Origin of the sequence: Trabulsiella odontotermitis, assembly GCF_001297775.1 — a bacterium.
In the GTDB taxonomy this organism is placed as follows: Bacteria; Pseudomonadota; Gammaproteobacteria; order Enterobacterales; family Enterobacteriaceae; genus Trabulsiella; species Trabulsiella odontotermitis.
Window position 1 is genome coordinate 1 of record NZ_LIFX01000012.1, and the last position, 57,671, is coordinate 57,671.

Annotated in this window: 49 protein-coding genes, 3 tRNA genes, 1 rRNA gene and 4 pseudogenes; 32 read left to right on the forward strand and 25 right to left on the reverse strand. The window is 54.8% G+C overall.

What is annotated here, in order from left to right; genetic code table 11:
• Nucleotides 1-184: 184 nt before the first annotated feature.
• The 3 genes from rrf to dkgB all read left to right on the forward strand — a co-directional run bounded on the left by rrf (nucleotide 185) and on the right by dkgB (nucleotide 1,395).
• Nucleotides 185-300, forward strand: a 5S ribosomal RNA gene (gene rrf / locus AOY23_RS16125).
• A 51-nt stretch (nucleotides 301-351) separates the two neighbouring features.
• A tRNA-Asp gene (locus tag AOY23_RS16130) sits at nucleotides 352-428 on the forward strand.
• A 163-nt stretch (nucleotides 429-591) separates the two neighbouring features.
• Complete coding sequence (dkgB, locus tag AOY23_RS16135; RefSeq protein ID WP_054180563.1) at nucleotides 592-1,395, forward strand: 2,5-didehydrogluconate reductase DkgB; 804 nt, start codon at nucleotides 592-594, stop codon at nucleotides 1,393-1,395.
• A 39-nt stretch (nucleotides 1,396-1,434) separates the two neighbouring features.
• On the opposite strand, the gene yafC is transcribed toward dkgB, so the two are convergent.
• Nucleotides 1,435-2,331: a DNA-binding transcriptional regulator YafC gene (gene yafC / locus AOY23_RS16140; RefSeq protein ID WP_054180562.1), complete on the reverse strand. Its 897-nt coding sequence runs from the start codon at nucleotides 2,329-2,331 to the stop codon at nucleotides 1,435-1,437.
• 136 nt (nucleotides 2,332-2,467) lie between these two features.
• Between yafC and AOY23_RS16145 the strand changes: the two genes are divergently transcribed.
• Nucleotides 2,468-3,268 carry an endonuclease/exonuclease/phosphatase family protein gene (locus tag AOY23_RS16145; protein ID WP_072171033.1) on the forward strand — a complete coding sequence of 267 codons (801 nt, stop codon included), beginning with the start codon at nucleotides 2,468-2,470 and terminating at the stop codon, nucleotides 3,266-3,268.
• 75 nt (nucleotides 3,269-3,343) lie between these two features.
• The gene (locus AOY23_RS16150) at nucleotides 3,344-4,114 is read left to right on the forward strand and encodes a class I SAM-dependent methyltransferase (protein WP_054180560.1); all 771 of its coding nucleotides are present in this window, start codon (nucleotides 3,344-3,346) and stop codon (nucleotides 4,112-4,114) included.
• Nucleotides 4,115-4,161: 47 nt separating this feature from the next.
• Here AOY23_RS16150 and mltD read toward each other — a convergent pair whose 3' ends face one another.
• Entirely contained in the window at nucleotides 4,162-5,529 is a 1,368-nt protein-coding gene (gene mltD, locus AOY23_RS16155) for a murein transglycosylase D (RefSeq protein ID WP_054180559.1), read from the reverse strand.
• A 71-nt stretch (nucleotides 5,530-5,600) separates the two neighbouring features.
• Entirely contained in the window at nucleotides 5,601-6,356 is a 756-nt protein-coding gene (gene gloB / locus AOY23_RS16160; RefSeq protein ID WP_054180558.1) for a hydroxyacylglutathione hydrolase, read from the reverse strand.
• 33 nt (nucleotides 6,357-6,389) lie between these two features.
• Here gloB and AOY23_RS16165 point away from each other — a divergent pair, with 33 nt between their 5' ends.
• A complete protein-coding gene (locus tag AOY23_RS16165) occupies nucleotides 6,390-7,112 on the forward strand; it encodes a class I SAM-dependent methyltransferase (protein ID WP_054180557.1) in 723 nt (240 codons plus the stop codon).
• Here AOY23_RS16165 and rnhA read toward each other — a convergent pair whose 3' ends face one another.
• Nucleotides 7,113-7,577: a ribonuclease HI gene (gene rnhA / locus AOY23_RS16170; RefSeq protein WP_054180556.1), complete on the reverse strand. Its 465-nt coding sequence runs from the start codon at nucleotides 7,575-7,577 to the stop codon at nucleotides 7,113-7,115.
• Nucleotides 7,578-7,629: 52 nt separating this feature from the next.
• On the opposite strand from rnhA, the gene dnaQ reads away from it, so the two are divergent.
• The gene (dnaQ, locus tag AOY23_RS16175; protein ID WP_054180555.1) at nucleotides 7,630-8,361 is read left to right on the forward strand and encodes a DNA polymerase III subunit epsilon; all 732 of its coding nucleotides are present in this window, start codon (nucleotides 7,630-7,632) and stop codon (nucleotides 8,359-8,361) included.
• Between the two features lie 133 nt (nucleotides 8,362-8,494).
• Nucleotides 8,495-8,571 (forward strand) — tRNA-Asp (locus AOY23_RS16180).
• A gap of 45 nt (nucleotides 8,572-8,616) precedes the next feature.
• Here AOY23_RS16180 and AOY23_RS16185 read toward each other — a convergent pair.
• Entirely contained in the window at nucleotides 8,617-9,390 is a 774-nt protein-coding gene (locus AOY23_RS16185; protein ID WP_054180554.1) for an amidohydrolase, read from the reverse strand.
• A 127-nt stretch (nucleotides 9,391-9,517) separates the two neighbouring features.
• Entirely contained in the window at nucleotides 9,518-11,962 is a 2,445-nt protein-coding gene (gene fadE / locus AOY23_RS16190) for an acyl-CoA dehydrogenase FadE (protein WP_054180553.1), read from the reverse strand.
• Nucleotides 11,963-12,202: 240 nt separating this feature from the next.
• On the opposite strand from fadE, the gene lpcA reads away from it, so the two are divergent.
• Together lpcA and AOY23_RS16200 are read left to right on the forward strand one after the other, a co-directional pair.
• Nucleotides 12,203-12,784: a D-sedoheptulose 7-phosphate isomerase gene (gene lpcA, locus AOY23_RS16195; RefSeq protein WP_038155472.1), complete on the forward strand. Its 582-nt coding sequence runs from the start codon at nucleotides 12,203-12,205 to the stop codon at nucleotides 12,782-12,784.
• 43 nt (nucleotides 12,785-12,827) lie between these two features.
• Complete coding sequence (locus AOY23_RS16200; protein WP_054180552.1) at nucleotides 12,828-13,595, forward strand: class II glutamine amidotransferase; 768 nt, start codon at nucleotides 12,828-12,830, stop codon at nucleotides 13,593-13,595.
• Here the strand turns inward: AOY23_RS16200 and dpaA are convergent.
• Nucleotides 13,566-14,306 carry a peptidoglycan meso-diaminopimelic acid protein amidase gene (gene dpaA, locus AOY23_RS16205; protein ID WP_054180551.1) on the reverse strand — a complete coding sequence of 247 codons (741 nt, stop codon included), beginning with the start codon at nucleotides 14,304-14,306 and terminating at the stop codon, nucleotides 13,566-13,568. The genes AOY23_RS16200 and dpaA overlap by 30 nt on opposite strands.
• Before the next feature lie 413 nt (nucleotides 14,307-14,719).
• Between dpaA and AOY23_RS16210 the strand changes: the two genes are divergently transcribed.
• From AOY23_RS16210 to dinB, 8 genes are all read left to right on the forward strand, one after another.
• Nucleotides 14,720-16,063: a Na(+)-translocating NADH-quinone reductase subunit A gene (locus tag AOY23_RS16210; protein ID WP_054180550.1), complete on the forward strand. Its 1,344-nt coding sequence runs from the start codon at nucleotides 14,720-14,722 to the stop codon at nucleotides 16,061-16,063.
• 3 nt (nucleotides 16,064-16,066) lie between these two features.
• Nucleotides 16,067-17,305: an NADH:ubiquinone reductase (Na(+)-transporting) subunit B gene (locus tag AOY23_RS16215; protein ID WP_054180549.1), complete on the forward strand. Its 1,239-nt coding sequence runs from the start codon at nucleotides 16,067-16,069 to the stop codon at nucleotides 17,303-17,305.
• Nucleotides 17,298-18,092 carry a Na(+)-translocating NADH-quinone reductase subunit C gene (locus AOY23_RS16220; RefSeq protein WP_054180548.1) on the forward strand — a complete coding sequence of 265 codons (795 nt, stop codon included), beginning with the start codon at nucleotides 17,298-17,300 and terminating at the stop codon, nucleotides 18,090-18,092. The genes AOY23_RS16215 and AOY23_RS16220 overlap by 8 nt, the downstream gene beginning before the upstream one ends.
• A complete protein-coding gene (locus tag AOY23_RS16225) occupies nucleotides 18,085-18,723 on the forward strand; it encodes an NADH:ubiquinone reductase (Na(+)-transporting) subunit D (protein ID WP_054180547.1) in 639 nt (212 codons plus the stop codon). The genes AOY23_RS16220 and AOY23_RS16225 overlap by 8 nt, the downstream gene beginning before the upstream one ends.
• Before the next feature lie 6 nt (nucleotides 18,724-18,729).
• Complete coding sequence (gene nqrE, locus AOY23_RS16230; protein WP_054180546.1) at nucleotides 18,730-19,326, forward strand: NADH:ubiquinone reductase (Na(+)-transporting) subunit E; 597 nt, start codon at nucleotides 18,730-18,732, stop codon at nucleotides 19,324-19,326.
• Nucleotides 19,327-19,338: 12 nt separating this feature from the next.
• Nucleotides 19,339-20,562, forward strand: a complete 1,224-nt coding sequence (gene nqrF / locus AOY23_RS16235) for an NADH:ubiquinone reductase (Na(+)-transporting) subunit F (protein ID WP_054180545.1) — start codon at nucleotides 19,339-19,341, stop codon at nucleotides 20,560-20,562.
• Between the two features lie 2 nt (nucleotides 20,563-20,564).
• On the forward strand, nucleotides 20,565-20,780 hold the full coding sequence (gene nqrM, locus AOY23_RS16240) for a (Na+)-NQR maturation NqrM (RefSeq protein WP_054180574.1): 216 nt from the start codon (nucleotides 20,565-20,567) through the stop codon (nucleotides 20,778-20,780).
• 92 nt (nucleotides 20,781-20,872) lie between these two features.
• Nucleotides 20,873-21,928 (forward strand): DNA polymerase IV, encoded by a 1,056-nt coding sequence (gene dinB, locus AOY23_RS16245; protein ID WP_054180544.1) that lies wholly within the window; start codon nucleotides 20,873-20,875, stop codon nucleotides 21,926-21,928.
• 42 nt (nucleotides 21,929-21,970) lie between these two features.
• Here dinB and pepD read toward each other — a convergent pair whose 3' ends face one another.
• A complete protein-coding gene (gene pepD / locus AOY23_RS16250; protein WP_054180543.1) occupies nucleotides 21,971-23,428 on the reverse strand; it encodes a cytosol nonspecific dipeptidase in 1,458 nt (485 codons plus the stop codon).
• Nucleotides 23,429-23,666: 238 nt separating this feature from the next.
• Between pepD and gpt the strand changes: the two genes are divergently transcribed.
• The 3 genes from gpt to crl all read left to right on the forward strand — a co-directional run bounded on the left by gpt (nucleotide 23,667) and on the right by crl (nucleotide 25,924).
• Nucleotides 23,667-24,125 (forward strand): xanthine phosphoribosyltransferase, encoded by a 459-nt coding sequence (gene gpt, locus AOY23_RS16255; protein WP_054180542.1) that lies wholly within the window; start codon nucleotides 23,667-23,669, stop codon nucleotides 24,123-24,125.
• A gap of 95 nt (nucleotides 24,126-24,220) precedes the next feature.
• The gene (gene frsA, locus AOY23_RS16260) at nucleotides 24,221-25,465 is read left to right on the forward strand and encodes an esterase FrsA (protein WP_054180541.1); all 1,245 of its coding nucleotides are present in this window, start codon (nucleotides 24,221-24,223) and stop codon (nucleotides 25,463-25,465) included.
• 57 nt (nucleotides 25,466-25,522) lie between these two features.
• Entirely contained in the window at nucleotides 25,523-25,924 is a 402-nt protein-coding gene (crl, locus tag AOY23_RS16265; RefSeq protein WP_054180540.1) for a sigma factor-binding protein Crl, read from the forward strand.
• Nucleotides 25,925-25,979: 55 nt separating this feature from the next.
• Here the strand turns inward: crl and AOY23_RS16270 are convergent, their stop codons facing one another.
• Nucleotides 25,980-27,077, reverse strand: coding sequence for a porin (locus tag AOY23_RS16270; protein WP_054180539.1), 1,098 nt, complete (start codon nucleotides 27,075-27,077; stop codon nucleotides 25,980-25,982).
• Nucleotides 27,078-27,372: 295 nt separating this feature from the next.
• On the opposite strand from AOY23_RS16270, the gene proB reads away from it, so the two are divergent.
• The 5 genes from proB (at nucleotide 27,373) to AOY23_RS16295 (ending at nucleotide 31,130) form a co-directional block, all read left to right on the forward strand.
• Nucleotides 27,373-28,476 carry a glutamate 5-kinase gene (gene proB / locus AOY23_RS16275; protein ID WP_038155441.1) on the forward strand — a complete coding sequence of 368 codons (1,104 nt, stop codon included), beginning with the start codon at nucleotides 27,373-27,375 and terminating at the stop codon, nucleotides 28,474-28,476.
• Nucleotides 28,477-28,486: 10 nt separating this feature from the next.
• Nucleotides 28,487-29,740 (forward strand): glutamate-5-semialdehyde dehydrogenase, encoded by a 1,254-nt coding sequence (gene proA / locus AOY23_RS16280; RefSeq protein WP_054180538.1) that lies wholly within the window; start codon nucleotides 28,487-28,489, stop codon nucleotides 29,738-29,740.
• A 111-nt stretch (nucleotides 29,741-29,851) separates the two neighbouring features.
• A tRNA-Thr gene (locus AOY23_RS16285) sits at nucleotides 29,852-29,927 on the forward strand.
• Between the two features lie 72 nt (nucleotides 29,928-29,999).
• The gene (locus AOY23_RS16290) at nucleotides 30,000-30,416 is read left to right on the forward strand and encodes a putative T6SS immunity periplasmic lipoprotein (protein WP_054181320.1); all 417 of its coding nucleotides are present in this window, start codon (nucleotides 30,000-30,002) and stop codon (nucleotides 30,414-30,416) included.
• A gap of 135 nt (nucleotides 30,417-30,551) precedes the next feature.
• A complete protein-coding gene (locus tag AOY23_RS16295) occupies nucleotides 30,552-31,130 on the forward strand; it encodes a YceI family protein (protein ID WP_054180537.1) in 579 nt (192 codons plus the stop codon).
• 30 nt (nucleotides 31,131-31,160) lie between these two features.
• Here the strand turns inward: AOY23_RS16295 and AOY23_RS16300 are convergent, their stop codons facing one another.
• From AOY23_RS16300 to AOY23_RS16340, 9 genes are all read right to left on the reverse strand, one after another.
• A complete protein-coding gene (locus AOY23_RS16300; protein ID WP_054180536.1) occupies nucleotides 31,161-31,958 on the reverse strand; it encodes an anti-sigma factor family protein in 798 nt (265 codons plus the stop codon).
• Nucleotides 31,955-32,470, reverse strand: coding sequence for a sigma-70 family RNA polymerase sigma factor (locus AOY23_RS16305; RefSeq protein ID WP_072171035.1), 516 nt, complete (start codon nucleotides 32,468-32,470; stop codon nucleotides 31,955-31,957). Before AOY23_RS16305 ends, AOY23_RS16300 begins: the two co-directional genes overlap by 4 nt.
• Nucleotides 32,471-32,492: 22 nt before the next feature.
• On the reverse strand, nucleotides 32,493-33,044 hold the full coding sequence (locus AOY23_RS16310) for a tetratricopeptide repeat protein (protein ID WP_054180534.1): 552 nt from the start codon (nucleotides 33,042-33,044) through the stop codon (nucleotides 32,493-32,495).
• Nucleotides 33,045-33,265: 221 nt separating this feature from the next.
• Nucleotides 33,266-34,315: an ABC transporter substrate-binding protein gene (locus AOY23_RS16315; RefSeq protein WP_054180533.1), complete on the reverse strand. Its 1,050-nt coding sequence runs from the start codon at nucleotides 34,313-34,315 to the stop codon at nucleotides 33,266-33,268.
• A 23-nt stretch (nucleotides 34,316-34,338) separates the two neighbouring features.
• Complete coding sequence (locus AOY23_RS16320) at nucleotides 34,339-35,334, reverse strand: TauD/TfdA dioxygenase family protein (RefSeq protein ID WP_054180532.1); 996 nt, start codon at nucleotides 35,332-35,334, stop codon at nucleotides 34,339-34,341.
• A complete protein-coding gene (locus AOY23_RS16325; protein ID WP_054180531.1) occupies nucleotides 35,334-36,890 on the reverse strand; it encodes an FAD-dependent oxidoreductase in 1,557 nt (518 codons plus the stop codon). The genes AOY23_RS16320 and AOY23_RS16325 overlap by 1 nt, the downstream gene beginning before the upstream one ends.
• A gap of 4 nt (nucleotides 36,891-36,894) precedes the next feature.
• Nucleotides 36,895-38,610, reverse strand: coding sequence for an ABC transporter permease (locus AOY23_RS16330; protein ID WP_054180573.1), 1,716 nt, complete (start codon nucleotides 38,608-38,610; stop codon nucleotides 36,895-36,897).
• Nucleotides 38,607-39,635 carry an ABC transporter ATP-binding protein gene (locus tag AOY23_RS16335; protein WP_072171036.1) on the reverse strand — a complete coding sequence of 343 codons (1,029 nt, stop codon included), beginning with the start codon at nucleotides 39,633-39,635 and terminating at the stop codon, nucleotides 38,607-38,609. The genes AOY23_RS16330 and AOY23_RS16335 overlap by 4 nt, the downstream gene beginning before the upstream one ends.
• 190 nt (nucleotides 39,636-39,825) lie before the next feature.
• Complete coding sequence (locus tag AOY23_RS16340; RefSeq protein WP_054180529.1) at nucleotides 39,826-40,881, reverse strand: ornithine cyclodeaminase family protein; 1,056 nt, start codon at nucleotides 40,879-40,881, stop codon at nucleotides 39,826-39,828.
• A 180-nt stretch (nucleotides 40,882-41,061) separates the two neighbouring features.
• On the opposite strand from AOY23_RS16340, the gene AOY23_RS16345 reads away from it, so the two are divergent.
• Nucleotides 41,062-42,465 (forward strand): MmgE/PrpD family protein, encoded by a 1,404-nt coding sequence (locus AOY23_RS16345; RefSeq protein ID WP_054180528.1) that lies wholly within the window; start codon nucleotides 41,062-41,064, stop codon nucleotides 42,463-42,465.
• Nucleotides 42,466-42,560: 95 nt separating this feature from the next.
• Here the strand turns inward: AOY23_RS16345 and AOY23_RS16350 are convergent.
• The 5 genes and pseudogenes from AOY23_RS16350 to AOY23_RS16360 all read right to left on the reverse strand — a co-directional run.
• A pseudogene (locus AOY23_RS16350) lies at nucleotides 42,561-43,142 on the reverse strand (dehydroquinate synthase/iron-containing alcohol dehydrogenase family protein); the annotation flags it as partial.
• 49 nt (nucleotides 43,143-43,191) lie between these two features.
• The coding region (locus tag AOY23_RS23050; protein WP_235503410.1) for an autotransporter outer membrane beta-barrel domain-containing protein at nucleotides 43,192-43,704 on the reverse strand (513 nt) is incomplete at its 5' end.
• 1 nt (nucleotide 43,705) lies between these two features.
• A pseudogene (locus tag AOY23_RS23255) lies at nucleotides 43,706-47,331 on the reverse strand (autotransporter outer membrane beta-barrel domain-containing protein); the annotation flags it as partial.
• A gap of 15 nt (nucleotides 47,332-47,346) precedes the next feature.
• Nucleotides 47,347-47,475, reverse strand: a pseudogene (locus AOY23_RS23260) (ESPR domain-containing protein); the annotation flags it as partial.
• A 628-nt stretch (nucleotides 47,476-48,103) separates the two neighbouring features.
• Nucleotides 48,104-49,099: pseudogene (locus tag AOY23_RS16360) on the reverse strand (autotransporter outer membrane beta-barrel domain-containing protein); the annotation flags it as partial.
• Nucleotides 49,100-49,777: 678 nt separating this feature from the next.
• Between AOY23_RS16360 and AOY23_RS16365 the strand changes: the two are divergent.
• The 5 genes from AOY23_RS16365 (at nucleotide 49,778) to tauD (ending at nucleotide 54,597) form a co-directional block, all read left to right on the forward strand.
• Nucleotides 49,778-50,734: an arsenic resistance protein gene (locus tag AOY23_RS16365; protein ID WP_054180527.1), complete on the forward strand. Its 957-nt coding sequence runs from the start codon at nucleotides 49,778-49,780 to the stop codon at nucleotides 50,732-50,734.
• A 450-nt stretch (nucleotides 50,735-51,184) separates the two neighbouring features.
• The gene (tauA, locus tag AOY23_RS16370) at nucleotides 51,185-52,147 is read left to right on the forward strand and encodes a taurine ABC transporter substrate-binding protein (RefSeq protein WP_054180526.1); all 963 of its coding nucleotides are present in this window, start codon (nucleotides 51,185-51,187) and stop codon (nucleotides 52,145-52,147) included.
• Nucleotides 52,148-52,157: 10 nt separating this feature from the next.
• On the forward strand, nucleotides 52,158-52,925 hold the full coding sequence (gene tauB, locus AOY23_RS16375) for a taurine ABC transporter ATP-binding subunit (protein WP_054180525.1): 768 nt from the start codon (nucleotides 52,158-52,160) through the stop codon (nucleotides 52,923-52,925).
• Entirely contained in the window at nucleotides 52,922-53,749 is an 828-nt protein-coding gene (gene tauC / locus AOY23_RS16380) for a taurine ABC transporter permease TauC (RefSeq protein WP_054180524.1), read from the forward strand. The genes tauB and tauC overlap by 4 nt, the downstream gene beginning before the upstream one ends.
• Nucleotides 53,746-54,597 (forward strand): taurine dioxygenase, encoded by an 852-nt coding sequence (tauD, locus tag AOY23_RS16385; protein ID WP_054180523.1) that lies wholly within the window; start codon nucleotides 53,746-53,748, stop codon nucleotides 54,595-54,597. The genes tauC and tauD overlap by 4 nt, the downstream gene beginning before the upstream one ends.
• Before the next feature lie 38 nt (nucleotides 54,598-54,635).
• On the opposite strand, the gene olsF is transcribed toward tauD, so the two are convergent.
• Nucleotides 54,636-56,336, reverse strand: a complete 1,701-nt coding sequence (gene olsF / locus AOY23_RS16390) for a bifunctional ornithine lipid synthase OlsF (protein WP_054180522.1) — start codon at nucleotides 56,334-56,336, stop codon at nucleotides 54,636-54,638.
• 122 nt (nucleotides 56,337-56,458) lie between these two features.
• Nucleotides 56,459-57,433, reverse strand: a complete 975-nt coding sequence (gene hemB, locus AOY23_RS16395; RefSeq protein ID WP_054180521.1) for a porphobilinogen synthase — start codon at nucleotides 57,431-57,433, stop codon at nucleotides 56,459-56,461.
• Nucleotides 57,434-57,671 lie beyond the last annotated feature (238 nt).

Sequence of the window (57,671 nt, forward strand, 5' to 3'; positions counted from 1 at the left end):
CGCCGAAGATGTTTTGGCGTGAGAGACAGATTTTCAGCTTTGATTCAGAGTCCGAAGGATTTTGCGCTGAGACAAGGCGGCAAACGAAGGAAAGGAAGGAGCATACAGAGGTATGTGACTGACTTTACGAGTGCAGCTAACGCGGTATCAGTGTAAAAGACACAGGACGAGCACAAAGAATTTGCCTGGCGGCTCTAGCGCGGTGGTCCCACCTGACCCCATGCCGAACTCAGAAGTGAAACGCCGTAGCGCCGATGGTAGTGTGGGGCTTCCCCATGTGAGAGTAGGACACTGCCAGGCATCAATTTAGCAGTAACCCGGATAAAACCGGGGGTTGTAGACAGTTTCGGTGGAGCGGTAGTTCAGTCGGTTAGAATACCTGCCTGTCACGCAGGGGGTCGCGGGTTCGAGTCCCGTCCGTTCCGCCACTTATTGAGAGCCCTGAGTGAAAACTCAGGGCTTTTTCATATCCTAATATATTGATTATTGCTGTTTTAGCAAAAATCCTCTGCGTTTTACGATCTGTTTTCCTGTCAGTGCTTCGTCCATAATCCTCGCATTAAACACAAACTGTGAAAAAGAGGAATTCTTATGTCTATCCCTGCATTTGGTCTTGGTACTTTCCGTCTGAACGACGATGTGGTTATCGCTTCTGTAAAAAACGCGCTGGAACTCGGCTACCGTGCCGTTGATACTGCGCAGATCTATGGCAACGAAGCGGCTGTTGGTCAGGCGATTGCAGAAAGCGGTGTTAAGCGTAGCGATCTGTTTATCACCACTAAGATCTGGATCGAGAATCTGAGCAAAGACAAACTGATCCCAAGTCTGAAAGAGAGCCTGCAGAAACTGCGTACCGATTATGTCGATCTGACGCTGATTCACTGGCCGTCCCCGAACGATGAAGTTTCTGTCGAAGAATTCATGCAGGCACTGCTGGAAGCGAAAAAACAGGGCCTGACTCGCGAAATCGGTATCTCTAACTTCACCATCCCGCTGATGGAAAAAGCCATCGCGGCGGTAGGTGCAGAGAACATCGCGACGAACCAGATTGAGCTGTCTCCGTACCTGCAGAACGGTAAAGTGGTTGACTGGGCGAAGGCTCACGGCATCCACATCACCTCTTACATGACGCTGGCTTACGGTAAGGCGCTGAAAGATGAAGTGATTGCACGTGTTGCTGCAAAACACAACGCCACCCCTGCTCAGGTCATCCTGGCATGGGCAATGGGCGAAGGTTATGCCGTCATCCCGTCTTCCACTAAACGTGAAAACCTGGCGAGCAACCTGCTGGCACGCGATCTGAAGCTGGATGCGGAAGATAAGAAAGCGATCGCTGCGCTTGATTGCAACGATCGTCTGGTTAGCCCGGAAGGCCTGGCGCCGAACTGGGATTAATCTCCAGAGTCGCGAGTGGCATTGCGCCACTCGCTTTTTTTATTTCATGTTCTGTTTAATGTATTCACTCAAGAAATCAATAAACGCCCGAATGCGAGTACTTACCGCTCTGTCGCTGTAATAGACCGCGCTGAATGGCATCTCGACCGGCAAACGTTTATCCGCCAGCAACTCGACAAAATCTCCCTTCGCAATCTCTTTATCCACCATATAGTCGGACAGACAGGCAATGCCATTGCCGCTCAGACAGAGATATTTTAGCGTTTCGCCGCTATTTGACGAGAGCCCGCACTGAATTTCAAAGAGTTGCCCGTCATTACAGGATACGGGCCATGTATTCAGGGAAACTGGCTCGGTGAAACCGAGGCACAAATGTTGTTTCAGTTCTTCCACGGTGTGCGGTGTGCCATGTTTCTCAAGATAATCCGGTGAAGCGATGATCTTCCGGTAGCTGTTGAACAGCGGACGCGCGCGCAGGCTGGAATCAGTGAGCGTCCCGGCCCGAATGGCAACATCCACTTTGCGCTCAATCAGGTTGATAAACGTTTCTGAGGAGACCAGCGAGAGCGTCATTTCAGGGTAGCGTTCCCGAAACGGCTTTATCAGCGGCATCAGAAAATGAAGCACCACCGGCGTGGCGGCATCGACGCGCAGCAAACCTCGCGGTGTATTTCGCGTCTCCATCAGCTCGTTTTCCGCAGCCGCCATTTCCTGCAACACCACCTGCATCCGGCGAAAATAACGCTCGCCTTCTTCGGTCAGGCTCAGCTGACGGGTGGTTCGGTTGAGCAGACTGACGCCCAGTTTTGATTCGAGTTTTTTGACGGCCCGGCTGACGGCGGAGTTGGCTTGATCGAGCTGTTCTGCCGCCCGGCTAAAGCTTCCACTTTCGACAACCGCGACAAAGATAGCAATTTCTTCAGAGGTTGCTTTCATTGTTGCTCCATGCGCAAAAATTCAATAATACAATGTTTCTGGTAAATAGCGTTGAAAGTATGAGCGGAAATCCCTATAACAGAAGAACCCGCGCGATTCTGGGCGGGTTTTTTGTCATTGAGGTTCGAAGCTAAAAGTGCGAAAGAATACCTATGCCATGCGTTATGTCGCCGGACAACCGGCGGAGCGGATCCTGCCACCGGGATCGTTTGCGAGCATTGGTACAGCGTTACCCGCAGGTGCGCCCATCAGCAGTGAAGAAAAAATACGGATCCTCGTCTGGAATATCTTCAAACAGCAGCGTGCTGAATGGATGTCGGTGCTGAAAAATTTCGGCAAAGATGCGCATCTGGTGTTATTGCAGGAGGCGCAAACCACGCCTGAACTGGTGTCGTTTGCGACAACGAATTATCTGGCGGCGGATCAGGTTCCCGCATTTGTGTTACCGCAGCATCCATCCGGAGTGATGACGCTGTCAGCGGCGCATCCCGTTTATTGTTGTCCTCTGCGCGAACGTGAGCCTATCCTGCGCCTGGCGAAGTCCGCGCTGGTGACGGTCTATCCGTTGCCGGACACTCGCCTGTTAATGGTCGTGAATATTCACGCGGTAAATTTTAGCCTGGGGGTGGATGTGTACAGTAAGCAGTTACTGCCTATTGGCGACCAGATTGCCCACCACAGCGGCCCGGTGATTATGGCCGGTGACTTTAATGCCTGGAGCCGCCCGCGCATGAACGCTCTGTACCGCTTTGCGCGCGAGATGTCCTTACGCGAAGTTCGCTTTACTGACGACAACCGCCGCCGCGCGTTTGGCCGTCCGCTCGATTTTGTTTTCTATCGCGGCCTCGCGGTGGATGAAGCCTCTGTGCTGGTCACCCGCGCGTCCGATCACAACCCGCTACTCGTCGAATTCAGTCCCGGCAAGCCTGATAAATAAAGGTATGTCAGGTCTGCCGTGGGGCAGACCTGATCTCAGTGCTGCCCTTCATTATCACTCATCAAAGGACAGCATATGACCACAGGTTCTCATCACGATAACGTCGAAAAACAGTTTGGCTCACAGGCGCAGGCCTATTTAACCAGCACGGTGCATGCCTCCGGGCGCGATCTCCAGCGTCTGGCTGAGCGGCTTTCCGCGTTCCCTCAGGCACAACTGCTGGATATGGGATGCGGAGCAGGGCATGCCAGCTTTGTGGCGGCAGGTAACGTGGCGAATGTCACAGCTTATGACTTATCCCGTCAGATGCTGGATGTTGTTGAGCAGGCCGCGCGGGAAAAAGGACTGAATAACATCCGCACACAACAGGGATACGCAGAAGCGCTGCCGTTTGCTGATGCCGCCTTTGATGTGGTGATTAGCCGTTACTCGGCCCACCACTGGCACGATGTAGGGCAGGCGTTGCGTGAGGTGAAACGGGTGCTCAAGCCTGGCGGGGTGTTCATCATGATGGATGTCATGTCGCCCGGGCATCCCGTTCGCGATATCTGGCTGCAAACGGTCGAAGCGCTGCGTGATACCTCACATGTGCGAAATTATTCAAGCGGCGAATGGTTAGCGCTGGTCAACGAGGCCGGGCTGATTACGCGAACGTTAACCACCGACAAATTACCGCTCGAGTTTTCTTCCTGGGTGGCGAGAATGCGCACGCCCCAGGCGCTGTGTGAGGCCATTCGGCTGTATCAGGACAGCGCGTCGGCTGAGGTGAAAACGTACTTTGCCCTGCAGGCGGAGGGATCGTTTACCAGCGACATCGTGATGCTGGAAGCATATAAATCCGAATAAAAACAAAAGGCACCGGTAAACGGTGCCTTTTTTAATTGATGCTGTTATCAGGATTCTGGTCTGCTGCTGTTTTTCACATACAGCGTTAGCTGATCGCCGGGTTGCAGGCTATCGGTACCGCCATTCCAGCGGACCACGTCACGAATGTTGACGCCATGACGTTTCGCGATGCTCGACAGTGAATCACCCTTACGTACGCGATAAGTGATGCTATCGCTGTTGCGGGCGAGACGCTGTGCGCTGCTACCTGCACCTACTGTCAGGTTCTGTCCCACTTTCAGGTTTGATCCACGCAGATTATTCCACTGCTGAAGATCTTTCGCCGATACGCCGAGGCGTGCGGCAATGCCCGAAAGTGTATCACCTGAGCGAACCTTATAGCTGCGACTGGCCAGTGGGGTGTTGTCGGCAACCAGCGTTGGCTGGACGGCGGCAATCTCACCTGAAGCCAGAGATTCACGCAGTTGATCCGCGTGCTTCTTTGGCACCATCACATACTTAGGTCCTGCTGCACCGAGGGTAGAACCCTTAATGCCAGCATTAAATGCTTTCAGCTTCGTCACAGAGATACCGGCCATATCCGCTACTTGTTTCAGATCCACCGGGTTATCCAGATGAACGCGCGCAAGTGCACGGCTTTCATCTGCGGTAGGTAACTGAACGCCATAACGTTTGCTGTTCTTGAGGATGTCGCTCAATGCCAGCATTTTAGGCACGTATACCCGGGTCTCCTGAGGTAATGAGAGTGACCAGAAGTCGGTGGGCTTGCCACGCGCTTTGTTCGCTTTCATCGCCTTCATTACACGACCCTCACCGCTGTTGTAAGCGGCAACCGTTAACAACCAGTCACCGTCAAACATCTTGTTAAGACGTTGCATCATGTCGAGAGCTGCCGTGGTAGAGGCAATCACATCACGACGCGCGTCATAACTGCGGGTCTGTTTCAAACCATAATTCCGCCCGGTGCTCGGTATGATCTGCCAGATGCCTGCGGCATTGGCGCCAGACGTTGCATGCGGGTCAAAAGCGCTCTCCACTATGGGTAGTAGTACCAGCTCCATGGGCATGTTACGTTTCTTAACTTGCCCTGCTATCCAGTACATATACGGCTCTGCCCGTAAAGTTACATCGTGGAGATAGCTCTTGTTACGCAAATACTTTTGTTTTTGTTCGCGAATCCGGTTGTTTTCCGGAATTCCCATCTTTAGCTCGTCGCCTATGAAAGCCCACAAGTCCTGATTCTGTGCGTAGAATGTTCCATCGTCCATCCATCGCGCCTGACTTATGAACTTTCCTGCTTCCCCTTGACCAGCTGCAGAAAGGCTCTGTGCATGTTGTTGGACGTTACCATCGTGCTTAGACGCCTGGCACCCCACCAGCAGGACAGAGGCGAGTAATATCGCTTTTGCCTTCATGTGTGTGTCAATAGTTGCTTAAAAGACGAGCAATCATAACGGCGAAGTTTTTAAAAGGCAACCCGGAATTTTCAGAAGTTGTCTTTCTTTACCCGTAACCAGGCGAATCGCTCTTCAGGTTGTTGCAATTTTGTTTCTTTCGATATTTCATTAATTAAATCAATGTCATCCGTACGTAAAAAAATATTTATTTGACGTTCATTTTTCAGAATTACGGGCAGTGTTTTTTGATTTTTTGCACGTAACTCCTTAACTTTAAGGTAATAATCATTTATCGCCGGATCATGGGGAAGAATGCTTAAGGCAAACTTTATATTTGTTAAAGTATACTCATGTGCGCAACAAATGAGCGTATCCGCCGGAAGTGCATTTATCTTCTGGAATGATTGATACATCTGCGTTGGCGTGCCTTCAAACAAACGACCGCAACCGCCTGAGAACATCGTGTCACCGCAGAAAAGATAAGGATCGCTGAAGAAACAGATATGTCCTAAAGTGTGACCTGGCGTAGAAATTACCCTAAATTTGCACCCCAAAATAGCCACCTCGTCGCCTTCATCTACGACTTTAGTTGTACCCTTATCTTGTGTTTCCGCAGGGCCATATACCACTACATCAGGAAAATGCTGGCGAAGTTCTTTCACGCCGCCAACATGATCATGGTGGTGGTGGGTGAGTAAAATCGCTTCGGGCTGCCACTGGTTTTCTTTTATTGCAGCAAGCACCGGCGCCGCCTCGCCAGGATCCACGATCAGGCAACGGCCATTATCGTCACTCAGAACCCAGATGTAGTTGTCCTGAAAGGCAGGAATACTGATAAGATTCATAAATTACCTCACAAAGCGTAGCGGAAGGTTGTAATGAAACCGGCAAGGATACCTCAAACAGTAGAAGCGCCCATCCACTGGTCAGAAATGCCGTGGGGGGAATACTATCGCGAGGCGCTGGAATATCAGCTTAAACCCTGGCTGGCCAAATTGTACGGTTTTCACCTGCTAAAGATTGGCAATCTCAGCGCGGAAATCAACACGGAAGCCTGCGCGATTTCGCATCAGGTTAATGTGTCGCTGCGGGGCGAACCGATGCAGGTCAAAGCCGATCCGCTGTGGTTGCCGTTTGCCGAAAAATCAGTGGATGCCTGCATGCTGGCACATACGCTGCCCTGGTGTCAGGATCCTCATCGTCTGCTGCGCGAAGTGGATCGCGTGTTGATCGACGATGGCTGGCTCATTCTGAGCGGTTTTAACCCGGTGAGCCTGATGGGCATGCGCAAGCTGGTGCCGGTGTTAAGAAAAAGCACGCCCTACAATAGCCGAATGTTTACCATGATGCGCCAGATGGACTGGCTGGCGCTGCTGAATTTTGAGGTGCTGCACTACGGCCGTTTTCAGGTTTTACCCTGGACCCGGCAGGGCGGGCGGCTCCTCAGCACGCATATTCCCGCGCTGGGGTGCCTGCAACTGATTGTCGCCCGTAAGCGCACCATTCCGTTGACGTTAAACCCGATGCGGCAGAGCAAAGCAAAAACACAGCTGAGACCTGCGGTAGGGGCGACCCGGCAATACCGCAAGCCCTACGACTAATTATTCGGGCTGATAACCCGTATCGTCGAACGCGGGGTTGCAGGCAGCGGCCCGCGCCAGCTCATCGCAGCGTTCGTTTTCCGGGTGCCCGGCGTGGCCTTTAACCCACTCCCAGCGGATCTGATGCTGGCTGAGCGCGGTATCCAGGCGCTGCCAGAGATCGACATTCTTGACCGGTTTTTTATCGGCTGTTTTCCAGCCACGCTTTTTCCAGTTGTGGATCCACTGGGTGATCCCCTGACGAACGTACTGGCTGTCTGTGCTCAGCACGATTTCGCAATGCTCTTTCAGGGCTTCGAGCGCGACAATCGCCGCCATCAACTCCATGCGATTGTTAGTGGTAAGATGATAACCTGCGCTAAAGGTTTTTTCGTGCTGGCGATAGCGTAAAATAGCACCGTAGCCACCCGGCCCTGGATTGCCGAGGCAAGAACCATCGGTGAAAATTTCTACCTGTTTAAGCATCTCTGGTAGACTTCCTGTGATTAAAACGACAAGTCTGACATAAATGACCGTGATGAGCACTGCAATTACACGACAGATCGTCCTCGATACTGAAACCACCGGTATGAATCAGATCGGTGCCCACTACGAAGGGCATAAGATCATCGAAATCGGTGCCGTCGAGGTGATTAACCGTCGCCTGACGGGCAACAACTTCCACGTCTACCTGAAGCCGGACCGGCTGGTGGATCCGGAAGCGTTTATGGTTCACGGCATCGCCGACGAATTCCTGCTGGACAAGCCCACGTTCGGGGACGTCGCTGATGAGTTTCTGGAGTATATCCGCGGCGCGGAACTCGTCATTCATAACGCCTCGTTTGATATTGGCTTTATGGATTATGAGTTCGCGAAACTCAATCGCGGTATTCCGAAAACGGACACCTTCTGTAAAGTCACCGACAGCCTGGCGCTGGCGAGACGCATGTTCCCAGGCAAAAGGAACAGCCTTGATGCGCTTTGTTCCCGCTACGAAATAGACAACACCAAGCGTACGCTGCACGGGGCATTGCTCGATGCCGAGATCCTCGCAGATGTTTACCTGACGATGACCGGCGGGCAAACCTCCATGGCCTTTGCGGTGGACGGCGAGTCGCAACAGCAGGCGGGTGATGTAGGGATTCAGCGCGTTGTTCGGGCAGCCAGCAAATTACGCGTTGTTTTAGCCAGCGATGACGAGCTGGTGGCGCATGAATCGCGGCTTGATCTGGTGGAGAAAAAAGGGGGAAGCTGCCTCTGGCGCGCCTGAATTTGCAGTGAGTAATGCGAAAATCGCCGTGTGGGTGAAATTTGCAGCAAACGATTCAAAATGCCGGAAAAAGCGTTGACGGGGGAGTGGGTAATCCGTAATATGCGCCTCGTTCCCAACGGAACAACAACGCGGAGCGGTAGTTCAGTCGGTTAGAATACCTGCCTGTCACGCAGGGGGGCGCGGGTTCGAGTCCCGTCCGTTCCGCCACTATTCAGAAGGCCTGAATCAGCAATGATTCAGGCCTTCGTCGTTTTAGCGGCCCAGTGTAAACGGGTCCGCATCCTGCCAGGCGGGAAACTTCTCCCGATATTCCTGCAAAAGCTCCAGCGATAACTCAGCATCAAGTCGTGTCGCCTGATGCGCCTCGGCAGAGGCGAGAATTTCACCCTGCGGACTGATGATACGGCTGTCGCCGCGGTAATGATGCCCGTTACCGTCGGTACCGACGCGGTTACAGCCTGCCACATACGCCAGGTTTTCTATCGCTCTGGCGATAAGCAACGACTGCCAGTGCAGCGAGCGCGGCGCTGGCCAGTTCGCCACATACAGCGCCAGATCGTAATCATCACGGTTACGCGACCACACCGGGAAGCGCAGGTCGTAGCACACCAGCGGAAGAATGCGCCAGCCACGCCATTCGAAGACGACGCGTTCATTCCCTGCCTGGTAATAATGGTGTTCATCCGCCATACGAAACAGATGACGTTTATCGTAAAAATGCACGTGGCCGCCAGGCTCGACCAGCAAAAAACGGTTTACCGCACCGCGTTCCGTCTGCAGCGCGGCACTCCCGGCAACCAGCGCCTGCGTCTGCTGTGCTTTGGCGCGCATCCACGCGACGACCTCGTCCTGAGGCAGCGACTGCTGCGCTGCTTCCATGGCAAAACCTGTAGTAAACATTTCCGGCAGGACGATCAGATCCCGCCCGGTAAGGTCTTCCAGCTGGAGATCAAAATGGCGCAGGTTTGCCGGGCCATCCATCCAGACCAGCGGCTGCTGCAATAACGTAATTTTCAAGCCAGACACTATTGTGACCTCCTGAATTGAAGATGCGTGCTAATCACTGTATCACCATATTTGCCCTCTGTGTGTAGCCGAAAATTACCATAAAAAAAACGGAACCCGCAGGCTCCGTTTTGGTTTTGTACGGTGATCAGGCCGCTTCAGTTTTGCGTAACGGCGCTACCGGCTTTACCGGCTGTGCCGCCAGCGCGTCGGCCTCGAAGTCGTCGACATTAATACTGCGCAGACGGCTGACTTCCGCCCGGGTGAGGATCTCCGCTTCATCCTGATTGATTAACCCCTTCGCCAGCGCATTTCTTGCCAGTTCATCCAGACGGGTAAACGGCAGGTTTTTGCCAATCTCTTTGCAGATGCGCTGATGAATCGGATCGGCGGCGATCACATCCAGCAATGCCTGCTCCAGCAGACCCACCGGGTTATGCTCGCTCGGCGTCAGATACTGACCACGGCCAATGCGGGAGCGGGTCGCGCCCGGCAGTTGCAGGATCTTCGCCACTTTATGATCCAGCTTATCGGACGGCGCCGTGTAGTGACGACCGGTCGGGAAGATGACAAATCGCATAGCGCCTGCAATAAAGCGGTTCGGGAAGTTGCGCAGCAGATCGTCAATCGCCTGTTCCGCCTGATGCAGCGCATCCTGAACGCCCCAGTGAACCAGCGGCAAATCGGCTTCGTGACGGCCTTCATCGTCATAGCGTTTCAGCACGGCGGAGGCCAGGAAGAGCTGGCTCAGCACATCGCCAAGACGCGCGGAGATCCGCTCGCGGCGCTTCAGGCTGCCGCCCAGCACGGCCATAGAAACATCGGACAACAGCGCCAGGTTAGCACTCAGACGATTCAGGTGCTGGTAGTAACGTTTGGTCGCATCATTCGTCGGTGTGCTGCTGGTGAGGCCACGTGTCAGGCCCAGCCAGAAGCTGCGCACTTTATTGCTGCCGACATGACCGATATGTTTAAACAGCAGTTTATCGAAAGCATTCACGTCGTTAGTCTGTGCGGCGGCCATTTCATCCAGCACGTACGGATGGCAACGGATCGCCCCCTGGCCAAAGATCATCATGCTACGGGTGAGAATGTTCGCCCCTTCAACAGTGATGGCGATCGGTGCGCCCTGATAATGGCGGGCAAGGAAGTTGCCTTCGCCCAGCATGATGCCTTTACCACCGGTAATATCCATCGCATCGATGATGGATTGCTGACCACGGTGGGTACAATGATATTTCACGATAGCCGACAGCACGGCCGGTTTTTCACCGAGCATAATGCCGTAGGTGATAAGCGATGCCGCGGCGTCCATCACATAGGCGTTACCAGCAATACGCGCCAGCGGCTCTTCAATCCCTTCCATTTTACCGATAGAGATTTTGAACTGGCGACGAATATGCGCGTAGGCGCCGGTCGCCATAGCGACAGATTTCAGACCGCCAGTGGCGTTCGATGGCAGCGTAATGCCACGGCCAACGGACAAGCATTCAACCAGCATTCTCCAGCCCTGACCCGCCATTTTCGGGCCGCCGATGATGTAATCGATCGGCACGAAGATATCTTTCCCGTGGGTCGGACCGTTCTGGAACGGTACGTTAAGCGGGAAGTGGCGACGGCCAATTTCAACACCCGGCGTGCTGGTGGGGATCAGCGCACAGGTAATCCCTGGCTCTGCTTCGCCGCCCAGCAGTTTATCCGGATCGGAGAGTTTGAAGGCCAGACCGAGCACGGTGGCGATAGGTGCCAGCGTGATGTAGCGTTTGTTCCAGGTGAGGCGCATACCGAGCACCTGCTCGCCCTGCCATTCACCCATGCAGACCACGCCAGTATCCGGGATTGCACCCGCATCGGAGCCCGCTTCCGGGCTGGTCAGCGCAAAGCAGGGGATCTCCTGTCCACGCGCCAGACGCGGCAGATAATGATTTTTTTGTTCGTCGGTACCGTAATGCTGCAGCAGTTCGCCCGGGCCTAAGGAGTTAGGCACACCCACGGTGATCGCCAGGATCCCGGAAACCCCGGACAGTTTCTGCAACACGCGGGACTGCGCATAAGCGGAAAATTCCAGACCGCCGTACTCTTTTTTGATGATCATCGCGAAGAAGCGGTGCTCTTTCAGGAACGCCCACAATTCCGGCGGCAAATCGGCCATTTCATGGGTGATCTGGAAATCGTTCGCCATGCGGCAGGCTTCTTCCACCGGGCCGTCCAGGAACGCCTGTTCTTCTTCCGTCAGGCGCGGCTGCGGATAGTTATGCAGTTTTTTCCAGTCCGGATGACCCTGGAACAGATCGCCTTCCCACCAGGTAGTACCGGCATCAATCGCCTCTTTTTCCGTCCGTGACATTGGCGGCATCACTTTACGGAAGGTGCGGAACACCGGCGCGGAAATCATCGATTTACGCATCGGGGCAACGTTGAACGGCAACAGAATGATCGCCAGCGGCACCAGCAGCCAGATGTTCCACAGCCCGGCAAGGCCCAGCGCCGCAGTCCAGGCCAGCAAAACCACGCTGCTGAGCAGCAGGTTTACCCGGTGATAGAAGAGCGCGCCGAGTAAAACGAGGGTTGCAACAATACTCAAAATCATCATAAAGAAAAGCTCCCTTGCTTGTAGGAGGTCTGACCACTTGTGATGATATGGTTGTAGTGGATGCGATTTGTTTTAGCAATGTGTTTACAAAATAATTACAACCTGGCTCACATTGTCATTGCAGAATGAGGCACGGAAAATCAAAGGCCCGGTTTTTTACCATGGCTTTAGCTTCTCGCTACTGGCGCTATCCGGTACACTGCAACGTGTCTTATCAATCAATGCTGAAGGATTATCCTCATGTACCAGGATCTTATTCGTAACGAACTGAACGAAGCAGCAGACACTCTGGCTAACTTCCTGAAAGATGAAGCAAATATTCACGCTATCCAGCGTGCGGCCGTTCTGCTGGCAGACAGCTTCAAAGCCGGTGGTAAAGTGCTCTCCTGTGGTAACGGCGGTTCGCATTGTGATGCTATGCATTTTGCGGAAGAACTGACCGGTCGGTATCGTGAAAACCGTCCAGGCTATCCAGGGATCGCGATTTCTGACGTCAGCCATCTGTCCTGCGTCAGCAATGATTTCGGCTATGACTATGTCTTTTCGCGTTATGTTGAAGCGGTAGGCCGGGAAGGCGACGTGCTGCTGGGGATCTCCACCTCCGGCAATTCCGGCAACGTGATCAAAGCCATCGACGCGGCGCGTGCGAAGGGCATGAAAGTGATTACCCTCACGGGCAAAGACGGCGGCAAAATGGCCGGAAATGCGGATGTTGAAATTCGTGTGCCACATTTTGGCTATGCAGATCGCATTCAGGAGATCCATATTAAGGTGATCCACATCCTGATTATGCTGATCGAAAAAGAGATGGTGAAAGCGTAATGATGTCGGGGGGCGACCCCCGTTAACGCGTATGAGGTGATGTATGTGCGAACTGCTCGGGATGAGCGCTAATGTGCCAACCGATATTTGCTTCAGTTTTACCGGGCTTGTCCAGCGTGGGGGCGGAACCGGGCCGCATAAAGACGGCTGGGGAATTACGTTCTACGAAGGCAAAGGCTGTCGCACATTTAAAGATCCCGAACCCAGCTTTCAGTCACCGATTGCCAGGCTGGTGCAGGAATATCCCATCAAATCCCGCTCTGTTATCGCCCATATTCGCCAGGCGAATCGCGGTATTGTCTCGCTGGAAAACACCCATCCTTTTACCCGTGAGTTGTGGGGCCGCAACTGGACCTACGCCCATAACGGGCAACTAACGGGATATAAATCGCTGGAAACCGGCAACTTCCGCCCGGTGGGAGACACTGACAGCGAAAAAGCGTTTTGCTGGATGTTGCATAAGCTGACCCAGCGCTACCCGCGCACTCCAGGCAACATGACCGCAGTGTTCCGCTATATCGCGGTGCTGGCTGAAGAGATGCGTAAAAAAGGCGTCTTTAATATGTTGCTGTCGGACGGGCGTTATGTGATGGCGTTTTGTTCCACCAACCTGTTCTGGATCACCCGTCGCGCGCCGTTTGGCGTCGCGAAGCTGCTCGATCAGGACGTGGAAATTGATTTTCAGACCGAAACCACACCGAATGATGTGGTGACGGTCATTGCGACGCAACCGCTGACCACCAATGAAACCTGGCACAAAGTTATGCCAGGCGAGTGGGCGTTATTTTGCCTTGGGGAGCGTGTAGTTTGATGCCAGCTGCGGCTGGACGACATCGCTGGTCAGCGGCTTGCTGACCACATAACGGCCATCAACCACTGAGACCATCGGCGGTTTGTGGGTTTGCTCGAAGTAGTCATACCCCGGCTTCAGTTGCGCCCAGAAATCTTTGTAGTAGGAGTATTTGTGGCGCTGCATATTGGCGTCGGTCATACGGAACGGGTAGATGCTGACCTGAACGCTTGACTGGCCAAACACCAGCGCGCCGGTGACAAACTGGAAAATCTCATCAATGCCAGAGTCGGTCATGGCGTAGCAGCCAATGGACACGCAGGCGCCGTGGATCATCAGGTACTTACCTTCATAGCCGTGCGCACGGTCAAACGCGTTCGGGAAGCCGATATTAATGGCTTTATAAAAGCGGCTGTCGGGTTTGAGTTGATTACGGCTGACGTTGTAAAACCCTTCCGGACTTTTGAAATCGCCCTGACGTTGTTTCGGGCCCAGGCCGCCGGAATAGTTACAAATTTTGTAGCTATCGAGGAGTTGATACGTCTCGCCCATCTTCACGAACAGATCGAGCGTGCGCTCTTCTTTGAAGATCTGGATATAAACCGGCGACCCCATCAACTGCTGCTTATATTCTTTACTGACCGGCGTAGTGCCATGGTTGCTGCTCAGCAGCCCCGCGAACGAGACGCACGGAATCAGGAGCATCGCAATAAAGAATGCGATTTTGCGCATACAACTTGTTCCTTGATAAAACTTAACCCACATGCCAGGACGGCAAAAGAAACCCGAAATCAGACTAATCTGGAAGTTAGTGCGCTCACATTAGCACCACCGCAGTTTTTCGCAAGCCCGGATTACGCTGTTTACACTTTCGCCTTTCTTTATACCGTAAATGGCGATGCGCGACAGCCAGAAGTTTGAGCAATAGTTCTCAAAAAATTGCCCTCCCGGGCCGAATTACTGAGCGTTTGCGGCAGAAAATGATAAACTCCCGGCGTCATTTGACGGTACAGGAAAGGACGCGTTTCCCATCTCCTGCTGGCAAGGATACATGCCAGTGCCACTCGGCCTTTCTTAAGTTTCATTTATCAATACGCTGGCTTCAGCGCAAGCTGATGTTTCGTTAACGGATACCTGCTAACCATATGATTAAAATCACAAAAGGGCTAGATTTGCCCATAGCTGGCATGCCACAACAGCAGATTTCCGAGGGAGCGACGGTAAAACAGATAGCGCTACTCGGTGAAGAGTACGTCGGTATGCGACCGTCGATGGCCGTTCAGGAAGGTGAACGAGTCAAAAAAGGGCAACTGCTTTTTGAAGACAAAAAAAATCCGGGCGTCCGGTTTACCGCGCCGGTGAGCGGTGTGGTCAGCGCCATTCACCGTGGCGAGCGCCGTGTGCTGCAGGCGGTGGTGATTGACATCGACGGCGATGGAGCGATCGAGTTCCCCCGTTTCCCGGTAAGTGAACTGGCGACGCTGCCCGCGGAGCAGGTGCAGGAGCAACTGCTGGCCTCCGGGCTGTGGACGGCGCTACGCACGCGCCCTTTCAGCAAAACCCCCGTGCCGGGCACGGAACCGGCGGCGATTTTCGTCAACGCCATGGACACCAACCCGCTGGCGGCCGATCCGCAACCGATCATTTTCATGTATCGCGAGGCGTTCAATGCGGGCCTGACGGTACTGACGCGTCTGACGAAAGGGATGGTCCATGTCTGCCAGGCGAGCGGCGGCAAACTTGGCGGTCACCCTGCCGGGCAGGTGAAGTTTAACGAATTTACTGGTCCGCATCCGGCGGGTCTGGTGGGCACACACATTCATTTCCTCGCGCCGGTCAGCCTGAAAAAGCAGGTCTGGCATCTCAATTACCAGGATGTCATCGCCATCGGTAAGTTGTTTACCGATGGGGAGCTCTGGAGCGAGCGCATCATCGCGCTTGGCGGCCCGCAGGTGAAAAATCCGCGGCTGGTACGCACCGTTCCCGGCGCAAGCCTTGATGCCCTGCTGACAGGTGAACTTCAGGACGGTGAAAACCGGGTGATTTCCGGTTCGGTCCTGAGCGGAACCCACGCTGTCGGGCCGCGCGCTTTCCTTGGGCGTTTTCACCTGCAGGTGAGCGTGGTCAGAGAAGGGCGCGACAAAGAGTTGTTTGGTTGGGTGATGCCGGGGAAAGAGAAACACTCGGTAACCCGCACCACGCTGGGTCACTTCCTGAAACACAAGCTGTTTAACTTTTCCACTGATACGCACGGCGGCGAACGCGCCATGGTGCCGATTGGCAACTACGAGCGGGTCATGCCGCTGGATATTTTGCCGACCATGCTGCTGCGTGATCTGTTGTCCGGCGATACCGACAGCGCCCAGGCGCTGGGCTGTCTGGAGCTGGATGAAGAAGATCTGGCGCTGTGTACCTATGTCTGCCCGGCAAAATATGAGTACGGACCGGTGCTGCGCGAGGTGTTAACCCGCATTGAGCAGGAAGGATAAGTGATGGGCTTAAAACATCTTCTGGAAAAAATCGAGCCGCACTTTACCCACGGCGGCAAACTGCAAAAGTATTATCCGTTGTATGAAGCGGCGGCGACGATCTTCTACACGCCAGGGCAGGTGACGAAAGGGGCATCGCATGTTCGCGACGCCATCGATCTGAAGCGAATGATGATTCTGGTCTGGTTCGCGGTATTCCCGGCCATGTTCTGGGGCATGTACAACGTCGGGCTGCAAACCATTCCGGCGCTTAATAAAATGTACGGCGCGGAGCAGTTACCACAGATTATCGCCAGCAACTGGCATTACAGCGTGGCGCAATGGCTGGGCGTCAGTTTCAGCCCGGACGCGGGCTGGATAAGCATGATGGGGCTTGGCGCGGTCTACTTCCTGCCGATTTATCTCACCGTCTTTATCGTCGGTGGCTTCTGGGAAGTGGTGTTCGCGATTATTCGTAAGCATGAGATCAACGAAGGCTTCTTCGTGACCTCGATCCTGTTTGCGCTGATCGTTCCGCCCACATTACCGCTCCGGCAGGCCGCACTCGGCATTTCGTTCGGCGTGGTGATTGCCAAAGAGATTTTCGGCGGCACAGGGCGTAACTTCCTCAACCCGGCGCTGGCCGGACGCGCATTCCTCTTCTTTGCCTATCCGGCACAAATCTCCGGCGATCTGGTCTGGACGGCGGCAGACGGTTTTTCCGGCGCCACGCCGCTTTCCCAGTGGGCGAGTCACGGGGGCGAAGCGCTGGTTAACGTCGTGACCGGTCAGCCGGTCAGCTGGATGGATGCCTTCCTCGGCAATATTCCCGGCTCGATTGGTGAAGTCTCCACGCTGATGATCCTCATCGGCGGCGCTATCATCATTTTTGGCCGCGTGGCGTCATGGCGCATCGTGGCAGGCGTAATGCTCGGCATGATCGTCACCGCCACGCTGTTTAACCTGACAGGCTCCGACAGCAATCCGCTGTTCGCCATGCCGTGGTACTGGCATCTGGTGCTGGGCGGCTTCGCCTTCGGCATGATGTTTATGGCCACCGACCCGGTATCAGCCTCATTTACTGACAAAGGGAAATGGTGCTACGGAGCGCTGATCGGCGTGATGTGCGTGCTGATCCGGGTGGTTAACCCGGCGTATCCGGAAGGCATGATGCTGGCTATCTTGTTCGCCAATCTTTTTGCGCCGCTGTTCGATTATCTGGTGGTGCAGGCCAACATTAAGCGGAGGAAGTCGCGTGGCTGAGAATAAAAGTAACGATAGCATCGGTAAAACGTTGCTGGTGGTACTGGTGCTTTGCCTGGTGTGCTCCATTGTGGTGGCGGGATCTGCCGTTGGCCTGAAAGCGCGCCAGCAGACGCAGCGCGCGCTGGATAAGCAGCGCAATATCCTGTCGGTAGCCGGGCTGATGCAGCAGGGCATGAGCGCTGACGATGTAGCCAACGTCTTCGCGACCCGCATTACCCCGCGTCTGGTGGATCTCAACACCGGCGCGCTGCTGGACAAAGACCCCGCGTCGTTTAACCAGGCGCAGGCGCTGAAGGATGCGGAGCAAAGCATCACGCTGGAGGCGAGTCAGGATCCGGCAGGCATCAAGCGTCGCAGTAATATCGTTGAAATTTACCTGGTGCGCGATGCGCAGCAACGAGTGCAGGAAATTGTTCTGCCGGTTTACGGCAACGGTCTGTGGTCAATGATGTACGCCTTTGTCGCGCTGGATACTGACGGACGCACGGTGAAAGGCATCACTTATTACGATCAAGGCGAAACGCCGGGGCTGGGGGGCGAAATCGAAAACCCGAACTGGCGCGCGCAGTTTATCGGCAAAAAAGTGGTGGATGATAACGGCATGCCCGCGCTGAAAGTGGTGAAAGGCAGTGCGCGTCAGGGGGATGAATACGCGGTGGATGGCCTGTCCGGCGCCACGCTGACGTCAAACGGCGTGCAGCACAGTTTTGATTTCTGGATGGGCTCGCTCGGTTTTGGCCCCTTCCTGAAGCAGGTTCGTGACGGAGGGCTGAATAATGGCTGAACTCGGTGATATGAAAGAAGTGAAACGGGTGCTGGTGGGGCCGTTTATTGCCAACAACCCGATCGCATTGCAGGTGCTGGGTGTCTGTTCGGCGCTGGCGGTGACCACCAAACTGGAAACCGCCTTCGTCATGACCATCGCGGTGACGCTGGTGACAGCGTTCTCCAGCATGTTTATCTCGATGATCCGCCACCATATTCCCAACAGCGTGCGCATTATCGTGCAGATGGCGATCATCGCGTCGCTGGTGATTGTCGTGGATCAACTGCTGCGCGCCTTCGCGTATGAAGTGTCAAAACAGCTCTCGGTTTTTGTCGGGCTGATCATCACTAACTGTATCGTAATGGGCCGCGCAGAAGCCTACGCCATGAAATCGCCACCACTGGCGAGCTTTATGGACGGCATCGGCAACGGCCTGGGTTACGGCGCGATCCTGCTGATTGTCGGTTTCCTGCGTGAGCTGATTGGCAGCGGCAAACTGTTTGGCATCACGGTGCTGGAAACGGTGCAGAACGGCGGCTGGTATCTGCCGAACGGTCTGTTTCTGCTGGCGCCGAGCGCGTTTTTCATTATCGGTCTGCTGATCTGGGCGCTGCGCACGTGGAAGCCAGAACAGCAGGAAAAGGAGTAACCGATCATGGCCCATTACCTGAGTTTGTTTGTGCGCGCGGTGTTTGTTGAAAACATGGCGCTGGCCTTCTTCCTCGGCATGTGTACGTTCCTTGCGGTGTCGAAAAAGGTCTCAACCGCCTTTGGTCTTGGCATCGCGGTGACCGTGGTGCTGGGGATTTCCGTGCCGGTGAATAACCTGGTCTACAACCTGGTGCTGCGCGATGGCGCGCTGGTCGATGGCGTGGATCTGAGTTTCCTCAACTTCATCACCTTTATTGGCGTGATCGCCGCTCTGGTGCAGATCCTCGAGATGATCCTCGATAAGTACTTCCCGGCGCTGTATAACGCGCTGGGGATCTTCCTGCCGCTTATCACCGTCAACTGCGCAATTTTTGGCGGCGTCTCGTTTATGGTGCAGCGCGATTATAACTTCACTGAATCTGTTGTTTACGGCTTCGGTTCCGGAATTGGCTGGCTGCTGGCGATCGTCGCCATGGCCGGTATCCGCGAAAAAATGAAATACGCCAACGTGCCGGCCGGTCTGCGCGGCCTTGGGATCACTTTCATTACCACCGGTTTGATGGCGCTGGGCTTTATGTCCTTCTCCGGTGTGCAGCTGTAAGGGCGGACGTTTATGGAAATCTTACTTGGCGTAGGCATGTTTACCGCGATTGTACTGGCGCTGTCGGTACTGATCCTGTTTGCCAAATCGAAGCTGGTGAATTCCGGCGATGTGCTTATTGAAATCAACAACGACGCGGATAAGCAGATCCGCACCGCGGCAGGCGACAAGCTGCTGAATACCCTGTCAGGCAATGGCATTTTCGTCTCCTCAGCCTGTGGTGGTGGTGGCTCCTGCGGCCAGTGCCGGGTGACGGTAAAGGCGGGCGGCGGCGACATTCTGCCGACGGAACTGTCACACATCACCAAACGTGAAGCCAAAGCGGGCTGCCGTCTGGCGTGTCAGGTGGCGGTGAAACAGGACATGAAAATCGAACTGCCGGAAGAGGTTTTCGGCGTTAAAAAATGGGAATGTGAAGTTATCTCCAACGATAACAAAGCCACGTTTATCAAAGAGCTGAAGCTGGCGATCCCGCAGGGTGAAAGCGTGCCGTTCCGCGCTGGCGGCTATATTCAGATTGAATGCCCGGCGCATACCGTCGCGTATGCCGATTTCGACGTTCCGACGGAATACCGCAGCGACTGGGATAAATTCAATCTGTTCCGCTACGTTTCTGAGGTCAAAGAGCCGACGCTGCGTGCCTACTCAATGGCGAACTACCCGGACGAGAAGGGCATTATCATGCTCAACGTACGTATCGCCACGCCGCCACCGTCAGCGCCGGATGTACCGCCGGGGATTATGTCCTCGTATATCTGGTCGCTGAAAGCGGGCGATAAAGTGACGATCTCCGGTCCGTTCGGCGAGTTCTTTGCCAAAGAGACCGACGCGGAAATGGTCTTCATCGGCGGCGGTGCGGGAATGGCGCCGATGCGTTCACACATTTTCGATCAGCTTAAGCGCCTGAACAGCAAGCGTAAAATTAGCTTCTGGTACGGCGCGCGTTCGCTGCGTGAAATGTTCTATGACGACGAGTTTGAACAACTGGCGCGTGAAAAACCGAACTTTACCTTTCATGTCGCGCTTTCAGATGCGCAGCCGGAAGATAACTGGACGGGCTACACCGGCTTCATTCATAACGTGCTCTATGAAAACTATTTGCGCGATCACCCGGCGCCAGAGGATTGTGAATTCTACATGTGCGGGCCGCCGGTGATGAACGCCGCGGTCATTAAGATGCTGAAAGATCTTGGCGTTGAAGATGACAACATCCTGCTGGATGATTTCGGAGGCTGATGATGATTGTCGTTTTTCTGGCTACGTTCGTCATCTTTGCCCTGGTGATCCTGGCGTTGTCACTTGGCTATCTGATCAAACGGAAAAGCATTCAGGGCAGTTGCGGCGGTATTTCGTCGCTCGGGCTTGAAAAGGTCTGTGACTGCCCGGAGCCGTGCGACGCCCGCAAAAAACGCATGGCGCGGGAAGCGCAACGTCAGAATAACCGCATCCTCTGATTTTTCCCTCTCCCGGCGGGAGAGGGTTATCCGCGCTTTTTATTCTCTGTTATTTTGCTGTATACTTATCCAGTGGTGAGTGAGGGCTAACTATGCGCAAAATAATCCATGTCGATATGGACTGCTTTTTCGCAGCGGTAGAGATGCGGGATAATCCGTCTCTGCGTGACATCCCGATTGCCATTGGCGGCAGCCGGGAACGCAGAGGCGTTATCAGTACCGCCAACTATCCGGCGCGGAAATATGGTGTGCGCAGCGCTATGTCAACGGCGATGGCGTTCAAGCTCTGCCCGCACCTCACCCTGTTGCCTGGTCGCGGCGAGGCATATAAAGAGGCCTCGCTCCACATTCGTGAAATCTTCTCCCGTTATACCTCGCTGATTGAACCGTTATCCCTCGATGAGGCTTATCTGGATGTCACTGACAGCATCCATTGTCACGGCTCGGCGACGCTGATTGCGCAGGAGATCCGCCAGACGATTTTTAAAGAGTTGCAGTTAACGGCGTCGGCAGGAGTGGCGCCGGTAAAGTTTCTTGCCAAGATCGCCTCCGATCTCAACAAACCTGACGGTCAGTATGTGATTACTCCGGCTGACGTCCCTGAGTTTCTGCGCACGCTACCGCTCGGGAAAATCCCCGGTGTGGGTAAAGTCTCCGCTGCAAAGCTGGAAAGCATGGGACTGCGCACCTGTGAAGATGTGCAGAAAAGCGATCTCGCCGGGCTGCTTAAACGGTTTGGTAAATTTGGCCGGGTGCTGTGGGAACGCAGCCAGGGTATCGACGAACGCAGTGTGAATAATGAACGTCTGCGCAAATCGGTCGGTGTTGAGCGAACGCTGGCGGAAGATATTCACGACTGGTCAGACTGCGAAGCCATCATTGAACAGCTCTATCCCGAACTGGAACGCCGTCTGGCGAAGGTCAAACCGGATCTGCTGATTGCCCGTCAGGGCGTCAAACTCAAGTTCAATGATTTCCAGCTCACCACCCAGGAACATGTCTGGCCGCAACTGAATAAAGACGATCTCATCGCCACGGCGTATAAAACCTGGCATGAACGGCGGGGAGGGCGCGGTGTAAGGCTGGTGGGGTTACACGTGACGTTGCTGGATCCGCAAATCGAGCGGCAACTGGTGCTGGGATTGTAAAAACGCCCGGCACGTTGACGTTGCCGGGCATTATGCACGATGTTACTTCGCCGGAATCGCTTTCAGCAGTTCCGTCAGCAGTGTCCAGTACTGACCCACGCTTTCGATATGTACCTGCTCATCCGGAGAGTGCGGACCGGTGATGGTTGGCCCGATGGATACCATGTCCATTTCCGGATACGGTTTTTTGAACAGACCGCATTCCAGACCGGCGTGAATGATCTGAATGTTCGGCGTCTTGTTGAACAGACGCTGATAGGTTTCACGCACCAGATGCATCACCGGCGAGTTGGCATCCGGCTGCCAGCCAGGATATGCGCCTCTGGCGTCGGTTTTCGCGCCCGCCAGTTTACCCAGCGAATCCAGCATGCTGACCACATAGTCTTTACCGCTGTCGATCAGGGAACGCACCAGGCAATGGATTTGCACGTTGTCGTCGGTCATGGTGACAACGCCCACGTTCAGGGAGGTTTCCACCACGCCTTTCGCCACGTCAGAGTTACGGATCACACCGTTCGGCGTCGCATTCAGCAGACGAATAAACCCGTCACGGGATGGCGCGGTCAGTGCCGCGTGGTCATCGCTGACGGCGTCCAGCAGCACAACCAGGTTCTTCTCTTTTGCTGCCAGTTCGTTTTTCAGGATCTCCTGATATTGGCTTACCAGCGCTTTCAGTGCATCGGCTTTATCCGCCGCGACTGCCACGGTGGCGAACGCTTCACGCGGGATGGCGTTGCGCAGGGTACCGCCGTTGAAATCGATCAGACGCAGATCCAGTTCCTGTGCATGACCGGCGAGGAAACGCGCCAGCAGTTTGTTGGCGTTACCCAGACCGACATGGATTTCACCGCCGGAGTGACCGCCTTTCAGCCCTTTCAGCGTCAGCTTAAAGCGCTGGAAACCCGCCGGAACCGCTTCACGGGTCAACGGCAGGTCAGAGGTGAAGTCAATCCCACCGGCGCAGCCCATGTAGATTTCACCTTCTTCTTCGGAGTCGGTGTTGATCAGGATGTCTGCCTGCAGCCAGTTGGGCTGAAGACCAAAGGCGCCATCCATTCCCGCTTCTTCGGTCATGGTCAGCAGCACTTCCAGCGGACCGTGCTGAACGGAATCATCTGCCAGCACCGCCAGTGCGGAAGCCATACCGATGCCGTTGTCGGCGCCGAGCGTCGTGCCGCGCGCTTTGACCCATTCGCCGTCGATGTACGGCTGAATCGGATCTTGGGTGAAGTCATGCACGGTGTCGTTATTTTTCTGCGGAACCATGTCGAGGTGCGCCTGCAGGACCACCGGTTTGCGGTTTTCCATACCGGCACTGGCGCCTTTGCGGATCAGAATATTGCCAACCTGATCGCGCTCAGCGTGCAGGCCTTTTTCCTTCGCCCAGCCCATGATGTGTTCAGCAAGTTTTTCTTCGTGGTAGGACGGGTGCGGAATGGAACAAATTTTGGCAAAAATATCCCAAAGCGGTTGCGGGGATAATTGAGACAATTCAGACACGGTAAGTCTCCTTACGGCTTACTGCAAAAGTCGCTTGCAGGTATAGGGTTAGCATATTGCGATACAGCGGTGAGAATACCACTTTCTTACTGTTCTGGTAGAACAAACCACGTAAAAAGGCACCTGTGTTCCGCTTAGCACTGGTTTTTAGTGCGTCAGATCTCTATAATCTCGCGCAACCTTTTCCCCCTCGAACACTTTTTAAGCCGTAAATATACAGGCTGGGACTTCTTATATCATGAGCGAAAAATACGTCGTCACCTGGGACATGTTGCAGATCCACGCCCGTAAACTGGCAGGTCGTTTGCTGCCAGCTGAGCAATGGAAAGGCATTATTGCCGTTAGCCGTGGTGGTCTGGTACCGGGTGCGCTGCTGGCGCGTGAATTGGGTATTCGCTATGTTGATACCGTTTGCATCTCCAGCTATGACCATGACAACCAGCGCGAGCTGACCGTGGTGAAACGCGCAGAAGGCGACGGCGAAGGCTTCATCGTGATCGACGATCTGGTGGATACCGGCGGTACAGCGGTGGCTATCCGCGAAATGTACCCAAAAGCACATTTCGTCACTATCTTCGCAAAACCGGCAGGCCGTCCGCTGGTCGATGATTATGTGATTGATATCCCGCAGGATACCTGGATTGAACAGCCGTGGGATATGGGCGTGGTCTTCGTTCCGCCTATCTCTGGCCGTTAATCCTGCCGCTCCAGCGCCCGGTTTGACCGGGCGTTGTTCTTTTTGGCGTCTGACGCGTTACAATAGGAACAGTATCGTTCTCACGGAGACCCGCGATGCCAGAGGCTAATCTCAGCGAAATTCTGTTTAAACCCCGATTCAAACATCCGGAAACGTCCACGCTGGTTCGACGTTTTAACCATGGCGCGCAACCTGCGGTTCAGTCTGCGCTGGACGGTAAAAACGTCCCGCACTGGTACCGGATGATGAACCGCCTGATGTGGATCTGGCGTGGTATCTCGCCGCAGGAGATCCTCGATGTGCAATCGCGCATTGTGATGAGCGATGCCGAACGTACTGACCCTGATCTTTACGACACGGTGGTGGGGTATCGCGGGGGCAACTGGATTTTCGAGTGGTCAAAACAGGCGATGCTCTGGCAGCAAAAAGCGATGCAGGAAGCGGATCCTGAGCGTTGCGGTCGTCACTGGCTGCATGCCTCCAATCTATACAGCATCGCGGCCTATCCGCATCTGAAAGGTGACGATCTGGCTGATCAGGCGCAGGCGCTCGCGAATCGTGCCTATGAAGAGGCTTCGCAGCGGCTGCCCGGTGAAATGCGCCAGCTGGAGTTTTCCATCCCCGGTGGGGCGACGGTAACCGGTTTTCTGCATATGCCGAAAGGCAAAGGACCGTTTCCGACGGTACTGATGTGCGGAGGGCTTGATTCGCTGCAAAGCGATTATTACACCCTTTTTGAAAATTATCTGGCGCCATTGGGAATCGCGATGCTGACGCTGGATATGCCGTCTATCGGATTTTCTTCCAAATGGAAACTCTCCCAGGATTCCAGCCAGCTTCACCAGCACGCGCTGAAATCGTTGCCCGATGTCCCGTGGATTGACCATACCCGTGTCGCGGCGTTTGGCTTTCGCTTTGGCGCCAACGTGGCGGTCCGGCTGGCCTACCTTGAATCACCGCGCCTGAAAGCGGTGGCCTGTCTTGGCCCGGTAGTGCACAGTTTGCTGGTGGATCCGCAGCGTCAGGGCAGCGTGCCTGAAATGTATCTCGACGTGCTGGCGTCGCGCCTGGGAATGCACGATGCCTCCGATGACGCGCTGCGCATAGAACTGAATCGCTATTCGCTAAAAACGCAGGGGCTGCTGGGCCGTCGTTGCCCGACACCGGTGCTGTCAGGTTATTGGCAAAACGATCCATTCAGCCCTGAAGAGGAATCCCGCTTAATCACCGCGTCGTCCGCGCAAGGTAAAATGCTGCATATTCCTTTCAACCCGTTGTATCGTAATTTTGACAATGGACTGAAAGAAATTGCTAAATGGATCCACAAACAATTTGGTTAATAGTTTGCTAAATTTTATCGATTTGGTAAAACAGTTGCATCACTAAAGGAGATCGCAATGACGTTACCGAGTGGACACCCGAAGAGTAAACTGATTAAGAATTTCGCTGCGCTTGGCCCTTATATTCGCGAAGAACAGTGCAAAAACAACCACTTCTTTTTCGATTGCCTTGCTGTTTGTGTAAACGTAAAACCGGCACCGGAGAAGCGGGAATTTTGGGGCTGGTGGATGATCATGGAAGCGCAGGAAAAGCGTTTCACCTACAGCTACCAGTTCGGACTTTTCGACAAAGACGGAAAATGGCAGGCCACCGATATTAAAGACAGCGAAGTGGCGGAGCGTCTGGAAAAGACGCGCAGCGATTTCCATGTCCGGGTGGCGGAACTGCTGACCAAACTGTCTTTACGTTTAGAGCCTGCGGATGACTTTAACGAGGAAGCGGTCAGACTGACGGCCTGAGAATAAAATAAGGCGCTTCAGGTGAAGCGCCTTTTTATTTTCAGGTATTAATGAATCAGAACTGGTAAACCATACCAACGGCAACAACGTCATCGGTGTTCAGACCGAGTTTGTTGTCGTCATCCAGCTGGTTAATTTTGTAATCCACGAATGCAGACATGTTTTTATTGAAGTAGTACGTTGCTGCCACGTCGACATATTTAACCAGATCGACATCGCCCACACCTTCAATATCCTTGCCTTTAGACTGGACATAACCCAGAGACGGGCGCAGACCGAAATCGAACTGATATTGCGCTACCACTTCGAAGGCCTGGTTTTTATTAGCGAAACCGCTAACAGAAGTGCTCGCGCCGCCAATCGTTGCAGTACCAGAAATCGGCGTCATGTTGCGGGTTTCAGCATAAACGGCAGCCAGGTAAATGCTGTTGGCGTCATATTTCAGACCCGTCGTCCAGGCTTCAGCATTAGAACCATGACCAAAGCTCTGGTTTTCCTGTGCCAGCGTACGGTCAGAGTTGGCATAAGCCGCACCCAGCGTCAGACCCGTATCGCCAAAGTCATAGCTCAGAGACGTACCGAAACCGTCGCCGTTAGCTTTGCTGGCGGCGCGGCTGTCGTTCTCGTTTTTGCCCTGATATTGCAGACCCAGTTTCAGACCATCAACCAGACCGAAGAAGTTGTTGTTACGGTAAGTCGCCATACCGTTACCACGACCGGTCATGAAGTTATCGGTTTTGATATAGGAGTCGTCACCGAATTCAGGGATCATATCGGTATACGCTGCGACGGTATACAGGATGCCGTAGTTACGACCGTAGTCGAATGAACCGTAATCACCGGCTTTCAGACCCGCGAACGCCAGACGGGTTTTCGTGGTGTTGGTATCGCCTTCCACTTTGTTCGCCGCGATCTGGTATTCCCACTGACCGTAACCCTGCAGCATATCGTTAATCTGGGTGGCGCCTTTAAAGCCCAGACGCGCATAAGACTGGTCACCGTCCACACCGTCGTTGTCGCTCATGTAATGCTCAGCTTTGACACGACCGTACAGATCCAGCTTGTTACCATCTTTGTTATAGACTTCTGCAGCCTGAGCTGAAAGGGAAGCCATCGCGCCTACTATCATTAATGCCAGTGTGCTTTTTTTCATTTTCAATCCCGAGTTTAAAAAACGCGCTAATAGTCGTGGGGGGAAAACAAGCCCCGTGAAAATCAGAGAGGTTTTTAACGCGCGGGAATGAAACATTTATGACAATTTAAGAATACTTTTAAATAGTTGTGTTTTCATGTTTCCGTCATAAAGTTGTCAAATGTTGCCGTTACGCTTCCTGATCCCGCGCAATAAAGTTCCACCCCTTTTGCCATGAGAGTTGGCAAGCGGCGGGAGTCCTGTTAAAACGTCTGTTCGATACGGATTTTTCATTTTTATTGAACGGCAGAGAATCATGAGTGACAGTCAGACGCTGGTGGTAAAACTGGGTACCAGTGTTTTAACGGGCGGATCGCGCCGCCTGAATCGCGCCCATATCGTCGAATTAGTGCGCCAGTGCGCGCAGTTGCATGCCGCCGGGCATCGTATTGTGATTGTCACCTCCGGGGCTATCGCTGCCGGACGTGAGCATCTGGGTTATCCTGAACTGCCCGCCACCATTGCTTCCAAACAGCTGCTTGCGGCGGTGGGGCAAAGTCGACTGATCCAACTGTGGGAACAGCTGTTTTCCATTTACGGTATTCACGTCGGTCAGATGCTGCTGACCCGCGCTGATATGGAAGACCGCGAGCGTTTCCTTAACGCCCGTGACACGCTTCGCGCGCTGCTTGATAACAACATCGTGCCGGTCATCAACGAAAACGACGCGGTCGCCACGGCGGAAATCAAAGTGGGCGATAACGACAACCTTTCCGCGCTGGCTGCCATCCTCGCCGGTGCTGACAAACTGCTGTTGCTGACCGATCAACAGGGGCTGTTTACCGCTGATCCGCGTACCAACCCGCAGGCAGAACTGATTCAGGATGTGTACGGCATTGACGACGCGCTGCGTGCGATTGCCGGTGACAGCGTCTCCGGTCTGGGCACCGGCGGTATGGGCACCAAGCTGCAGGCCGCTGACGTCGCCTGCCGTGCAGGCATCGATACCATCATTGCCGCAGGCAGCCGTCCAGGCGTGATTGGCGATGTGATGGAAGGGCTTTCCGTCGGCACCCGTTTCCATGCGCAGGCCTCGCCACTGGAAAACCGCAAACGCTGGATTTTCGGCGCACCGCCAGCCGGAGAGATCACGGTTGATGAAGGCGCAACCCGCGCAATTCTGGAAAGAGGGAGCTCATTGCTTCCGAAAGGAATTAAAAGCGTGACAGGTAACTTCTCCCGTGGTGAAGTGATTCGTATCTGTAATCTCGACGGTCGTGATATTGCCCACGGCGTCACCCGCTACAACAGTGATGCATTGCGCCGCATTGCGGGGCATCACTCCCAGCAAATCGACGCCATTCTTGGCTACGAGTACGGCCCGGTGGCTGTGCATCGCGACGATATGATCACCCGTTAAGGAGCCTCACATGCTGGAACAAATGGGTATTGCGGCCAAAGCGGCCTCTTACCAGCTGGCATTACTCTCCAGCCGCGAAAAAAATCGGGTGCTGGAAAAAATTGCTGATTATCTGGAAGCGCAGACCGAAGACATTCTGCATGCTAACGAACAGGATCTCGCCGAGGCGCGTGCGAATGGCCTGAGTGACGCGATGCTGGATCGTCTGGCGTTGAACCCCGCGCGTTTGCAGGGGATCGCGAACGACGTTCGCCAGGTCTGCCAGCTTGCCGATCCGGTCGGGCAGGTGATTGACGGCGGACTGCTGGACAGCGGCCTGCGCATTGAACGCCGCCGGGTTCCGCTCGGGGTGATTGGTGTGATTTACGAAGCGCGCCCGAACGTGACGGTAGATGTCGCCTCGCTGTGCCTGAAAACCGGTAACGCGGCGATTTTGCGCGGCGGCAAAGAGACCTGGCGCACCAATGCTGCGACGGTGAAAGTTATCCAGCAGGCGCTGGAAGAGTGCGGATTACCTGCGGGTGCGGTTCAGGCCATTGAAAGCCCGGATCGTGCGCTGGTGAGCGAAATGCTGCGCCTGGATAAATATATCGACATGATCATTCCCCGCGGTGGCGCCGGTTTGCACAAGCTATGCCGTGAACAATCAACGATCCCGGTCATTACCGGCGGTATCGGTGTTTGTCATATTTTCGTTGATGAGAGTGCGGAAATTGAACCTGCGCTGAAGATTATCGTCAACGCGAAAACCCAGCGTCCGAGCACCTGTAACACCGTTGAGACGCTGCTGGTGCACCAGAAGATTGCCGGTGCGTTTCTGCCTGCGCTGAGCCAGCAGATGGCGAAAAGTGGTGTCACACTGCATGCCGCCGACAACGCCATGGCGCAGTTGCAAGCCGGGCCAGCGAAGGTGGTGGCGGTAGAACCCGCGCAGTATGACGATGAATATTTGTCGCTGGATCTGAATGTTAAAGTCGTCAGCGACATTGATGAGGCTATCGCGCATATTCGCCAGCACGGTACACAGCATTCCGACGCCATCCTGACGCGTACGCTGCGCCATGCCGATCGTTTTATCAACGAAGTGGATTCCTCGGCGGTCTATGTGAACGCCTCCACCCGTTTCACCGACGGCGGGCAGTTTGGTCTCGGGGCAGAAGTGGCTGTCAGCACGCAAAAACTGCACGCGCGCGGTCCAATGGGACTGGAAGCGCTGACGACGTACAAGTGGATTGGTTTCGGCGACGATACGATTCGTGCTTAAATGAAACAGGGTGATGCAAAAACAGGCAGTTGGTTACCTGGGTTATTGACGCATCACCCTGTAAGATTTAACCTTCTACACCGTGATTCACGCTCGTGAACACGTCTCAGGGCCGGTATAGCTCAGTTGGTAGAGCAGCGCATTCGTAATGCGAAGGTCGTAGGTTCGACTCCTATTACCGGCACCACTTCAAACACTTCCCCATAGCAAAATTTCGCTTAAGAGGTACTATCTCCATTTCTTAAGCAAAGACAATGCGATGAAAAATATTACTCTTATTAGTGTATTCACATTACTGCTGGCGGGGTGTTTTCATGTTGGCGATCCTCGCGCGAAACATTATCGGGCTTCTGTATTCACTGTCGCGAATGAGGTATGCGTCACGGTTCAACCGGAAGGCGATGAAAAGCTTATCAGCCTTATCATTGAAGAAGTGGGTAATTCCAAAAATAAACTAGAAAGATTTTATTATGATGACGCTATTACGGTGTCGTCGGATAAATGTGTTCCAAATTTTGGGTATCGCTATGAAGCGGGGAAAGCCTATAACTATTCCCTTATTCTTGAATCATCCGCTAAGAAAAAGAAAGGCGTTGTTCCTGCAAGCCGGATATACGGTGTCGACTTTACGTTGCGGGAAAACAGCGGGAAGCTTGAGGCCAGTACGCTGTACTGATTTGGATTGATCTCCCCCCGAAATCAACTCAACGCTCCTGTTCCGCGGTTTCGGGGTCCACGCTTGACATAAGTATGAGTCGAATAAATCTGATGGCTGGTGCGTTTACTCGTTACCAACTGAAGGAATACCAGTATGACTCGTGTCGCGCTCATCATCGCTCCAGGATTATTAATGATTCCCTTATCGCTGCATGCAAACCCTGTCAGTTATCGTATCGATACCCAGAAAACGAGTATTGCGCTGTTGTGGCATGCCTTTGGTGGCGTCTCTCAGGCCCGCCTTGAAAAGGTGACAGGGGACATTACCCTGGATGATGGAAATGAACGGGATGACCATATCAATGTGACTATCCCGGTTTCTACGCTCAAAGCCTCTAATGGATTGCTCACTTACCAGATGAAAAGTCGATTTTTTTTCGATGCCGATCGCTATCCGAATATCGCTTTTACCAGTAGCCGCGTTGTAGCGATGGGAAAGGGACGTTTTCGGGTGTTTGGTACCTTAGCCGTTAAGGATGTCACCCGTGAGGTTATCCTGAATGCTTCACTGGAAGAAACACAGGGCGAAGTATGGGGTCGTCAGCAAATTTCGCTGAATGCTTCAACGACGATTTCGCGCTCTGCCTTCAACATGGAAAGCTTTGCTGCACTGGTTGATGATGCTGTTTTAATTAATATTGAAATTCAGGCTCAGCCGCGTCTGCCTGTATAAAACCCACCGCTACCCGGTGGATTTATTGGGTTATGCCAGTGCAGTTTGCAGCGTCTGCGCGTTCTGTTTCAGTTGCGAAACCGGGTTCCGTCCAATTAACACAAACTGATAGCCCCGATGGTGCCACCAGACAAGGTGCATGTCATGGCGCTGTTCGAGGTTCAACAGGGTGCTGTCCGGATGTTTTTCAGGGGAAATACACAGCGCCATAGGGCCGTAATCGGCATGCATCCAGGCGATTTGCGCAATTGAGGTGCTGTCGTAACGCAGTATGCGGACCATTTTCAGTTCAGCACCCTGTAAGGCTAATTGCTGTTCATTCGTCCTTAAACCGATATCCTGTGCCACGCGTGCCAGTCCCTGCTGTAAAACGGGCAGGGAGCTGTCGACATCGAGCAGTGTTTCCGCGCTATACAGCGACATGTACTGCGCCTCAAGCTCACGAATTTTTTCGCTCTCACTTCGAGGTTTTGTGACGGAGCGACCGAAGTAACCTAACCCGGAGCCGATAACCAGGAAGCTGAGCGAGGCGGCGATCAGTGAACGGCGGCTGACGCCCGTCTGCCGATGCGTCACCCCTGGCTGACGTGCCAGTAAACCGGCAAGATGTTGTTCCAGACGCGCTTTTGGTGCTTTCTCAAGTAACGGAGCAAAGGCCTCTTCAAAATCAGCCTGATGGTGTCTTAGCGCGTCAGTACGCCGCGCCAGTTGCTCGTTCTGCTCAAGTTCGGCCGCAAACCGTTGCGCCTCGTTTTCGTTCATCTCACCATCAAGCCATGCGACAATCGATTCATCGCTGTAAGGGGGGAGGAATCTTATGGAGTTCAAAATCGCTTCTCCTGCACTATGAGCGGCGAATCGACGGTCTGGGCTATTTTTGCCCGTGCGGTTGCCAGTCGGCTCATGATGGTACCAATCGGTACTGACAGGGTATCTGCCGCCTCTTTATAGGTGAAACCTTCAACGTAAACTAAAAAAACCGCATTGCGTTGTGCCTCAGGCAGGGCGCTGACATGCTGCATGATTTTTGCGTAATGCAGGCGAGCCTCGTCCTGTTCATGCGTATCAGGCGCCAGTAATTCATCGCTTTCAACGAATCCTTGCCCCAGCCGCACCCGACGTGCGCGGACATCTGAAATCCAGATTGAGTGCAGAATGGTGAATAACCAGCTATCAATGCGTGTGCCGGGGGTGAACTGCGCGCTTTTTTCAAGCGCGCGAACACAGGTAGCCTGAACCAGTTCTTCGGCAACCTCGCGGTTACGCGACAGAACCAGCCCGTAGCGCCACAGGCGGGTCAGATGTTCAGCAAGGTGCTGACGAACGTCACTGGTGGTGATTTTTCTGTCCTCGGATCAGGGTTCAGGATTCAGGATGACCATCAATGGCGGCCTGAAGATCCCGGTATTCTTCGCAGTTTTGCCCGCAGATCGTGGCAATGGCTTTTAATTGCTCATTAGCCAGGTCCGGCCGTCCCTTTATCAGCCACGCTTCGCCGAGGTACTCCCGCACTTTAGCATAGGCCGGATCGAGCGCTAATGAACGCTGGTAATAGCCAATACCTTCATCGGTACGACCCAGTTTTCGCGTGGCATACCCTCGATAATTCCAGGCTTCAGCCGTATTGCCATTTTTTAACGTGTTAAGCAGATTCAGCGCGGCCTGATACTCCCCTTTTTTGGCGAGATGATAGGCGTAATGGGTTTTATCCTCGTCACTGAGGCGAGAGCTTTTCTCTGGTACACACTGTTTTGTCGCACTGTCATAGACCTGCCCGCTCGGGCAATCCGGCGTTTTGCTGTTGGTGTTATCGTCTCCGGCGGCAAAAGCCTCAGTGGCAGAGAACAAAACCAGCACGACGGGAAAGAGAAAGCGCCGTAAAGCCGCCGAAGGTAAAAAGGATAATGTTTTCATGACGGTTCCTCAGATTAACGGAAGACACGGCCGGGCAGCATATGACGTAGTACGCTGTCCCGGAACAGGTAGTGATGGCAAAATCAGGGTGTTAATGAGGAGTAAACGCGGCAACGATGAAATCTATTCGGAAAAATATCTCAGAATTGCAACAGGCACGCTCTGCAGTCGGGCGCGCCGGACAGTGGCGTGCATGCATTTGCATGCAGCCACAACCGAACTCAATAGCGATTAAACGTTTTACTAAAGCGGGCGAGAAAATCTTTTGACACGGCACCACCGATTTCCACATCGCCGCTTTCTGGGTTCAGCGTGCTTAACTTTGGCAAATGCTCCGGTGCGTTGGCATCCGGAAGCGTTGGCCAGTAGGCACCCGCAGCCGCTACGAGCTCCTGGCCTTCTTTACTGGCCAGCAGTTCCATCAGTAGCTTACCAGCATTAGGATGCGGGGAATGAGCGAACAGCCCGACCGGTTGGGTCACCAGGATCGCACCTTCGTCCAGCACGTAAAAATCAATCGGCTGTCCTTTTTCACGCGCGGTGATCACATTCTGTGAAGATACCATTGGCGACAATATCCGCTCACCGGTGGCAATCAGGCGCGCAGAGTCGGCGTTGCCGCGGGTAAACAGAATATCCTGATGCGACAGCGCACCCAGCGTATCCCAGTTTAGTTTGCCATTGTTCAGCAGGGCCAGGAAAAACGCCTGGTTCGATGCGGCGACTTTCGGATCGCCGAGCAGCATTTTGCCTTTCCATTTTGCATCAGTAAAACCCACCAGGTTTTTCGGTAACTGTGATTTGTCCGGAAAAGCGCGGGTGTTGTACGCCGCCGTCAGAAGACTGACGTCAGTGATATACCATGCGCCATCCGGATCGCGGTACTGGGCCGGATACTGGTCATAATTGCTGACTTTATATGGCGTGAACCAGCCTTTTTTCTTCCATTCATTAGCGACGAAGACTTCGTTGATCATCACCGCATCTGCCTGCGATTTACCCGCCGCTTTTTCGGATTCCACCACCGGGATTAAATCAAGCGACTGTTTCTGGACGATTTTTAGCGTAATGTCCGGGAAGTTTTGATTCCAGTAATTGATCAGCTTGCGGTTGGTATCCTGACGGAAGGTGTTATAGAACACCACTTCTTTCTCCGGCTTCGCGGCGTCATACAACCCGGCAAAGCGCTGGTTCAGCGGCTCTGCCCAGGCGGAGGAAAAAACTAACATGCCGAGCGACAGGCTGGCGACAAATAAACGACGATTTAACATAGTGCTGTGGTTCCTCTGGTTAATTACGGCAATGTCTTGTCTTGTTGTAAGTCGCGTGGTGAATCCGCCAGCAGCGGCTGCCCCTGAAATTGTGTGCGCAGCATGACGCGCCGCTGTGTTTCATCAATCGGCGTCCGGTAATGCATGGAATAGCGATTGTCCCAGATCAGCACATCGCCCGGCGTCCAGCGGTGAGTCCACGTCAGATCCTCTTTGACAGCCGCTGTCCATAGCTGATCCAGCAGCGCCTCGCTTTGTTCAAGCGGTAGCCCGTCAATATACTGAGAGGGAAAATCACGGCGGCGCCCAAGATAGAGCGAGCGACGCCCGCTCTGCGGATGACGAATAACCAGGGGATGAAACGGCCCCGGCACCTCTTCCGGCCGCGTTGGGAGGGCGATCCCCGGACGCAGCATTCCGGCGCTGTTGCGACTGGCATCGTGTTTCGCCCACAGGCCGTCGATTTCTCGCTTTACTATTTCTGGCAGGCGTTCATACGCCAGATACTGGTTAGAAAAAGAGGTATGACCGCTGTCCGACGGCGCTTCCAGCGCGTACAGCATGCTGCCAATCGGCGGTTCTTCGATATACGAGTTATCGGAGTGCCAGACGACTTCCAGACTCCCCAGTCCGTCGTTTTCGCGCGTGGGTTTACCGTCCGGTCCCAGGTTGGTGTTGAGCATGATTTCCGGAAATTCATCGTCCTGCCTGATACCTGCGGCGCGAATATATTTCCGGTTTGCTCCCTCCTGAGGCTGGCCAAAGATGCTGGCTGCGGAGAGAAACTCGCGCGGCTGGAGATATTGATCGGGAAACAACAGTACTAAATGATCCTGCCACGCCTGGCGTAGCGCGGAGGCCAGTTCACCATCGATTTTTTGCGCTAAATCGATACCTGTCACCACCGCGCCCAGCGCTGCGCCGGTAGGCCGGATGCTTAAGCGGGCGAGATCATTGGCCGGGGAAGTGCTATCGCGCTGCGGAAAAGAGAGCGTATCCAGTTGATGTATGCTGTACATTATGCCTCCCAGGGGGAAAGTCCGGCGGCATGGTTTCCTGCCGCCTGACCGGTAATAAAGCATTCGGCCAGATTGCCGGCGCCCAGATATAAAAAGCCCCAGATACTACCGAGCTCGCCAGCGGTATATAGCCGGGGAATGGCTTCATTAAAGGGATTAAGTACGCGCTGCTGCGCATCGTGCGCGGGGCCGCCCTGGGTGTTATTCACCAGAGGCCACAGGCGCCCGACATAAAATGGCGCGGTTTTAATCGGCAACATGCTACTGCCCGGGCGGGCAAAATCTTCATCGTGGCCGAGTTTGCATTGCTGATTCCAGCGTTCGAGGCTGGCGCGTACCGTAGTTGCATCGGCACCGATCAGTTCGGCTAATGCGTCTATCGAGTCCGCTTTTTGCAGGATGCCATTTTCGACCTCTTTCAGGTTGTCGTCGCTCCAGATGTACGGTGCGATCGCCCGATCGTTCAGCACTGCTTGTCCGAGAGGGTAACGTTTACGCCCTTCGTCATCCACGATCAGAAACGCCGGGATATTCGGGAAGTTTTGGGTCGCCGGATCGAACTGATCCAATGGACGGTGGCCGGTGTCCTGGAAGTAGGGATGGTATTCATTCATGAAGCGCTTACCGTGTTTATTCAGCATGATCCATGACATAGCGACTTCCGGGGTATTCACTTCCGGTGTCCAGTCGGGCAGGCGTTTTACCCGCAGAGCGAAGGGGTAGTTTTCGTCTACATGACGGAAACCATACGAACCGTGGAAATGCCACATATGCCAGAGATCAGCGCCCGCGGCCTGGGCCATGCGAATGCCGTCGCCGGTGTTGGCGCGGGTCGCGGAGGCCATCACCGGGCGGATCTGCCAGTATTTACGTTGCATAACGGGATCGGCTTCAAAGCCGCCAGTAGCCAGAATGACCCCCTTGCGGGCGCCAATATGACGTACCTGACCATGCTGGTTTACGGTCAGGCCGAGCACACTGCCGTCGCTGCCGGTAATCAGGCGCTGCGCGGCCGTTTCCAGCCGCACTTCAATGTCGCGCGCCCGAATATTATCGTGCAGCAGCTTAAAAACATTCGGACCGAGTAAGCGACCACGGGCATGGGGATATTCACGGCGGGCGTCAAAACCAGGGATTTCCGCCACTTCGACAATCCCCAGAGCATCGTGTCCGGGGAAGGGATAATTACCGCCACGATTGCGCACCCGGATCGTGGCATTGTTGATCTGTGCCAGCTTGCGGAAATAGCTTTCCAGACCGAGCATGCCTTCGGTCATCATATCCAGCACAGAATCCGGGACATCCGGGCCAACCGTCTGACGCAGATAGTCACGTCCGCGATGGCGGTCGGTGATGGTGCGCACGCCGCCCCCGGCGCATATCGAAATCCCACCAGGGTCCGGCATTTTTTCAATAAGCAGGACGTGTGCGCCGCTGTCATGAGCCGCCAGCGCCGCTGCGCCACCGGCAAAACCGAATCCCACGACGACGACGTCATACCACTCGTCGAATTCAGGCTGGTTGGGGTTTTTTTGTTGTGTGTTGTTATCATTCATTGGCTTATTCACTGGAGGAAACCGTCCGCCCCGACACTTTCCAGACAATGCCGAGAACCAGGACGCTAATAGCGACGATAATCACCGACAGCGTAGCCGCCTGCTCAATGGAGCCATCGGCAATGTATTGCATGATGACGGTGGACATGACCTGCGAATCCGTTTGCGCCAGCATCACTGACATCGACAGCTCGCGGATGCTGAGCGAAAACACCAGCACCCAGCCGATCCCCACCGAGACCTTGAGCAACGGCAGCGTGATATCCAGCATGATGCGCAACCAGCCAGCGCCGGCGATACGCGCAGCTTCTTCCAGATCGACGGAGATCTGGCGCAGCGCGGTACGCACCAGCACAAACGCCACTGGCAACTGTTTGGCGGTATAGGCAATCAGCAGTAGCGTCAGCGTGCCGTACAACGCGCTGACGTACCCCAGCATGATGCCGACCCCAAAAGCGATGGACGGAAAACCGTAGGCGATCATGATAAGCACGGTGATAGTACCGCGCCCGGCCAGTTGAGTACGCTCCACCACCCAGGCGCAGATAACCGCCAGGCTGGCGCACAAGGTGGCGGTAGCGAAGGCCAGCGTCAGGCTGTTTTTCATCGCGCCGAAGGCGGCTTCGCTTTGATTGAACAGATGGCGATAGTTCTCCAGCGCCAGGTTATCCAGAGAGATATCCACGCCCAGCACTTTGATCAGCGACAGCAGCAGCAGAGAGGTCATCGGCAGTACCACGCTGATAAACACCACCGCCACCACCACGGCCATCATCAGCCAGCGCCAGCGACCCAACGACAGCACTTGCCCCTTTGTCACTTTGCCGCTGAGAGTGCGAAAATCATCGTGACCAATAAACAGACGCTGTACAGCCAGGCAGAGCAGGGTATACAGCACGATAGGCACCGCGATCGCGGCGGCCATATTCAGATGGGGCGGGAATGACATCAAATCGTACAGTTTGGTGGTCAGTACCGAAAAGTTCGCCATCGTGCCGATGACCGCCGGTGCGCCGAAAGACGAAAGCGTATCCAGCATAACCAGGATTGTGCTGGCAAGGATCGCGGGTAGCACCAGTGGCAGGGTGATGGTGAGCGAGCTGCGTAAGCGTCCGGCGCCCAGAATACGCGCCGCCTGTTCATAGCTGGCATCCACATTATTCAGTGCCGACAGCACCGAGAAAAACACCAGCGGGTACAGGTGAAGCGTTTCGATGAACACCAACCCGCTAAAGCTGATGATGTTGAACGGCTGCGCTTCCAGATGCAGTAATGATTTCAGCAGCGTGTTGAGGTAGCCGGAGTTGGGGGCGGCCAGGAAAATCCATGCGATGACGGTAATAAAGGTGGGAATCACAAAAGTAATACCCACCGCGCCGACGATCAGATTTTTGCCGGGTGTATCGGTACGGGCGACGATCCACGCCAGCAGTGTGCCGATAAACGTAGTACAAATCACCACGCTGACAACCAGTCGTAGTGAATTCCACGCGGCGTCGAGCATGCCGGGTTCCGTGACCACGGTACGGAAGGTCTCCAGCGTGAAATGGCCGTCTTCCGACGTCAGGCTGAATTTAAACAGCCAGGCCAGCGGCCAGGCGACGATCCCCAGCAACACCAGAATAGCCGTGCCGATAATTAACCACTTCACCGGCTGGACAGGCAGACCTCTGCGCGCCGGGGGAAGGTGAAGGGATAACAACTCGTCAACCCTGCTCATGGCAGCACCCATGCACGATCGTCTTCCACCACCACCTTCACCTTCCCGGCAGGCGCAGGCGCATCGCCAAATTCAGCCGACAGCGGCTCGCCTTCCAGCAACAGGGTGACGTCGTAATGGTTGCCGAGGAACACGCTTTTCACCACAGGCAGTTCCACACCGTCCGGATGCTGCCGGAAGTGCTGCGGGCGGATCACCACGCTACGCTGCTGGCCCAGCCAACAAGTTAATGAACTCTGCTCATCGGTTCGGGCCCAGAAGCGCAGTCCGCCTGCTACCTCAACCCGCACTCGTGGCCGGAAGGCGTCCACCTCCACAACCTTGCCGTTCAGGATATTGGCTTTGCCGATAAAACTGGCGACAAAACGGCTTTGCGGCTGCTGCCAGATTTGCTGCGGCGTGCCGACCTGTTCGATGCGCCCGGCATTCATCACAACAATGCGATCCGCCAGTACCAGCGCCTCTTCCTGATCGTGGGTGACATGTAGCATGGTGACGCCGACCCGCTCCTGTAAGGCTTTCAATTCGGTGCGCATGACCTGGCGCATGGCGGCGTCCAGGTTGGAGAGCGGTTCATCCAGCAGCAACAGAGAAGGTTCGGTCACCAGCGCTCGGGCCAGCGCCACGCGCTGCTGCTGCCCGCCACTCAAGTCGGCCGGTTTGCGTCCTGCATAGCCGGTCAGATTGACGATTTCCAGCATCCGATTAACGCGCTGGCGGATAAACTCCGCTTTCTCGCCAGCAATTTGCAGGCCGTAGGCAACGTTATTAAAGACGCTTTTATGGGGCCAGATGGCATAGTTCTGGAACATCATGCCCAGCTGGCGCTTCTCCGGCGGCAGCATATAGCGCGGGCTGGCGGCGAGGCGGCCATTTAAATGAATTTCGCCCGCGTCTGGCTGGATAAAGCCTGCAACCATGCGCAGCGTGGTGGTTTTCCCGCAACCGCTTGGTCCCAGCAGAACCACCAGTTCTCCAGGAGAAATGGCAAGATCGATGCCGTTCACGGCGCGGTGTTCACCCATAGATTTACTCAGCGCGCGCAGCGCGAGACGAGGCGAGGTGTCTGTTACTTCCTGGGGCAATGAAAATGCAGAAGCCAAAATACCACTCCGAATAATAATTAATCACATTACTGGGCTACTATAGGCAGCGTCGTTTTATTGCTTAACTGTTTAAATCGGCAAAGTTAATGCGCAGATGTGCTAAGCGCGGTCAGGAGTGCACATCCTGAGTGAACCACTCATCCGGTAGTTCTACGCCGCGGCCCGCCGCCAGCGCTTTTTCCAGTAATACTGCACCCGCAGCAGCAAACTGGTAGCCCAGTCCGTGGTAATTGAGAAAGGCAGTGATTTCTTCCGGCTTCTGCCGTGCGGGAGTCTGGCCAGCAACCAGGTCCGCCAGAGACGGCGCGTTATCCAGGACGCGCATTAACGGTGACGATTTCTCACGATGGTCAATGCCGCTGGCGACGACCAGATGATCGTTGGTCATATTGCCCGGATCGTGCACAACGATGCGGTCATAGACACTGAATTCTTCAGCAGCCAGTTCCCCTTCGCGGATCGAGCCGACATGTACGCCGGGACGCAACCAGTCGCGCGATAACACCGGCTGTAAACTGTTAGTGGCACATAGCACCATATCCGCCAGACGCACCGCCTGTTCAGCGCTGCTCATCGCTTCGACGGCGATATCCAGCTCCTGCTGGAGCTGCTGCGCAAATGCCCGGCGGTGGCTTTCATCCGGGCTGTAGACATAGAGTTTTTCCAGTGGGCGAACCGTCGCCGCCGCCAGAGCCTGAGTGCCTGCCTGCCATCCGCTGCCGAGGATCGCCGCGCTTCGTGCATCCTGTCGAGCCAGATAACGCGCGCCTAATCCGGTGGTGGCCCCTACGCGCATTCGCTGGATCACACCGTCCGGGAATAACGCCAGCGGTGCGCCGGTCAGGGTGTTGAACAACATAACAAGACCGACCCAGCGCCCACTGGCGGCAGGGACTTTGACCTTGCGCGTTTTCCCGTTCAGGGTGGGGAAAGATAAAATGTCAGAATTGATTCTGATTGCGCCGATGTGATAACGAGGCACTACCGATCCCACCATTTTCAATAAGTACACCGCCTCGGGCGTGGCGGTTTCAGTGATCATATCGGATCGATGCCCGTTAACCGCCCGGCCTGCAGCGACATCGCGGTAGGTTTGTTCGAACGCATCGATACAATCCCGCATGGATAACACGGCGCTGATGTCGTCATTAGAGAAAATAAACATGATTCGGTTATGCCAGGTGATGGAACTATTCATTAACGGAAGAAGACAGCCTATCTGGCTTTAGGGATTGAGCACAAAGTACAAAACTGAGTAAGCATTTTCATTTTTCGTACAAGACAAGGTGGATTTACTCGCTGATAATGCCTGGTTTTCATCAGCCCCCCATTCCGGAGAAGGCCTATGTCCGTACGTAATGTTGATGTCGCTTTGCCCGCCAGTGGAGAATCGCTGGCCGAACGGATAGCCGCGGTACTTACGCATCTGCATCTGGACAAACTCTCATCGGGCACGCGCGCCGTGGCGATCAACGATCTGCTGGATATGACGGGGTTATGCATAGCAGCGCGTCGGAGTGACTATATTGCGGCGTTGATTAACACTGAGGATCAGCAGGGCGACTGTACTGCCCTGGGCCATTCATCCCGGTTTTCGGCCGCCAGCGCGGCACTGATCAACGGCACGGCCACCCACGGCGAAGATTTTGACGACACCCTGGAGGGGGCGCCGATACGCGTTGGCGCGATGGTGTTACCGGCCGTGCTGGCGGCAGCGGAACGACACCACCGCTCTGGCGCCGATGCGCTGTGCGGTATGATCGCCGGGCTGGAAATGGTGTGCCGCTTTAATCACGTCGTGCCAGGCGCCATTCACAAAGCAGGCTTTCATCCGGTCGGGGTGATTGGCGTGCTTGGCGCGACCGCTGGCGTCGGGGTGGCGCTGGGCCTGAACCCCCGCCAGCTGACGGATGCCTTCGGTATCGCGGGGAGTTTTGCCTCGGGGCTGGGGGAGTTTCTTAGCGAAGGTGCATGGACCAAGCGTTTACACCCTGGCTGGGCGGCGCAGTCGGGCTATAAAGCCGCGCTATTGGGAAAGGCGGGCTACAACGGGCCGCGCACAATTTTTGAAGGGCCGCGCAACCTGTTTCGCGTTTTCGGTCGCGATGCCAGCCCCAACTACCAACCGCTACTGGACGGTTTGGGTGAACGCTGGATGATGGAGCGTATCGCGTTTAAACCTTATGCCTGCGGCACCATGATCCACCCGTTCATTGATTGCATCCTGCAAATGCGACGGGAGGGGATTGATGCCCGACAGATCGTCGATATCGAATGCGAAACGGGTGAAGGTCTCGTCGACAGACTCTGGGAACCGTTGGCGGCGAAGCAGCGCCCGGCCAGCGGTTACGCTGCGAAGTTTAGTATGCCGTTTGCGATGGCAATCGCTTTCTTTGAGGGGGACGCCGGTCTACAGCAGTTTACTGATGACAAAGTGCATGTAGTGCAGGTGCTGGAGCTGGCGGCTAAAATCCGTTACCGGATCGATCCGCACAACGAATACCCGCGCAACTACAGCGGCCATGCGCGCGTGACGTTCAGGGACGGCAGCGTGCGGGAATGGCGGCAGCCACATTTCCGTGGTGGAGTGAAAGAGCCTTTGACTCGCGAGGAGTTAATCAGAAAATTCAGGGGCAATATCGCTTATGGCGGCCTTTCTGCCGAATACGGCGAAAAGCTGTTGCAGTTCTGTCTTACTATCGCGGACGCCCCGGATCTCAGCGCATTGGCCAGCTTTCGCACAGTCTGATGCATTCCAGATAAAACGTAGTAAATACAACGAGCTATTCACTACGTTTAACGCCGGTTACTGGCACCACTTCAACTATTTTCCTGACCCCATCGTTACCAGGCCGTGAGATACAGTGCGGTAATGTCGGCGATACTGGCTTCACGCGGGTTGCCACCGGTGCAGACATCGTCCAATGCCGCCTGTGCCAGTGCCGGGATATCCTCTTTGCGAACGCCAACATCGCGCAGATGTAACGGAATTCCGACATCGCGATTCAACGCAAACACCGCATCCACCGCGGCATTGCGCGCGTCGGCCAGACTGAGTGCTTCCACTTTCACGCCCATCGCCCGGGCGATGTCGCGGAATTTCTCGCCGGTATATTCTGCGTTGTAATGCATGATATGCGGTAACAGAATGGCATTAGCCACGCCGTGTGGCGTGTTATAAAACGCGCCGAGAGGATGCGCCATGCCGTGTACCAGTCCAAGACCTACGTTGGAAAAGCCCATACCGGCAACATATTGACCGAGCGCCATCGCTTCTCCGGCCTGTTTTTCTCCGGCAACAGAACCTCGTAAAGCGCCCGCAATAATTTCAATGGCTTTGATGTGTAACGCATCCGTCAGCGCCCATGCGCCGCGGGTGATATAGCCTTCAATGGCATGCGTCAGTGCATCTACACCTGTCGCCGCTTAACAAACAGGAGCCGGAAGCCCGGCTCCTGTTTATTTTCTGGTTCACTTACCAGCTGTATTTCACCCCCAGCATGCCCTGGGTGTCGCTGTAGCCTTTGTCACCCATCTGCACGCCCACGTTGCCCCACACGCTCAGGCGGTCGTTCAGCTTGCCTTCCACACCGGTGCGGATTTCGCCCAGGTTACTGGCGCCGTCGCGGCTGACACGGGTGCCGTCCATCTTCACGCCATACGTTTCGGTGTTATGTATCCAGTTCACTTCCACGAACGGCTGGAACTCACGCTGTTTACCGTCATCCATTTTATGGTGACTGTTCAGGTACGTTCTCACCCCGAGACGGGTCTGGATGTTGCCGTCACCTTCCGTTTCGATGCGGGTGCCGTCGTTCCGGGTGTGTGTATCATCCTTCACGCCCATCCAGGTGACCTGCGCCTGTGGCTGGATATACCAGGTGTTGAGCGTGCCCTGGCTGCCGGTGAACTCTCCGGCTTTCAGGGTGTAACCGGCTTCCAGAGAGGCGGTCAGCCCTTTCGATTTGTACTCATCGCTGTCACGGTTNCGGCCGCTTCGGGTGTTGCTGTGCTCATTCGCATAGCCGCCCATCACGCCCAGATGCCAGCGGTCGAGGCCGTCGGAACTCCACTGTGCGATGTCGCCACCCAGTTGCAGCACGTAGCGGTTGCTCTGTGTTTTGAGCTGGCCGTCACCGGCAGAGGAACGCTCATGGCCGCCGACGTGACGCATCCACATGCTGGTGGTGTTGTCGGTGTACTGCGGTTCGCCGAGGCGATCGTGCAGGCGGTGGTTAAACAGCGTGTTGGCCGCCGCGATATTGCTGATATAGCTGCCTGCTTCCGGGCGCAGGGCATCCGGGGCGGTCGGGTCAACGACAGGTGGTTTGACCGGATCGACTGGCGGTACCGGATCGTCCGGCGGTGTCACACTGCCGGTCCATTTACTGGTCAGATACCAGTTTTTCGCCGCATCCCCGGTGCCTTTGGCGAGAGTATAAACATACGCCCCGGCTTCGACAGTCCCGGTGGTCAGGGCAAAGTTACCGGCAGAATCACCGCCGACCTGAATCATTTCGATACCGTTCACCGTCTGTGCGCCGGTGCCGCCGACATTGTTTACCGCAACCTGGGTACTGCCCGCGGTGTCGCCCTGAACTGTCAGTTTATCCGTCGGCGAATCGTCGCCACCGAGTACGGTGTTCATCGCGATCACCCCGTCGTTACCGGTGTAGTTGCCTTCAACGGTCAGGGTTTTGAAATCATGATTTGTTGGTGTGGAAAACACGATCGTCCCGGCACTGGTCAGGTTATTGACCAGGGAATCGCCGGTCATGTTCCAGCGGCTGGTGGTATCGATATCCACATCAGTCGGATCGATCCAGCCGGTCAGCGTCGCGCCGTTTTGCAGTGTCAGACGGGTGCCGCTGCTGCCGATGATATTACTGGTCAGTTGTGCGCCACCGTTAGCGCCATCGAGGATCAGCTCGCCCGCATTCAGTTCGGTATCGGCGGTCCAGCCGGTCTGGCCCGCCAGCGTCAGGCTGCCGTCACCGGTTTTAATAAAGCCACCGCCAGCCACATCACCGTCGACGATATCGCCTGCAAAATGGGTGCTATCAGTATCGGTGGCGTTAACCGCAGTCAGCGTCGCGCCATTCAGCGAGACCGTGCCGCCGTTACCGCTCAGGCGGTTAACCTGCTGGTCATTGCCGTTCAGATCGAGCTCGCCGCTGTTGACGATGATGTCGCTGCTGCTGTTCAGGGTATCGGCAATATCTGTCCGCAGCGTTCCCGCGTCGACAGTGGTGCTGCCGGTATAGCTGTTAACAGCGGAGAAAATCAGGGTGCCGCCGCCAGTTTTGGTCAGGCTCTTACCGTCCCAGCCGTAACCATACGCGGTGGTGGTCAGATTATCCGTCAACGCTTCGCCAGGGGTGAAGCTGTTGCCGTCCGTGACGTTAAATGTGCCGTGGGCGCTGTTGTCTTCGCTGTTGAACCAGACCAGATCAAACTGCGCGATGACATTTTTACCGGCGTCATCTTTTCTCGCCCAGCCGACCAGGAAGTGGTCGATATCGACATAATCCTGCAACGCTTGCCCGGCGACGGTATAGCGAAAATCACCATTGATGCCGTTCTGTGTGCTGACCAGGGTATAGACGTTTTCATCGGTTTTCGGCGCATAACCGGTGATATCCAGCGTATTGTTTCCCAACAGCGCCAGGGCATCGGCACTCAGTGCCGGATCACTGGCGATATCAATCTGCGTGGCGACGCCATCGCCAAGCGTCGCGTCAGTCGCGATAGTTAACGTTTTACCCGCATCAATTTTTAGCGTGCCGCCCGTCATGTTGAACCGATTAGCGTCCACCGAGTTCGCGATCTGCAGATCGCCGCTGCCGGATTTGGTCAGTGTCTGAACGTTTTCCAGCGTTCCGGCAATCATGGCGCGATCGGTGATCGCCAGGTTTGCGCCACTGCTGCCCATCGTCAGTAATGTACCGGACTGGACATCCAGCGCGGTAAAGGTCTGAGACAGGTTTTGCGCGTTCAGCGTCCCTTCCGCCAGGTTGAAGCCGCCAGTGTTGAGAAACTGGTTGGCATCGGCCGCCGCTAAAACACCCGTGCCTGTCTTTTCCAGTTCCCCCGGGCCGGACAGGACGCCACCGAGCGTCAGTTGATCGGCCCCGTCTGTTTCAATCGTGACCGTATCATCCGCAGCGGCACCCATCAGCCGGTTACTGGCGTTCAGCTGTAACTTGCTGTCACCATCGCTTTTAATCACGGAACCATCGGCGAAATTCATTGTGCCTGATGCAAGCACATTGACCGCGTTCGCTGTCGTCCCCGTGGATACTAATGTCGCGCCGTCCTGTAACGTGAAACGGGTACTGCTGGTGTTCATGCCGTACTGCGCATTGTCTTTCAGTTCCAGCTCACCACCATAAACGGTGGTACGGGCGTAAATTTGTGATTGTGTACTCCGGGAACCAGAGGTGAAATCTTCGCCGCTAAAGGTGACTTTACCGTCAGTTGCGTCGCTGCCGTCGGTGGTATTGATCCCAACCACGACATTCACCACCGCACCGTTGGCGGCCAGGCTGGTTATCGGATCGCGAAACAGCACCTGGCGTCCTGCTTCGGCAGCAATGTTCAGGGTACCGTTCGGCTGGCGGATATTGATGGCGTTGGCAATCGCATTTGTCAGATTCGGTGTCGAACCGGTACCGACATTGGTGAAGTTGTCGTAGAACTGGATGTCGCTGTTTTTCGCATGCAGCAGAGAGCTACCGGTAAAGCCCGTCCCATTGCCAATCAGAATGGCGCCCGCAGACTGGGCGTTGGAATAGTTGCTATGGACTTTAATGCCATCGGTACCGTTGGTTTCCATCACCAGGCCGGTCTGGGCGACAATCGCACCAGCGGTATCCCTGACTCCCCGGTTGCCATAAATGTCAGCGTTACCATAGAACTGCACACCACCGTCGGAAAACAGTGCGCCGCCTGAGCTGATTGCGCTGTTATTACTGATAATAACCATGGCATCAGTACCGCTAAAAATAATATCTCCCGTGCGACTTGTCCGGAGGGCACCCCCGGCAACACCGTAGTTGATATTATTGGTCAGCGTGGCGTTGCCTTCAAAGATGATATCGCCGTCAATGGTGTTAATGGCAGGATCATAGCTATACGAGCTGTTGTTATCAAAAATGACGGTACCATTCTCACCGCGAAACACGACATCCGAAGTTGAGGAGATAAGGCCAGGATAGCCATTATTAGCATGGTTATTAACAAAGCTCAGTTGACTACCATTTCCGAGTGCAAACTCAATACCCGACGTGGTCGCCGTACTGGAAACAATCCCTCCCACGGAGTTGCTCACCGTCATATTGATGCCATCCAGTAATTGAATGACTGCCCGTCGGGTCCCACTAAGATCAATACGGTTAACGGCGTTACCGGTGGCATTGAACAGCCAGCTATCGGATCCCTGTGCTGTATTGCTATCCACGATAAGCGTCGCGGGCGAGGTACTAGTGCCATTAAAAATGAGGTCAGCTAAACGGGTTGTCTGAGTGGCGCCGGTGCCATAGATGTCTGACAGATAAGCGCTGTCGCCCGCTGCGATGGTCACTGTCGCGGCGAGTGATGGCGCGGCCCCGGTCATTGCTGACACGAAAGCGGCTGCTGCCAGAGACAAACCAGCCAGTAAACGACGACCCGCACGTTTTCCACGGGCCTTCGCAAACTCGGGTACAGCGACCCACGCGCCTGTCGCTTCGTTCCGGACAACTCTGAATATTCTGTTCATCTTCAACGCTCGTAATCTGTTTGTACTTCCCGGATGCCTGTGGTTTTTCTATTTGAATGGGGAATACACGTAGTGAAGTGATTTATTTAATGCCCCATTAACAACATCAATGGCCAGAGACATAATAATGACAGATGGGAGGTAACATTTATTTCACAGTCATGTGCAGGTAACTTAACACGCTAAATATCACATATTGTCTGAGAGCCTTCGATGAAAAGATAATAACAAATCGACTCAGAGAATATGTCTGAAAAACCGGTTTACAGAGCGCGAAATGCTCTGCTTTATGCGGTAATTACATAAAGGTTTTTGATTGGTTATCTTTATATAACTCCATCCTCAGCTTTGCATTGGGCAAGATATCTGTCAATGCAGGTAGATATTAATAAGCAGGTCATTAATAGCGCACCGGAACTATTGAAATCAGTAAACTCTTAACACTCATTATTGGCCAGGCTTGCTTTTGCTCGTTTTGTACAAGTCATGCCGGAATAAAAATAAGAGATTCATTCTGGCTAATAGGATTTTCATGCAATTAACCTTATTTTTTTAAAAACAGGGCATAGCACCTTTTGCTAAATGTCTGCAGCGCGATGACTCGTACTGCAGACATAAACCTGACGTATCAGAATGACGCTTTGACCCCCAGCATTCCTTGCAGATCGCTGTATTTTCTGGGGCCTGTAAACTGAACCCCGGCGTTGCTCCACAGGCTCAGATTATTGTTCAGCTTCGCTTCCAGGCCAGCCCGGACTTCGGCGAGGTTTTCCGTATCGTTCCGGCTGATGCTGCGGCCATCGTTCGACACGCCATAGGTTTCGGTATTGTGGATCCAGTTGACTTCCAGATACGGCTGAAACTCACGCTGTTTACCGTCATCCATCTTGTGATGGCTGTTCAGGTACGTTCTTACCCCGAGGCGGGTCTGAATATTGTCATCGCCCCCGGACTCAAAACAGGTACCGTCATTGCGTGAACAGGATTCATCACTCACACCCATCCAGGTCACCTGCAACTGCGGCTGAATATACCAGGTATTCAGCGTCCCCAGACTGCCGCTAAACTCGCCCGCCTTGAAGGTGTAGCCGCCTTCCAGTGAGGCCGTAAAACCGTCGGAACTGTAGTCCTCTCTCTGCTGGTGATTCGAGGTCACGCTGTTATCGAACCAGTTATACAGCACCCAGGTGTCGACATACGCACCGGTATTGTCCGCGCCATTCTGGAACCAGGTACCATAAAGACCTGCGCTGTAGCCGCTGACACGCCCGTCAGCGTTGTATTCGGAATGATAACTGTGAGTGTTGCTGTGAACATTCGCATATCCCGCCATCACACCCAGATTCCAGCGATCCTGATTGTTGCGGGTCCACTGCGCCAGGTCGCCGCCGATTTGTATCACATAGCGGTTGCTACGGGTAAACGACTGTCCGTCACCAAGGGTGGAGCGCTCATGACCTCCCACGTGCCGCATCCATAGGCTGCTGACATTGTCATCACCGTTATGCAGCGCTTCAGCATAACCCGGCTCGCCGAGACGATCATGCAGACGATGGTTAAACACGCTATTCGCTGAGGCCAGGTTATTGAGATAACTGCCGCCTTCCGCCTGCAACGCCTCCGGCATATCCGCTGCCACGGCCTGATGACCTGTCGCCGCCAGGGATAACGCGGTGAAGGTTAAACCCGAGCATAAATATCCACGAAAATGTCTGTTTCCTGTTTTTGACATATCAGCCAACCTTTAATATCCATAATGAGTTGTTTTGCTTTTAGTGACCGCTGGAGTTTATTAGCTAATAACGGTAGCAATAACGCGCACTATCCTGAATAACGAAGAACTCCGGGGCCGTTACTGATATTTCCAGGTCGGTTTTAAGTATTAATAAGTCAGGAGTAAATATATCTACGACAAAACATGCCATGTTTCTGAGTCGTTATAAGCCACTGGCCATTACCACAAGGTAAAGAAAATGGAAATACGCTATCAGTAACCGCGGTTCTTACCCGATATAATAGAGGGACGTTTATTGTGCCTGAACGACAGACGTCGCTTCCGGAGGCAATATTGCATCGCTCAGCAAATGTGTCAATTCAGGTAAAAAAAGCAATGAAACGTGAATTTTAAGATTCTTCGCTTCATTGGGTAAATTCCTTATTTTCGCTTTCGGCACCACGTCTGCGCTACGCGTCACGTCATGACTGCTGCTCACCGCGCGCAAAACGCAAGAATGATTAATCCATCACGCAAATCCGGTATGATGTCTCCTGTTTTTAACTCACCGGTAACCTTTGTTTTTATATGGGAAAGTTACGCGATACCCTGGAACAGCGTCAGGTCTTTATCTATTTCACGGTGGTTGCCGTTGCGGTACTCGTCGCGCTCCTGGTGCCGGGAGCGGAACGCCTCGCATGGCTGGTGAATCCGGCGCTGGCCTTCATGTTGTTTGTTACTTTTTTGCAGGTGCCGGTCATTGAACTCGGCAAGGCCATGACGCAACTGCGTTTTCTGGCTTCCCTGCTGCTGACTAATTTTATCGCCATGCCGTTGCTGGTGGCCGTGCTGCTTACGTTGCTGCCGGATGAGCCGCTCCTGCATCTCGGCGTGCTGCTGGTGTTGCTCTGCCCGTGTATCGATTATGTCGTGACCTTTTCGCAACTCGGACGTGCGGACGCGCGCCTGTTACTGGCGGCGACACCGGCATTGCTGATCGTACAAATCCTCCTGTTGCCGGTATACCTCCACCTTTTTCTCGGCGAGCGCGCGGCAGAGTATGTCCAGCCAGGGCCTTTTCTCCATGCGTTTGTATGGCTGATCGCTGTTCCGCTTGCCGCCGCGGCACTGGTTCAGTGGTGGTCAACGCGCAACGAGAGCGGCGCGCGCGTGAGTGACGCACTCGGTCTGTTGCCGGTTCCGGCAACGGCGCTGGTGCTGCTGGTGGTGGTTGCATCCGTTGTGCCGCAGATGGGGAGCGCAGTGAATGCCGCGCTGCACGCCGCGCCGGTCTATCTCCTGTATGCCATTTTCGCGCCGCTGCTCGGCTGGGGCCTTACCCGCCTTTTCCGGCTGGAAACTGCCGCGGGGAGGGCGGTGGCATTCAGCGCCGGGACGCGAAACTCACTGGTGATCCTGCCACTGGCGCTGGCGGTTCCCGGCGCGATCCCGGTACTGCCAGCAGTGATCGTCACGCAAACCCTGGTTGAGCTGGTGGCTGAGCTTATTTATATCCGCGTGATGCCACGGTTGGGGCGGAAATAGTTACAACATACAGGACGTACTTCATCCATTGCCTGTTTTGAAAGTGAATCTCCTCACAAAAGCGCTAAAAAATTCACTCACTTTTCGAGGGGATTAACAGATGTTTTTTGCCTGATACGCAAGTATTACATAACAGAGTCGCGTTACGACGTTGTGCTGAAGGTGAAGCGCGCCTTTAGCGTACAGCATTAGCATTAAACAATGCTGGAGGTGTTTATGGCCTGGCGACCGTTTCTGTTTGTGATCATGACGTCTCACCCACGGTTGAGTGCCCGGAGAGCAAAACTGCATCTGGTGCGCAGCTAAGTGTGATGTTTGTGCCGTTAATCGCTAAGGTTTTCCATTTTTTTTCTAAAAACTATTTGGAATAAAACAGAAGTTTTAATTCCTTTATCAAATAGCCCCCCGCCGGAAATACTGCCTTTCATAACAATACGAGGGGCAGACACTATGGGATTCACATCGCGTTTTTCAATCATCACCGCACTGGCGTTACTGACGTTCCAGGCGCAGGCCGTTAACGTCACCGTCGCGTATCAGACGTCGGCAGAACCTGCCAAAGTGGCGCAGGCGGACAACACCTTTGCCAAAGAGAGTGGCGCCACGGTGGACTGGCGTAAATTCGACAGCGGCTCAAGCGTGGTGCGCGCGCTGGCATCCGGTGATGTGCAGATCGGCAATATCGGCTCAAGCCCGCTGGCGGTCGCCGCCAGTCAGCAGGTGCCGATTGAAGTCTTCCTGCTGGCGTCACAACTGGGGGATTCCGAGGCGCTGGTGGTGAAAAAAGGCATCACTAAACCGGAAGATCTGATCGGCAAACGCATCGCCGTCCCGTTTATCTCGACCACGCATTACAGCCTGCTGGCGGCCCTGAAACATTGGGGCATCAAGCCCGGCCAGGTACAAATTCTCAATCTGCAGCCTCCCGCGATTATCGCCGCCTGGCAGCGCGGTGACATTGACGGTGCCTATGTCTGGGCGCCAGCAGTGAATGAGCTGGAAAAAGAGGGAACGGTGCTGACCGATTCGGCAAAAGTCGCGCAGTGGGGTGCACCAACGCTGGATGTGTGGGTCGTGCGGAAAGATTTCGCCGAACAGCATCCTGAGGTGGTGAAAGCCTTCGCCAAAAGCGCCATCGACGCGCAGCGTCCTTATATCGATAACCCGGAAGAATGGCTGAAACAACCGGACAATCTGAACAAGCTGTCGCGGCTGAGCGGCGTGCCGGAAGCCGACGTGCCAGGGCTGGTGAAAGGGAACACCTATCTCACGACTGAGCAGCAGATCCAGCAGCTTTCTGGCCCGGTAAATAAAGCGATTCTGGATACCGCGCAGTTCCTGAAAGAGCAGGGGAAAGTCCCCGCTGTCGCCAGCGACTACAGCCAGTTTGTTACTGACCGCTTTGTAAAATAAGGAGCGCATGATGCTGCAGGTGTCTCACTTATCGGCCAGATATGGCGGTAAACCCGCGCTTGAAGATATCAACCTCACGGTGGATAGCGGTGAACTGCTGGTGGTGCTTGGCCCGTCGGGCTGCGGAAAAACCACGCTGTTAAATCTGATTGCGGGCTTTTTGCCTTACGATACCGGCAGCATCCAGCTTGACGGAAAAACCGTCAACGGGCCTGGCGCAGAGCGCGGTGTGGTCTTTCAGAACGAAGGACTGCTGCCGTGGCGCAATGTGCAGGATAACGTGGCGCTGGGGTTACAGCTGGCGGGCGTCGCACAGGCGGAACGCCAGCAGACTGCGCGTCAGATGCTGAAAAGAGTCGGGCTGGAGGGCGCGGAAAAACGCTACATCTGGCAGCTTTCCGGCGGTCAGCGTCAGCGCGTCGGCATTGCACGCGCGCTGGCGGCGAACCCGCAACTGTTATTGCTGGACGAACCTTTTGGCGCGCTTGATGCCTTCACCCGCGAGCAGATGCAAACCCTGCTGCTGCGCCTGTGGCACGAGACCGGCAAACAGGTTCTGCTGATTACTCACGACATCGAAGAGGCCATTTTTATGGCCACAGAACTGGTGCTGCTGTCGCCCGGCCCGGGACGGGTGCTGGAGCGTTTGTCGCTGGATTTTGCCCGTCGTTTCGTCGCCGGAGAACCCTGCCGCAGTATCAAATCCGACCCTGATTTTATTGCCCAACGTGAATACGTTTTGAGCCGTGTATTCGAACAGCGGGAGGCTTTCTCATGAGCATTGTGATCAACGATAAACCACGCCGTCTGCCAGTGGCTTGGCGCTGGCCATTTTCCCGTCAGTTAACGCTGAGCGCGGCCACGCTGTTGGTGTTGCTGGCGCTATGGTGGGGCGTCACGGCGCTGCAACTGATAAGCCCGCTGTTCCTGCCGCCGCCCGCGCAGGTGTTACAGAAGCTGATCACCATCGCCGGGCCGCAGGGCTTTATGGACGCCACGCTGTGGCAGCATCTGGCGGCCAGCCTGACGCGCATTCTGGTGGCGCTGCTGGCGGCGGTGGTGCTGGGTATTCCTGTCGGGATTGCGATGGGGCTCAGCCCGACGATTCGCGGGATCCTCGATCCGTTAATTGAACTGTATCGTCCCGTGCCGCCGCTGGCCTATCTGCCGCTGATGGTGATCTGGTTCGGTATTGGCGAGACGTCAAAAATCCTATTGATTTACCTGGCGATTTTCGCGCCGGTGGCAATGTCGGCGCTGGCAGGCGTGAAGAGCGCGCAACAGGTAAGGATCCGCGCGGCGCAGGCGCTGGGCGCCAGCCGTTGGCAGGTGTTGTGGCTGGTGATTTTGCCCGGCGCATTGCCAGAAATTTTAACCGGTTTGCGCATTGGTCTTGGCGTCGGCTGGTCAACGCTGGTGGCGGCGGAACTGATTGCCGCCACGCGCGGGCTTGGGTTTATGGTGCAGTCAGCGGGAGAATTTCTGGCAACCGATGTGGTGCTGGCGGGGATCGCGGTGATTGCAGTGATCGCGTTTGTATTAGAACTGGGGCTGCGCGCGCTGCAACGTCGCCTGACGCCCTGGCATGGAGAAATAGCATGAGTGAACGTCTGACGATTACCCCGCTGGGGCCGTATATCGGCGCGCAGATCTCTGGCATTGATGTCAGCCGACCGCTGAGCGATAACCAGTTCGAGCAGTTGTATCATGCGCTGTTGCGCCATCAGGTAATTTTCCTGCGCGAGCAGGTCATTTCCCCGCAGCAACAGCGCGCGCTGGCGCTGCGTTTTGGCGATCTGCACATTCACCCGGTGTATCCTCACGCTGACGGTGTGGACGAGATCATCGTGCTGGATACGCACAATGACAATCCGCCGGACAATGACAACTGGCACACGGACGTCACCTTCATCGACACGCCGCCTGCCGGCGCGATCCTCGCCGCGAAAGAGCTGCCATCAACGGGCGGCGATACGCTGTGGACCAGCGGCATTGCGGCGTTTGACGCGCTCTCTGCGCCGCTTCAACAGTTGTTAAGCGGGTTGCAGGCTGAGCACGATTTCAGAAAGTCGTTCCCGGAATATAAATACCGCAAGACAGACGCGGAGCATCAGCGCTGGCTGGAGGCGGTGGAGAAGAACCCGCCGTTGCTGCACCCGGTGGTGCGAACGCATCCGGTCAGCGGTAAGCAGGCATTGTTCGTCAATGAAGGATTCACGACGCGAATTATTGACCTGACACAGAAGGAGAGCGACACACTGCTGAGCTTCCTGTTTGCTCATATCACCAAACCGGAATTCCAGGTTCGCTGGCGCTGGCAGCCGAACGATCTCGCCATCTGGGATAACCGGGTGACGCAGCATTATGCCAATGCGGATTATCTGCCCCAGCGGCGGATCATGCATCGGGCGACCATTCTTGGTGACAAGCCGTTTTACCGGGCAGGCTGAGGCGAAAAGATGATCCTCTCCCGAAGGAGAGGATCGTATTACAGATGCGCCCCGATATAGCGCTGGTAGCGGTTGGCTTTCAGCAGGGTCAGATCGACCAGCACTAACCCATCGATACAGTCGTTGAAATCCGGGTCGCTGCCGAAATCGATAAACTGCACGCCGCCGGGTTCGCACACTTCGGAATACTGTTTATACAGTGGCGGGATACCGCAGCCGAGGTTGCCAAGCAGCGATTTCAGCCGCGTCAGATCTTCGGTGTAATCCTCACCGCCAAATTGCGCCAGCGCTTCAGGCAGGCTGGCGGGATAGGGACGGCGCGACTCTGCCAGCGGATGCATCGCCGGGAACCAGAGACGGTAAAAGGCGACCAGCAAATCTCGCGCGGCAGGCGGTAAGCCACCTGAAATCGACACCGGGCCAAACAGGTAGCGATACTGCGGGTAACGCGCCAGATAAGCGCCGATACCAAACCAGAGATAATCCAGCCCACGGCGGCCCCAGTAGCGCGGCTGAATAAAGCTGCGCCCAAGCTCAATGCCTTCGCGCAGAATGTCATTCATCCGTTCGTCATAGTGAAACAGGCTGTGGCTGTATAATCCTTCCACCCCGCGTTTATCGAGCTGCATGGCACCGGGCATAAAACGGTACGCGCCGACGATCTCCAGATCCACCTCATCCCACAGGATCAGATGCAGGTAATCATCGTCATAGCTGTCGACATCGCGGCGCTTGCCGCTGCCTTCGCCGACGGCACGAAAAGCGATTTCACGCAGACGCCCCAGCTCTCTGAGCAGCGGTGCCTCTTCCTGACCGTTGCGCTGCCACAAATAAATGGTTTTGCCATCGGCGGTACTGCCCAGACATTCCGCCGTGCTGAGTTCGCGGCGAAGCAGGGCGCGCTCTTCCGGGCGCGCAATGGCGCTCTCGGTTCTGAATTTCCCCGGCAAGCCTTTTCCCAGCAATGCGACATGCTGGCGACATTTCTTCGCCAGTTCGCGGGCAGGCGTCTGGGCGTTGTGCCAGCTCTCCCACGCGATACGCTGGCCGAGTGTTACCGGCAGGGTGGAATTGCGACGGCGGAACATCTGCTGCATCAACAGCAGCAGCGCCAGCGTCGGGGAGATCAGGGTACTGGCATAAAACAGTGGGCTGTTTTTGGCGTGAATAAATGCCGGTAGCAGTGGGGCACGGAATTTCGCCGCCAGTTTGATGAATCCGGAATGCCAGTGACCATCGGCGATGCCATTGCGGGTCATGCGCGAGACTTCACCAGCCGGGAAAAAGATCAACACGCCGCCGCTCTGCAACTGTTGTTCCATCAGCGACAGCGATGATTTGCGCGTGCCACCGTTGATGTTATCGACCGGAATAAACAGGTTACTCAGCGGCTCAAGGTGGCTGAGCATGCGGTTGGTGACGACTTTCACATCGCGGCGTACGCGCGACACCGCATACAGTAATGCCAGCCCGTCGAGTGTACCTGTAGGGTGATTCGAGATGATCACCAGAGGGCCCGTTTCGGGGATGTTTTCAAGTTCGCGGGGGGCAATATTGCAGCGGATTTGTAAGTGTTCAAGGACCTGCTCAACCATATCAAGCCCACGTAAATGCGAGTGGCGGGCGGCAAACGTCTGAAACTCTTCCTCGTGTAACAGACGCCTGAGTAAACTCTTTTGCCAGGGCGCGGGATTTGCCTGTGGCCAGAGGTCATCAAGAACATTATCGAGACTAAACATGGTGGTTCCTCCTGCAGTCTTGAGGCAGACAGTAGAAGGTCAACGTGTCGTTTGTATTGCAGTTTAATGAAGCTTTGAATGAGGGGACAGGCCCGGTAGCGCGGGGCTTCCGGGCCGGTTTATCAGCGGAGCAGTTTTCTTTCTGCGAGGTCGAGAGCAAAGTAGCTGAAGATCAGATCTGCACCGGCGCGCTTGATAGCGCCGAGGCTTTCCAGCACCACTTTGTCTTCGTCGATAGCGCCCGCCATCGCGGCGAATTTGATCATCGCGTATTCACCGCTGACCTGATAAGCCCCAAGTGGTAACCCGGTACGTTCACGGATATCACGCAGAATATCAAGGTAAGCGCCCGCCGGTTTCACCATCAGGCAATCCGCGCCCTGGGCTTCGTCGAGCAGAGATTCACGGATCGCTTCACGACGATTCAACGGGTGCATCTGATACGTTTTGCGGTCGCCTTTCAGCGCTGTTCCCGCGGCTTCACGGAACGGGCCGTAGAAAGAGGAGGCGAATTTGGTGGAGTAGGACATGATCGCGGTGTCAGTGAAACCAGCGGCATCCAGTGCTTCGCGGATAGCCTGCACCTGACCGTCCATCGCTGCCGACGGCGCAATGAAATCGGCACCTGCGGCAGCGGCAACCACCGCCTGTTTGCCGAGGTTGATGAGGGTCGCGTCGTTATCTACGCCGTGATCGCACAGCACGCCACAGTGACCGTGTGAGGTGTATTCGCAGAAACAGGTGTCGGACATCACCACCATTTCCGGGACGGTCTGTTTGCTGATGCGCGACATCCGCGCCACCAGACCGTCCTCTTTCCAGGCATCACTGCCGGTAGCGTCGGTGTGATGGGAAATCCCGAAGGTCATGATGGAGCGGATCCCGGCGTTGGCGATGCGTTCGATCTCGCGAGCCAGATGCTTCTCAGGAATGCGCATCACGCCAGGCATGGCTTCGATAGGCTTGTAGTCGTCGATGTCTTCTTCAACAAAGATCGGCAACACCAGATCGTTTAAGGTCAGTGTTGTCTCTTCAAACATGGCGCGCAGCGCGGCGGTTTTGCGCAGGCGGCGTGGGCGATTAAGTAGAGCTGTCATGGTATGCCTGATGTTTGTGGAACGTTCAGGATAGTCTACCCGATCTCCGCCCTGTTTGTTTACCAAAGTGGGGCGTCTCCTCCCGATTACTCTGTTTACGCGATCACACTCTCGATAAATCTATTTAATCAAATGATAAACACAAACGAGAAAATATAAATAATGAATGCGTGATTTTTATCATTTATATTTATGGAATATATTTTGTTAATTATTTTTATGTGTAACTTGTTGAAAA

Coding starts and splice junctions, on each gene's coding strand:
- dkgB (WP_054180563.1), top strand. CDS start 592: ATGTCTATCCCTGCATTTGGTCTTGGTACTTTCCGTCTGAACGACGAT.
- yafC (WP_054180562.1), bottom strand. CDS start 2,331: ATGAAAGCAACCTCTGAAGAAATTGCTATCTTTGTCGCGGTTGTCGAA.
- AOY23_RS16150 (WP_054180560.1), top strand. CDS start 3,344: ATGACCACAGGTTCTCATCACGATAACGTCGAAAAACAGTTTGGCTCA.
- mltD (WP_054180559.1), bottom strand. CDS start 5,529: ATGAAGGCAAAAGCGATATTACTCGCCTCTGTCCTGCTGGTGGGGTGC.
- gloB (WP_054180558.1), bottom strand. CDS start 6,356: ATGAATCTTATCAGTATTCCTGCCTTTCAGGACAACTACATCTGGGTT.
- AOY23_RS16165 (WP_054180557.1), top strand. CDS start 6,390: ATGAAACCGGCAAGGATACCTCAAACAGTAGAAGCGCCCATCCACTGG.
- rnhA (WP_054180556.1), bottom strand. CDS start 7,577: ATGCTTAAACAGGTAGAAATTTTCACCGATGGTTCTTGCCTCGGCAAT.
- dnaQ (WP_054180555.1), top strand. CDS start 7,630: ATGAGCACTGCAATTACACGACAGATCGTCCTCGATACTGAAACCACC.
- fadE (WP_054180553.1), bottom strand. CDS start 11,962: ATGATGATTTTGAGTATTGTTGCAACCCTCGTTTTACTCGGCGCGCTC.
- lpcA (WP_038155472.1), top strand. CDS start 12,203: ATGTACCAGGATCTTATTCGTAACGAACTGAACGAAGCAGCAGACACT.
- AOY23_RS16200 (WP_054180552.1), top strand. CDS start 12,828: ATGTGCGAACTGCTCGGGATGAGCGCTAATGTGCCAACCGATATTTGC.
- dpaA (WP_054180551.1), bottom strand. CDS start 14,306: ATGCGCAAAATCGCATTCTTTATTGCGATGCTCCTGATTCCGTGCGTC.
- AOY23_RS16210 (WP_054180550.1), top strand. CDS start 14,720: ATGATTAAAATCACAAAAGGGCTAGATTTGCCCATAGCTGGCATGCCA.
- AOY23_RS16215 (WP_054180549.1), top strand. CDS start 16,067: ATGGGCTTAAAACATCTTCTGGAAAAAATCGAGCCGCACTTTACCCAC.
- AOY23_RS16225 (WP_054180547.1), top strand. CDS start 18,085: ATGGCTGAACTCGGTGATATGAAAGAAGTGAAACGGGTGCTGGTGGGG.
- nqrE (WP_054180546.1), top strand. CDS start 18,730: ATGGCCCATTACCTGAGTTTGTTTGTGCGCGCGGTGTTTGTTGAAAAC.
- nqrF (WP_054180545.1), top strand. CDS start 19,339: ATGGAAATCTTACTTGGCGTAGGCATGTTTACCGCGATTGTACTGGCG.
- nqrM (WP_054180574.1), top strand. CDS start 20,565: ATGATTGTCGTTTTTCTGGCTACGTTCGTCATCTTTGCCCTGGTGATC.
- dinB (WP_054180544.1), top strand. CDS start 20,873: ATGCGCAAAATAATCCATGTCGATATGGACTGCTTTTTCGCAGCGGTA.
- gpt (WP_054180542.1), top strand. CDS start 23,667: ATGAGCGAAAAATACGTCGTCACCTGGGACATGTTGCAGATCCACGCC.
- frsA (WP_054180541.1), top strand. CDS start 24,221: ATGCCAGAGGCTAATCTCAGCGAAATTCTGTTTAAACCCCGATTCAAA.
- crl (WP_054180540.1), top strand. CDS start 25,523: ATGACGTTACCGAGTGGACACCCGAAGAGTAAACTGATTAAGAATTTC.
- AOY23_RS16270 (WP_054180539.1), bottom strand. CDS start 27,077: ATGAAAAAAAGCACACTGGCATTAATGATAGTAGGCGCGATGGCTTCC.
- proB (WP_038155441.1), top strand. CDS start 27,373: ATGAGTGACAGTCAGACGCTGGTGGTAAAACTGGGTACCAGTGTTTTA.
- proA (WP_054180538.1), top strand. CDS start 28,487: ATGCTGGAACAAATGGGTATTGCGGCCAAAGCGGCCTCTTACCAGCTG.
- AOY23_RS16290 (WP_054181320.1), top strand. CDS start 30,000: ATGAAAAATATTACTCTTATTAGTGTATTCACATTACTGCTGGCGGGG.
- AOY23_RS16295 (WP_054180537.1), top strand. CDS start 30,552: ATGACTCGTGTCGCGCTCATCATCGCTCCAGGATTATTAATGATTCCC.
- AOY23_RS16310 (WP_054180534.1), bottom strand. CDS start 33,044: ATGAAAACATTATCCTTTTTACCTTCGGCGGCTTTACGGCGCTTTCTC.
- AOY23_RS16315 (WP_054180533.1), bottom strand. CDS start 34,315: ATGTTAAATCGTCGTTTATTTGTCGCCAGCCTGTCGCTCGGCATGTTA.
- AOY23_RS16320 (WP_054180532.1), bottom strand. CDS start 35,334: ATGTACAGCATACATCAACTGGATACGCTCTCTTTTCCGCAGCGCGAT.
- AOY23_RS16325 (WP_054180531.1), bottom strand. CDS start 36,890: ATGAATGATAACAACACACAACAAAAAAACCCCAACCAGCCTGAATTC.
- AOY23_RS16330 (WP_054180573.1), bottom strand. CDS start 38,610: ATGAGCAGGGTTGACGAGTTGTTATCCCTTCACCTTCCCCCGGCGCGC.
- AOY23_RS16335 (WP_072171036.1), bottom strand. CDS start 39,635: ATGGGTGAACACCGCGCCGTGAACGGCATCGATCTTGCCATTTCTCCT.
- AOY23_RS16340 (WP_054180529.1), bottom strand. CDS start 40,881: ATGTTTATTTTCTCTAATGACGACATCAGCGCCGTGTTATCCATGCGG.
- AOY23_RS16345 (WP_054180528.1), top strand. CDS start 41,062: ATGTCCGTACGTAATGTTGATGTCGCTTTGCCCGCCAGTGGAGAATCG.
- AOY23_RS16365 (WP_054180527.1), top strand. CDS start 49,778: ATGGGAAAGTTACGCGATACCCTGGAACAGCGTCAGGTCTTTATCTAT.
- tauA (WP_054180526.1), top strand. CDS start 51,185: ATGGGATTCACATCGCGTTTTTCAATCATCACCGCACTGGCGTTACTG.
- tauB (WP_054180525.1), top strand. CDS start 52,158: ATGCTGCAGGTGTCTCACTTATCGGCCAGATATGGCGGTAAACCCGCG.
- tauC (WP_054180524.1), top strand. CDS start 52,922: ATGAGCATTGTGATCAACGATAAACCACGCCGTCTGCCAGTGGCTTGG.
- tauD (WP_054180523.1), top strand. CDS start 53,746: ATGAGTGAACGTCTGACGATTACCCCGCTGGGGCCGTATATCGGCGCG.
- olsF (WP_054180522.1), bottom strand. CDS start 56,336: ATGTTTAGTCTCGATAATGTTCTTGATGACCTCTGGCCACAGGCAAAT.
- hemB (WP_054180521.1), bottom strand. CDS start 57,433: ATGACAGCTCTACTTAATCGCCCACGCCGCCTGCGCAAAACCGCCGCG.